A 56,751-nucleotide genomic window follows, 5' to 3' on the forward strand; every position below is an offset into this window, starting at 1 on the left:
CCGGCACGCCGCGAGCACGGACCTGAGGCCGCTGGGCCCCTCCTTCGGGCGGACGACGGGAGTTCGACGACAGGCCCTGGGGCCGCCGCACAGCCCGCTCCGAGGCCCGCGCCCGACGGCCGGGCACAGCACCGGCCGACCGGAGGTGGAGACCATGAGCAGCAGTCGTACGCACGCCGGGAACCGGGCCGCGGACACCGAGCGGGCGCACCGGACGCGGACCGCGCGCGGCCCGTGGGTGGTGCTCCGGGCGGTGGCGACCGTCGTCCTCGGCCCGCCCACGGCGACCGCGTCGCCCTCGGCCAGGCCAACGCCGCGCCGCCGCACCTCGCTGCGCGGGCCGACCGGACGCAGGCCGACCCGCCCGCCCGCCGACAGCACCCGCAGGCGCACGGCCCGCTGAGCCGGGCCGGCTACTCCCGGAAGCGGTCCCAGAGCCGCGGGAACCGTTGCGCGAGCGCCCGTTCGTTCTCGAAGTCCAGCGGGGTGCCCTCCGGTTCGGCGGGCGCCGGGGCGATGCCCAGGTCGGGCGCGACGGTGCCGGTCAGCTGCTCGTAGGCCTCGTCCGCCGCGTAGCCCAGCTCCTCGCCGTCGCCGTCGATGTCCTCGTCGAACTCGTCCAGCATCTCCGCCAGTGAGTCGGGATCGTGCAGGGCGCCCTCGTACACCTCCCGGCCCTGGCCGATCAGCCAGCAGCGGAAGAAGTCGAACGCGTCGTCGCTGGCCCCGTCCAGCAGCACCCAGGCGGCGCCCCACACGTCCCAGCGGTAGGCGCGGTTGTAGCGGGCCTCGAAGTGACGGGCGAAGTCCAGGATCATGTCGGGCTCCAGCTGGAGCAGCCGGTCGACGAGCACGTCGGCCTGTTCCTCGGGGTCGCCCTCGGCGGCCTCGCGGGCGGCGTCGATCAGCTCCCAGAACTCCGTCTCGTCCATCACGTCCACCAGCATCGGGCCTGCACCGGTGGGGCGCACGCGGAGTGCGCCGGTGTGCGGCGGATCGTTATCCGGCGTCCGGGCCGGCCGGCGCGCCGTCCGTACCGCCGTACAGCGCGGCCAGCCGGGCGGCGTCCCCGGCGAACCGCTCCCGCAGGCTCCCCGGGGCCAGCACCTCCACCTCCGCCCCGAGCGCCGTCAGCTGTTCGTGCGCGACCTCCTCGGACTCCACCGGGAGCGTCACCGTCACCCAGCCGCAGCCGTCGGGCTCGGCCGACCCGCTCAGCGCCTCCCGCGCCGCCACCGGATCGACGGCCCACCGCAGCCTGCGCACACCCTCCGGGGACAGCCGCACGACGACCTCGGCGCGCAGGATCGACCGTGCGAACCGCGCGGCCTGCTCCGTCCAGTGGCCGGCCAGATCGAAGTCCGGATCACGCGTGAAGCGTTCCTCCAGAAGCTCCACCGCACTGAACCGGTCGATCCGGTAGGTCCGCCGGGAGCCGCCGTCGGCCACGCGCGCGCACAGGTACCAGACGCCCGCCTTCAGCACGAGCCCGTACGGTTCCAGCAGCCGTTCCACCTCGTCCGCGGCTCTGCCGGTACTCCGCCGGGATCCCCCGTGCTCCTCGGCACCGGCGCGGCGCTCCGGCTCCGGGCCCGGGCGCCGGTAGTAGTAGCGCGCGGTGACCCGGCGGTCGTCCCACACCGCCTGAGCGAGCGCCGGCAGCGGCGCGGGCGTCTCCGGCTCCCGGAACCAGGCCGGCGCGTCCAGATGGAACCGCTGGGCCGCGCTGTCCGGGGCGTTCCGCAGCGACGGCAGCAGCGCCGCCGACACCTTCAGCCGGGCCGCGGAGGCGGCGTCCGCCAGGCCCATCTCCCGCAGCGCCCCCGGCACCCCGCTCAGGAACAGCGCCTCGGCCTCGGTCCTGGCCAACCCCGTCAGCCGCGTCCGGTAGCCGCCGACCAGCCGGTACCCGCCGGCCCGCCCCCGGTCCGCGTACACCGGCACGCCCGCCTCCGACAGTGCCTGCGCGTCCCGGGAGACCGTCCGCTCCGACACCTCCAGCTCGCGCGCGAGTTCGGCCGCGGTCATCGCGGGCCGGGACTGGAGGAGGAGCACCATCTTGATGAGCCGGGCGGCACGCATGTCCTTCATGATGCCGGGGGCCACCGACAGCAGAAGGGGTACGGCCGGCGGCCGTACCCCTTCCCCGGACCCCGGGCCTACAGCCCGTACTTCTCCCGCGCCTCCTTGACCGCCGTGGCCTTCACCTCGCCGCGCTTGGCGAGCTGGGCCAGGGCAGCGACGACGATCGACTCGGCGTCGACGCCGAAGTGGCGGCGGGCGGCGTCACGGGTGTCCGACAGACCGAAGCCGTCGGCGCCCAGCGAGGACCAGTCCTGCTCCACCCACTGCGCGATCTGGTCCGGGACCTGGCGCATGTAGTCGGACACGGCCAGCACCGGGCCCTCGGCGCTCTGGAGCGCCTGGCGGACGTACGGCACCCGCTCCTCACCGCGCAGGAGGGCGGCGTCCGCCTCCATCGCGTCGCGGCGCAGCTCGGTCCAGGAGGTCGCGGACCACACGTCGGCCGCGACTCCCCACTCCTCGGCGAGCAGCTTCTGGGCCCCGAGCGCCCAGTGGATCGCCGTACCCGAGCCCATCAGCTGGATGCGCGGGGCGTTGGCGGCCGGGGAGAGCCCTGCGGACTCCGCCGTGTTGAAGCGGTACAGGCCCTTGACGATGCCCTCGTCGATGCCGAGCCCCTGCGGCTTCGCGGGCTGCGGCAGCGGCTCGTTGTAGACCGTCAGGTAGTAGAAGACGTTCTGGTCCTCGCCCGGCTTGGCCTCGCCGTACATCCGGCGCAGACCCTCACGGACGATCACCGCGATCTCGTACGCGAACGCGGGGTCGTACGTCAGCGCGGCCGGGTTGGTGGCGGCGATGACCGGGGAGTGGCCGTCGGCGTGCTGCAGGCCCTCGCCCGTCAGGGTCGTACGGCCCGCGGTCGCGCCGACGAGGAAGCCACGGCCGAGCTGGTCGCCGAGCTGCCACATCTGGTCGGCGGTGCGCTGCCAGCCGAACATCGAGTAGAAGATGTAGAACGGGATCACCGCCTCGCCGTGCGTCGCGTACGACGTCGAGGCGGCGATGAAGTCGGCCATCGAACCGGCCTCGGTGATCCCCTCGTTGAGGATCTGGCCGTTCTTGGCCTCCTTGTAGTACATCAGCTGGTCGCGGTCGACCGGCTCGTACGTCTGGCCCTTGGGGGAGTAGATGCCGAGCGACGGGAACAGCGACTCCATGCCGAAGGTGCGCGCCTCGTCCGGGACGATCGGCACCCACCGCCTGCCCGTCTCCTTGTCGCGGACCAGGTCCTTGACCAGGCGGACGAAGGCCATGGTGGTGGCCACGTTCTGCGAGCCGGAGCCCTTGTCGAAGGCGGCGAAGGCCTTCTCGGCGGGGGCCGGCAGCGGGGCCAGGGCGTGCGTGCGGCGGGCCGGGGCGGGGCCGCCGAGGGCCGCGCGGCGCTCCTGGAGGTAGCGGACCTCGGGGGAGTCGGCGCCCGGGTGGCCGTAGGGCACCACGCCGTCGACGAAGTCGCTGTCCTCGATCGGCAGGTCCAGGCGGTCGCGCATCGCCTTGAACTCGTCCACCGTCAGCTTCTTCATCTGGTGGTTGGCGTTCTTCGACGCGAAGCCCTCGCCGAGGGTGTGGCCCTTGACCGTCTGGGCCAGGATCACGGTCGGCGCGCCCTTGTGCTCGACGGCGGCCTTGTAGGCGGCGTAGACCTTGCTCGCCTCGTGACCGCCGCGGGAGAGGTGGAAGCACTCGAGGATCTTGTCGTCGCTCAGCAGCTTGGCCATCTCGGCCAGCGCCGGGTCCTTGCCGAAGAAGTCCTCGCGGATGTAGGCGGCGTCGCGGGTCTGGTACGTCTGGACCTGGGCGTCCGGCACCTCGCGCAGGCGCCGTACCAGTGCGCCCGTGCTGTCGAGCGCGAACAGCTCGTCCCAGGCGGTGCCCCACAGCGTCTTGACGACGTTCCAGCCGGCGCCGCGGAACTGGGCCTCCAGCTCCTGCACGATCTTGAAGTTGGCGCGGACCGGGCCGTCCAGGCGCTGCAGGTTGCAGTTGATGACGAAGGTGAGGTTGTCCAGCTCCTCACGTGCGGCGAGCGCGAGGGCCGCCGTCGACTCCGGCTCGTCCATCTCACCGTCGCCGAGGAACGCCCACACGTGCGAGGACGAGACGTCCTTGATGCCGCGGCTGGTGAGGTAGCGGTTGAAGCGCGCCTGGTAGATCGCCGAGAGCGGGCCGAGGCCCATCGACACCGTCGGGAACTCCCACAGCCAGGGCAGGCGACGCGGGTGCGGATACGACGGCAGGCCGTTGCCGCCGGCCTCCTGGCGGAAGTTGTCCAGGTGCGCCTCGGTCAGGCGGCCGTCGAGGAACGCGCGGGCGTAGATGCCGGGGGAGGCGTGGCCCTGGATGTACAGCTGGTCGCCGGAGCCGTCCCCCTCCTTGCCCTTGAAGAAGTGGTTGAAACCGGTCTCGTACAGCCAGGCGGCGGAGGCGAAGGTGGCGATGTGGCCGCCGACACCGTGCTTGGCGCCACGGGTCACCATCGCGGCCGCGTTCCAGCGGTTCCACGCGGTGATCCGGGCCTCCATCTCCGGGTCGCCGGGCATCGCGGGCTCGGCGGCGGTCGGGATGGTGTTGACGTAGTCGGTCTCGAGGAGCTTCGGCAGCGCGACGCCGCCCGCCTCGGCGCGCTCCAGCGTGCGGCGCATCAGGTATGCGGCGCGGTGCGGCCCGGCCTCCCTGGCGACGGCGTCCAAAGAGGCCTGCCACTCGGCGGTCTCCTCGGGGTCGCGGTCCGGGAGCTGGTCGAGCGCGCTCGGCTGGATGGCGTGGGGGTCGGTCATGTCGCCGCCTTCCTCAGTCGAAGGGGGTTCCCTCATCGGTAAGGGGTTCGGGGGTGCCCTTGGTCTTTGGCAGGACAGGGCTGGACTTCTGTGGAAGTCCATCGGCGACTGTAACTCCCTGATCGATGATCGATCAAAGGGTTGAGGTCGAAAAAGTCTTGATTCCGAGAAAGTAGGCACGGCGTGCCTTCGGCGATGGCACCGGGTGACGCCGAATGGCCTTGTTTTCGCAGGTGAGGCGGCGTCTGAGCGGGGCTGTGCTCTCTTGATCCAGGCGCCGTCAGGCGCGCGGAGCGCAGCCCAGCACGTGGGCCTTCACGATCTCCGCGATGCGGGGGTCCCGCCTCTTGAAGGCGGCCACCAGCTCCTCGTGCTCCTCCGCGTACGACTGCTGGACCGTGCCCAGCCACCGGATGGACAGCGCGGTGAAGACCTCGATGCCGAGGCCCTCCCAGGTGTGCAGCAGCACGGAGTTGTCCGCCGCGCGGACCAGCTCCCGGTGGAAGCCGACCGTGTGGCGGACCTGGGCCGTGCCGTCACCCTTGCGGTCGGCCTCGTACAGGGCCAGCACGTGCGGCTCCAGGGCCGAGCAGTCCTCGGCGAGACGGTCGGCGGCCAGCTCCGCAGCGATCGCCTCCAGCCCGGCCCGGACGGGGTAGCTCTCCTCCAGGTCCGCCGCGGTCAGATTGCGTACGCGCACGCCCTTGTTGGGCGCGGACTCGATCAGCCGCAGCGACTCCAGCTCCCTCAGCGCCTCGCGCACCGGCGTCTGGCTGACCTCCAGCTCGGTGGCGATCCGCCGCTCCACGATCCGCTCACCCGGCTGCCAGCGCCCGCTGACGATCCCCTCCACGATGTGCTCGCGGATCTGTTCGCGCAGCGAGTGGACGACGGGCGCGGTCATTGTGGGCTCCTTAGGGAGGGCTGACCTTTAGACAATAAGGCCGGTTCGCTCCACGGGTAGGGCGCGCGGGGGCGCTTTGGCGCAGGTGAGACGAGGCGCACACGGTGTCCGTGGTGCGTTCGGGCACGGGTCCGTCCGTATTCGGGTGGCTGCGGACCGTACGGGGGCGGGCTGCTCCGCGGGGCGGAACCGCACATCGACACGGCCCCGAGCCCGTCGCGGACCGTGCCCCCCCAACGGGCGGTGCCCCTGTCCGGAACTTCCCAGACAGGGGCACCGATGCGTCGCGTGACCGGCGACTACAGGCCCAGCTCGACCTCGAACTCGCCCGCCTCCAGGATCGCCTTGACCGCCGTCAGGTAACGGGCCGCGTCGGCGCCGTCGACCAGGCGGTGGTCGTAGGAGAGGGTCAGGTAGGTCATGTCGCGGACGCCGATGACCGTGCCCTCCTCGGTCTCGATGACCGCCGGGCGCTTGACCGTGGCACCGATGCCGAGGATCGCGACCTGGCCCGGCGGCACGATGATCGTGTCGAACAGGGCGCCGCGCGAACCGGTGTTGGAGATGGTGAAGGTCGCGCCGGACAGCTCGTCCGGGGTGATCCTGTTGGCGCGGACCTTGCCGGCCAGCTCCGCCGTGGCCTTGGCGATGCCCGCGATGTTGAGGTCGCCGGCGTGCTTGATGACCGGGGTCATCAGGCCCTTCTCGGAGTCCACCGCGATACCGATGTTCTCGGTGTCGAAGTAGGTGATCGTGCCCTCGGCCTCGTTGATCTTCGCGTTGATGACCGGGTGGGCCTTCAGCGCCTGGGCCGCCGCCTTGACGAAGAACGGCATCGGGGAGAGCTTGACGCCCTCGCGCGCGGCGAAGGAGTCCTTGGCCCGGGCGCGCAGCTTCATCAGGCGGGTGACGTCGACCTCGACGACCGACGACAGCTGGGCCTGTTCGTGCAGCGCCTTGACCATGTTGTCGCCGATGACCTTGCGGATGCGGGTCATCTTGACGGTCTGGCCGCGCAGCGGGGAGACCTCCAGCGCCGGGGCCTTCCTGGCGGCGGGGCCACCGGCAGCCACAGCAGCGGCGGCGGGCGCCGGGGCAGCGGCGGCGGCCTTCGCGGCCTCGGCGGCGGCGAGGACGTCCTGCTTGCGGATACGGCCGCCGACACCCGTGCCCTTGACGGCGGACAGGTCGACGCCGTTCTCGGCGGCGAGCTTGCGCACCAGCGGGGTCACGTAGGCGCCCTCGTCCGTCGCCTGGGTGGCGGTCGGGGAGGTCGGCGCGGTGGCCGGGGTGACCGGGGCCGGGGCGGGCGCCGGAGCCGCGGGCTGGGCCGGGGCGGCGGGGGCCGCAGCCGCAGGGGCGGGCGCCGGAGCCGCAGGGGCGGGCGTCGGAGCCGGGGCCGGAGCGGCCGGGGCAGCGGCGGCGGGGGCCGGGGCGGCCGGAGCCGGAGCGGCGGCCGGGGCGGCGCCGGGGGCACCGATGACGGCGAGCCTGGCGCCGACCTCGGCGGTCTCGTCCTCGTTCACCACGATCTCCAGCAGCACGCCGGAGGCGGGCGCCGGGATCTCGGTGTCGACCTTGTCGGTGGAGACCTCGAGCAGCGGCTCGTCGGCCTCGACGGAGTCACCGACGGCCTTCAGCCAGCGGGTGACGGTGCCCTCGGTGACGGACTCGCCGAGCGCGGGCAGGACCACGTCCGTGCCCTGGGCACCACCGGCCGGGGCGGCCGGAGCCTCGGCGGCCGGGGCCGGGGTGGGCTCGGCCGGGGGAGCCGGCACCTCCTCGACCGCCGGGGCCGGGGCGGCGGCGGGCGCACCCGTGCCGTCGTCGATGACGGCCAGCTCGGCGCCGACCTCGACCGTCTCGTCCTCGGCGACCTTGATGGAGGCCAGCACGCCGGAGGCCGGCGAGGGGATCTCGGTGTCGACCTTGTCGGTGGAGACCTCGAGCAGCGGCTCGTCGGCCTCGACGCGTTCGCCCTCGGCCTTCAGCCAGCGGGTGACAGTGCCCTCGGTGACGCTCTCGCCGAGCGCCGGAAGGGTTACGGAAACCGCCATGGTTTCGGTTGCTCCTAACGAATTGCGGAAGTCTGTGTCGTCGCGCCCGTTGACCGAAGGCTCAGTCGTGGGAGTGCAGCGGCTTGCCGGCGAGCGCCAGGTGCGCCTCGCCCATCGCCTCGCTCTGCGTCGGGTGGGCGTGGATGAGCTGGGCGACCTCGGCCGGCAGCGCTTCCCAGTTGTAGATCAGCTGGGCCTCGCCGACCTGCTCGCCCATGCGGTCGCCGACCATGTGGACGCCGACCACGGCACCGTCCTTCACCTGGACGAGCTTGATCTCGCCCGAGGTGTTGAGGATCTTGCTCTTTCCGTTGCCCGCCAGGTTGTACTTCAGGGCGACGACCTTGTCCGCGCCGTAGATCTCCTTGGCCTTGGCCTCGGTGATGCCGACGGAGGCGACCTCCGGGTGGCAGTACGTCACCCGCGGGACACCGTCGTAGTCGATCGGAACGACCTTCAGACCGGCCAGACGCTCCGCCACCAGGATGCCCTCGGCGAAGCCGACGTGCGCGAGCTGGAGTGTCGGGACGAGGTCACCGACGGCGGAGATCGTCGGGACGTTGGTCCGCATGTACTCGTCGACCAGGACGTAGCCGCGGTCCATGGCCACGCCCTGCTCCTCGTAGCCCAGGCCCTGCGAGACCGGGCCACGGCCGACGGCGACGAGGAGGACCTCGGCCTCGAACTCCTTGCCGTCCGCCAGGGTGACCTTCACGCCGTCCTGGGTGTACTCGGCCTTCTGGAAGAAGGTGCCGAGGTTGAACTTGATGCCGCGCTTGCGGAACGCGCGCTCCAGCAGCTTCGAGGAGTTCTCGTCCTCGACCGGGACGAGGTGCTTGAGGCCCTCGATGACGGTGACGTCGGCACCGAAGGACTTCCACGCCGAGGCGAACTCGACGCCGATGACACCGCCGCCCAGGATGATCGCGGACTTCGGCACGCGGTCCAGGACGAGGGCGTGGTCGGAGGAGATGATCCGGTTGCCGTCGATCTCCAGGCCCGGCAGCGACTTCGGCACGGAGCCGGTCGCCAGCAGCACGTGGCGGCCCTGGATCCGCCGGCCGTTCACGTCCACGGAGGTGGGGGAGGACAGCCGGCCCTCGCCCTCGACGTACGTCACCTTGCGGGACGCGATCAGACCCTGCAGACCCTTGTACAGGCCGGCGATCACGCCGTCCTTGTACTTGTGGACTGCGGCGACGTCGATGCCCTCGAAGGTGGCCTTCACACCGAACTGCTCGCTCTCGCGGGCCTGGTCGGCGATCTCGCCCGCGTGCAGCAGGGCCTTGGTGGGGATGCAACCCCGGTGCAGGCAGGTACCGCCGACCTTGTCCTTCTCGATCAGGGCGACGTCCAGGCCCAGCTGCGCCCCGCGCAGGGCCGCGGCGTAACCACCGCTACCACCGCCGAGGATCACTAGGTCGAAAACGGTGCTGGCGTCGTTCGCCACGTCACGTCCTCCATGCATGTGCGCCGTACGCCGGTCTCCTGTGACCGGCTGGCGGCTGGTGTCCGGCCGCTTGATGCTTCGGCCCTTCGGTGGGGGCCCTGTCCTGCCGGGCTCCATCTTTGCACTTGTCGGACGGGATCGAGACGCCGGGCCGGGGGTGAGACGTCCCACGTTCACGTGAAACGAACGAGAGGGCGGTACCGCCGGTGGCGCGGGCCGCACTCGACATGCGGCTCCGCCGCGTGGGCGCGATCGGCCCCACGCGGCGGAGCCGGGGAACAGGCAGTCGAACGGGGTGGGTGGGCTACCCCAGATCGCCCGCGGCGGTCAGCTCGGCGAGCCGCACGAGCGTCCGCACGGCCGTGCCCGTGCCGCCCTTCGGTGTGTAGCCGAACGGGCCGCCCTCGTTGAACGCCGGGCCGGCGATGTCGAGGTGCGCCCAGGTGATCCCCTCGCCCACGAACTCGCGCAGGAAGAGACCGGCGACCAGCCCGCCGCCCATCCGCTCGCCCATGTTCGCGATGTCGGCGACCTGGGACTCCATGCCCTTGCGCAGGTGTTCCGGCAGCGGCATCGGCCAGGCCGGCTCGCCGACCTCCTCCGCCGCCTCGTGCACGGCGGAGCGGAACGCGTCGTCGTTGGCCATGACGCCGAACGTCCGGCTGCCCAGCGCCAGCATCATCGCGCCGGTGAGGGTCGCGACGTCCACGATCGCGTCCGGGTTCTCCTGCGAGGCCGCCCACAGCGCGTCGCCGAGGACCAGTCGGCCCTCGGCGTCGGTGTTGAGGACCTCCACGGTCTTGCCGCTGTACATGCGCAGCACGTCACCCGGGCGCACGGCGGAGCCGGACGGCATGTTCTCGGCCAGCGCCAGCCAGCCGGTGACGTTGACCTCCAGGCCGAGGCGGGCGGCGGCGACGACCGCGGCGAACACGGCGGCGGCGCCGCTCATGTCGCATTTCATCGTCTCGTTGTGCCCGGCCGGCTTCAGCGAGATGCCGCCCGAGTCGTAGGTGATGCCCTTGCCGACGAAGGCGAGGTGCTTGGCCGCCTTCGGGTGGGTGTACGACAGCTTCACCAGGCGCGGCGCGGCCGCGGAGCCGCCGCCGACGCCGAGGATGCCGCCGTAGCCGCCCTTGGCCAGGGCCTTCTCGTCGAGCACCTGCACCTTGATGCCGTGTTCCTTGGCCGCGGCCTGCGCGATACCGGCGAAGGCGGCGGGGGTCAGGTCGTTCGGCGGGGTGTTGATCAGGTCGCGGGCGCGGTTCAGCTCCTCGGCGACGGCGACGGCGCGGGCGACGGCCCCCTTGTGGGAGGCGTCGCGCGGCTTGCCGCCGAGCAGCGCGGCCTCGGCCAGCGGCGCCTTGCCGTTCTTGGCCTTCCCGCCGTTCGCGTTCTCCTTGTAGACGTCGAAGGAGTACGCGCCGAGCAGGATGCCCTCGGCGATGGCACCGACCGCGCCGGGACTGTCGACGGGCAGCGCGAACGCGGCCTTCCGGGAGCCGGCGAGCGCCCGGGCGGCCACACCGACGGCCTTGCGCAGCGCGTCGGAGTCGTAGCCCTCGTCACTCTTGGCGTCCGGCTCCTCGCCCAGGCCGACCGCCACCACGAGCGGCGCCTTGAAGCCGGCAGGGGCGGGCAGTTTCGTCAGCTCGCCCTCGGCACCCGAGGCGCCGAGGGTGTCCAGGACGCCGGCCAGCCTGCCGTCGTACGCCTTGTCCACGGCCTCGGCGCCCGGCGCGACGACGGGCCCCTTGGTGCCCTTGGCGACACCGATCACGATCGCGTCGGCCCGCAGGCCGGGCGCCGCTGCGGTGCTGAGAGTCAGAGCAGTCACGGTGGTGAATTCTCGCTTCCGATGTGAAGTTGCTGTGGCCGAAGTGGGGTGGGTCGACCGGGCCCGACAGCCGACCCTAGGTCCATGCCCGGGCGCAGTGGCAACCGGGGCCTTCACCCTGTCGGCGAACACCCGGGACGAGACTACGCGCGTGCGCGCGTTCGCTCGGTCCCGCTGACGTTCACCTGTGTGTGGCGTCGTGGTCACTTCCGCCCCCTGCGCCGCCGGGCGAGCCGCAGCCGTCGCGTTCCGGCGGCCCGTCCGTCCGCCGGCCCGTGGAGGGGAACCTTCCCGCCCGGCGCGTCGGCGGCCACGGAACCGGAGCGTGACTCGGGCGAGCTGCACGGCGACCGCCTCGCGGGCCCTACGCGCACGTTTGGCGATCCGACCACCACCGCACCGGTACGGTGTCCCCCCGGCCTGTTCCTGGTCCACGTGGGCGCCAGGGCGGGGAGTTCGGGGCCCGTGAGCGACCGGCCGCGCGCTCGGCCACGGTCCGCTCGTGCCGAACCACGGCACCGCGCCGCACCCCGCGTATGCGGCCGGTGCCGTTACGGGAGCGGGGCGCCGTCGTGCGCTGCGCCGGCGCTCACCCCTGGGGCACGCAGCCCGCCGGGCCGGGCTCCGCCCGCTGCAGGGCGCCCACGACGGAGGTGCCGGCGAGCCGGTCGGCGAGGGAGCGGCGGCCGGGGAAGAACACGGTCAGCGCGTTGACCAGGAACAGCAGTACGGCGACCGCCCAGACCAGCACCGCCGGCACGAACTTCCCCTCGACCAGCAGCACACAGGCCAGCGCGTACACCGCGACGTCGGCGGCGGTGGTGACGGCGGCCCGGCGCAGCGCGTGCCGGGACAGCCGCGGGGTGACGCGCAGGCCGAGCATGCCCTTGCCGAGGGTGCGGCCGAGCAGCGCGACGCAGGCCCACTGGTAGAGGAACGCGACGACGACGAGCGCGCCGAAGGCCTCCTCCACGTCGAGCACGATCGTGGCCCACACCGACACGCCGAGGTGCTCGGAGGCGCCGAGGACGTCACCGCGCGAGCTGACGAGGTCGAGGCCGCCCTTCGCCGCCAGCTCGGGCACGTCGGTGACCAGCGCGGTGATCCTGTGGAAGGTGAGGAAGGCGAGGAGAGCGGCTGCCCCCGCCACCAGGAGGAAGTCGATGAACCAGGCCAGCGCGCGGCGCAGGGTGAGCACGGATGTCCCCCGAATCACAGCTCATGTGTCCGTGTACGGCTGAGAAGCCTATCGGCCCAGCGACAGCACGACGAGCGCGGCCGTGGCCGCCGTCTCCGCCAGCGCGCCGAAGACGTCCCCGGTCACCCCGCCGAAGCGACGGACGCAGCGGTGGAGCAGGAGTTCGGCAGCGGCCAGGGCGAGCAGGACCGCGGCAGCCGCGCGCACAGCGTCGTAGGGGCCGAAGGCACCGCCCCACGTGGCCGAGCCGAGCGTGACCACGGCCGTGACCGCCAGCGCCCCCGGCACCGGTACCACCCCGGCCACCGCCGCACCCAATCCCTCCGGGCGGGCGGCCGGCACGCCGGTACGGGCGGCCTGGGTGAGGGCGAGGCGGGCGGCGACGGCGGAGACGACGGCGGCCATGGCACCCCGGGTCCAGGAGGCGCCGTACAGCTGGGCCAGGACGGCGACCTGCGCCAGCAGAACCAGGACCAGGGTGATGACCCCGAACGGGCCGATGTCCGACTGCTTCATGATCCTGAGCGCGTCCTCGGCGGGTTTGCCGCTGCCCAGGCCGTCGGCGGTGTCGGCGAGGCCGTCGAGGTGCAGTCCCCGGGTCAGGGCGGCGGGCACCGAGACCGAGGCCACGGCGGCGAGCAGCGGGCCGGCGCCGAGCGCGAGCAGCAGCAGGCCGAGCCCGGCGGCGGAGCCGCCGACGGCCAGCCCGGCCACCGGGGCGCTCAACATGCCCCCGCGTGCCGCGTCCCGGTCCCAGCGGCGCACCCGTACGGGCAGCACGGTGAGGGTGCCGAAGGCGAAGCGGAGGCCGTCGTGAGGGGAGGACTTGGGCACCGGCGAAGGTTACCCGGCGGTCGCGGAGCCGCCTCGGGCACCCAGGGCTAAAGTGCGCATATGGGGCACTGGTGGGAACGGAACATCCTCGAACCGGGGAAGCTTCCCCTGCTGCTCGCCCTCAGCGCCTTCCTGCTCACCTTCGTGGTCACCCGGGCGATCACCCGGCTGATCCGGGCCGGCAAGGGGCCGTTCCGGAACGTCAAGGCGGGCGGCCTGCACATCCACCACGCGGTGCCCGGCGTCGTGCTCACCGTCGTCGGCGGGTTCGGCGCGGTCGCCAGCGACCGGCGCGGCGCGGGCGGCGCCATCGCGGCCGTGGTCTTCGGGGTCGGCGTCGGTCTCGTCCTGGACGAGTTCGCGCTGATCCTCCATCTGGACGACGTCTACTGGAGCGAGGAGGGCCGCAAGAGCGTCGAGATCGTGGTGCTCGTCGCCGCGCTCGGCGGGCTGCTGCTCGCCGGGTTCTCCCCGTTCGGCGTCAACGACCTGTCCCAGCAGGAACTCCAGGACCGGGGCAGCGCTCTGACCACCATCGTCATGAACTTCCTCTTCGCGCTGGTCGCCCTGAGCAAGGGCAAGGCCCGCGTCGCGGTGTTCGGGGCGATCGTGCCGCTGGTCGCGCTGATCGGCGCCGTACGGCTGGCCCGCCCGGGCTCTCCCTGGGCCCGCCGCTTCTACGGCCGCCGGCCCCGGGCGCGTGCCAAGGCCGCGCTGCGCGCCTACCGCCACGACCGCCGCTGGGCCAGGCCGCGCCGCGTCGTTCAGGACTGGATCGGCGGCAGACCCGACCCGCGCCCGGCCCGGCTGCCCGACCGCCGCTGAGCGCACAGCCGCAGCGGGCGGCCGTACCCGGACCGCAACCGGAGCCGCAGCCCCGGCGCGTAGCGGTGCCGTACCGCCACCGCGAGGCAGATCAGCCCGACGGCCATCAGCGCGGCCAGATGCTCCTTGCCCGCCAGGTTCTCCTTGACCAGCACCTCGGCGACCATCGCCAGCGTCACCGCGCCCGAGGTGACGTACGCGGCGTGGCGCCAGCTCGCATACACCGCGAGCCCCACCACGGCCGCCGAGGGGCCGGTGTCCACCACCTGCGCGTCCGTCCACGGCAGCCCGAACGGGGCGTGCGCGCCGAGCGAGATGCCGATGCGCGCGTACAGCGTCCCGGCGAGTGTGGCGGCGTACGCGATGACCAGGGTCCGCCACCAGCCGATGCACGCCTCGGCGACGCCGAACACCAGCAGGATCTGGGCCAGCGCACCCCACACCGGCAGATCCAGCGCCGGCACGAACAGTGACAGGGGAGTGCGCAGCAGGGCCAGCCACAGCGGGTCCTCGGCCCGTACGGCGCCCACGTCCTGCACGAACTGGTAGCCCCACGGCCGGTTCTGCACGTACTGCAGCAGGGCCGTCAGACAGACCGCGCCGAGCGTCATCGGCGCCGCCCACGGGCGCCGCCTCAGCAGGGCCGCCTGAACGGTGACGTACAGCGGCCCCCACTCGTCACGCGCCCAGCGGGCGAGCGATCTCATCGGCGTTCCTCATCGGTGTGTGTCCAGGTGCCTGCGGTGCAGCCACTTCGGGAGTCCCGGCGCCTCCAGGAAGCCCTCCGCGCGGGCCGAGGCGAGGCCGATGCGCAGCAGGTCCGCGCTCTTCTCGAAGAGCAGGAACCGCGGCTCCCAGATGGGCCGGTACTTGGCGTTGGCGCGGTACAGCGACTCGATCTGCCACCAGCGGGAGAAGAAGCTGAGCAGCGACCTCCACAGCCTCAGCACCGGACCGGCACCGATACGCGCGCCGCGTTCGAAGACCGACCTGAACATCGCGAAGTTGAGCGACACCTGGGTGATCCCGATCTCGTCGGCCCGCCGCAGCAGCTCGATGACCATGAACTCCATCAGCCCGTTGTCGGAGTCCCGGTCGCGGCGCATCAGGTCCAGGGACAGGCCGTGCGGCCCCCACGGCACGAAGGACAGCAGCGCCCGCAGCCTGCCCTCGGCGTCGGTGCACTCCAGCATCACGCACTGCCCGTCCTCGGGGTCTCCGAGCCGGCCGAGCGCCATGCTGAACCCGCGCTCGGTCGCGCCGTCCCGCCAGTCGTCCGCACGCTCGACGAGATGCGCCATCTCGTTTGCCGGGATGCCCTCGTGCCGCCGGATCCGCACCTCGTACCCGGCCCGCTTCACCCGGTTGTACGCCTGCCGGACCGTGCGCATCGCCCGGCCCTCCAGCGTGAAGTCGACGACCTCCACGATCGCCTCGTCGCCGAGTTCGAGGGCGTCGAGACCGTGCCGGGCGTAGATGGTCCCGGCCTCCTCGCTCGCCCCCATCACCGCCGGGATCCAGCCGTGCTCCCGCGCCTTGGCCAACCATCGCGCGATCGCCCCCGGCCAGGCCTCCGGATCCCCGAGCGGATCCCCGGAGGCCAGGCTCACCCCGCCCACCACCCGGTAGGCGACGGCCGCCTTGCCCGTGGGTGACCACACCACGCTCTTCTCCCGGCGCAGCGCGAAGTAGCCCAGCGAGTCCCGGTCGCCGTGCCGGTCCAGCAGGGCCCGCAGCTGCTTCTCGTCGTCCTCGGTGAGCGGGTCGACGGCGCGCCGGGAGCGGAACGCGGCGTAGAACACGGCGAGGACGAGCGCGGTACTGAGCACGTTGACGGTGACGTTCGCCCAGTTCGGTGGGGAGATCGCGGGGAAGCGCGATTCGTCGGCGGCCACCGAGACCAGGCGCAGGGTGCCGTAGTGCCAGCGCTCCAGGAACGTCGAACGGGCGGCGTCGGGCGCCTGGTTGGTGACCGTCACCAGCAGCCCGGCCAGCAGGCTCGCGACCAGCCCGCCGCCGACGGCGACCGACGCCGCGAGCCGGGGGTTGGAGCGGTCGCCCTTGGCGTAGAACTCCCGCCGGCCCACGAGCAGCGCGCCGACGAACACGGCCGTCAGCCCCAGCGAGACCCAGTTCTGCGGGTACCGCCGGATCTCCGGGAACGCCGTGGCGAACGCGAACAGGGCGAGAAAGGCCCCGCTGAGCACCAGGTTCAGGATCCACGCGGCCCGCTTGCGGCGGCGCATGGTGATCGCCAGGAACGCGGTGAACACGCCCGAGGCGAAGCCGGCCGTCAGCAGGTACGGCGTGAAGAAGTCGTCTTGGTTGTGCCGGCGCACGTCCTGGCCGAGCGAGACCCACACCGCGCTGAGGAAGTTGATGAAGGCGACGGTCCGCAGATACCAGACGGCGACGGCGGCGGCCCGTCGCGAGGCCCCGCCGGGCCGCCGCCCCTCCTCACCCGGGCGCCCCGGTTCGGCTTGCTGCGGCACGGCAATTCGGGCATCTCCCATGAGGAAGGATCATATGGGGGCTGTCCTGGCGAACCGCACATCGGAACCGTGCGTGTGCTGTGCGTACGCTTTTGCGCCGGGCGGCCCTCGTGCCCGGATCGGCCGTCGGTCACGGCGGATCCGGCGGTGCCGAACTCGCCGCAGCCGGCTACTCGTTCTTCTCCGCCGGCTCCCTCTCGGGAAGCTCCGCGGCCAACGCCGCCGCGGCCCGCACCAACGGCAGTGCGAGCAACGCCCCCGCTCCCTCGCCGACCTTCACGCCCTGCTTCAGCAGCGGCTCCAGGGCCATCCGGTCCAGCGCCTTCGCCTGCCCCGGCTCCTCGCTGTCGTGTCCGGCCAGCCACCAGTCCGGCGCCCGGAAGGCGACGCGCTGGGCGACCAGCGCACACGCCGCCGCCACCACCCCGTCGAGTACCACCGGCAGCTTCCGCACCGCGCACTGCAACAGGAACCCGGTCATCGCCGCGAGGTCGGCCCCGCCCACGGCGGCCAGCAACTGCACCTGGTCCCCGAGCACCGGCCGCGCCCGCCTCAGTGCGTCCCGGATCGCCGCGCACTTGCGCATCCAGGCCAGATCGTCGATCGCGAGCCCGCCCCGCCCGGTCACCACCGACGCGTCGGTCCCGCACAGCGCGGCGATCAGCACCGCCGCCGCCGTGGTGCCGCCCACGCTGATGTCACCGAGCACCACCAGGTCCGTACCCGAGTCGGCCTCCTCGTCGGCGACGGCCACACCCGCGCGCAGCGCCGCCTCGGCCTCGTCCTCGGTGAGCGCGTCCTCGATGTCGATACGGCCGCTGCCGCGCCGCACGCGGTGCCGTACGACGTCCTCGGGGAAGGCGTCCGGCGCGCAGTCCAGGGCCATGTCCACGATCCGCACAGGTACCTGAAGCCGCCGCGCCAGCACGGACACCGGGCTCGCGCCCTCCAGCACGGCCCGCACCAGCTGCTCCGCACTGCCCGCGGGGCGCGCCGAGACCCCCAGTTCGGCGATGCCGTGGTCACCGGCGAAGAGGATCACCTTCGGCCGGTCCACGGTCCGTACCGGTACGGCACTCTGCGCGGCGGCCAGCCACTCGCCCAGCTCGTCGAGGCGGCCCAACGCCCCGGGCGGCACGATCCGGCGCTCCCGACGGGCCTCGGCGTCACGGCGCACGCCCCCGTCCGGGCGCTCGATCAGATCGGTGAAGTCGTCCAGATTAAGCCTGCTCATTCGCCGAACAGTACCGCCAGCACACGAACGCTTCCGCGCCACATGGCCACCACACCCCCGCGGCGTCGTTGCACCCAAGATCGCGATCCCATACGTTCCGGTTTGCCGAGGAATGTCGCTCAGGGAGCCGCCCATGCCGACCTCGCCGTTCACGCCGCCGCCCCTCCCGCGGTCCTGCGACCCGTTCCTCGAACCGCGCCGGGAGGAGTGCCCCTGGTGCGGCTCCCCGCGCCTGCGCACCCGGGTGCGCGCGAGGGACCCGCTGCGGCACCGGCCGGGCCGGTTCGCCCTCGACGAGTGCCGCGACTGCGCCCACGTCTTCCAGAACCCCCGGCTCACGGCGGAAGGGTTCGCCTTCTTCCACCGGGACCTCTGCGAACGGCAGCTGGAAGAGTTCACCGACCGCGTCCTGTCCGCCCGCGCGGTGCGCCGGCGGCACCGGGCCACCGCCCGGAGGCTGTCGGCGCTGGCCGAGGCGGAGAGCTGGCTGGACGTGGGCACGGGCCACGCCCGCTTCCCCGAGGCGGCGAAGGAGATCTTCCCGTATACGAGCTTCGACGGCCTGGACCCGACCGCCCGGGTGCAGCAGGCCCAGCTGGAGGAACGGATCGAGGAGGCCCACCGCGGTCACCTCGCCACGTCCGGCATGGCGGCCCGGCTGCGCTGCCGCTACGACGTGGTCAGCATGTTCCGCCATCTGGAGCACACGCCCGACCCGCGCGCAGAACTCCGCGCCGCGCTCACGGCCCTGCGCCCCGGCGGCCACCTCGTCGTCGAAGCCGCCGACCCCCGCAGCGTGTTCGCCGCATTGCTCGGCAGATGGTGGGTTCCGTACGGCCAGCCCCGCCACCTTCACCTGATGCCCCTGGCCAACCTGCGCGCGGAGCTGGAGTCGCTGGGCTGCACGGTCCTCGTGACCGACCGCAGGGACCCCCACCTGCCCTACGACCTGTCAGGCGCCCTGGCCCTGGCCTCGGCCGGGCATCCCCTGATGAGCGCCGCGCTGGTGCCCGCGCGGGCCCTGGCCTCGGTACTGGACCACCTTCTGGCGCCCCTGAGCCGCCGCACACCGTTTTCCAACGCCTACAGAATCGTGGCCCGCAAGGACCGTGGCTGACCACGGGTGCGTGGCGGGCCGGTCGCGTGGTTCCCCGCGCCCTTCGGTGCGCACCGGGCGCCCGCTCAGCCCCGGAGCACCACGGCCTGACCGGCGACGACCAGCAGCACCTGTTCGCACTCCGTCCCGAACGCCGCGTTCAGCCGCCCCAGTTCGTCCCGGTACCGCCGGCCGGAGGCAGTCGCCGGGACGATCCCCGAGCCCACCTCGTTGGAGACGGCCACCACCGTTCGCCGCGTACGGCGCAGCGCCTCCGTCAGCTCCCGCACCCGCTCTCGAAGGGACTTCTCCCCGCCGCCGCTCCACTCCGCGTCGTCCCACGCCCCCACGGCGTCCATGGCGTCCGTCAGCCACAGGCTCAGGCAGTCGATCAGCAACGGCGGCCCCTCCTCGCGGAGCAACGGCACCAGGTCCGTCGTCTCCGCCGTACGCCACGACCCCGGCCGCCGCTCCCGGTGCAGCGCCACCCGCTGCGCCCACTCGGTGTCGCCGCCCCGGGCGCCGCCGGTCGCCACGTACAGCACGTCCGGGAACGACTCCAGGCGCCGCTCGGCCTCCACCGACTTTCCCGAACGCGCGCCGCCCAGCACCAGCGTCCGGCGCGGCACGTCCGGCACGTCCCCGTACGCGCCCACCGTCAGCCTCGTACCGTCCGGCACGGCCCGCGCGCCCGCAGCCGCCAGCCGGCGGCCCAGCTCCGCGCCGGGCGGCACGTCGTGGTCGAGGTGGACGGCGAGCACATCGGTGGCCGGGCCGACCGAACCCACCGCTCGCAGCCGGGCGAGCGCGTCCGGGCGGCCCACGACGTCCGCGAGGACCATGTCGTACGACTCCGCCGTCGCCTCCTCCAGACCCGCCGGGGCGCCGCCCGGCGGCAAATACAGCAGCCGCTGCCCGTCCGGCCCGGTCACCGCGTACCCGGTGCCGCCCGCGTCCATCGCCAGGGCCCGCACCCGATGCCCCGTCAGCAGCGCCAACTCCCGCCCGTCGGGCACCCGGCCGGGCTGCGGCAGCCCGGCCGGCACCTCCACCGCCGGACCGTCGTGCGGATGCGAAAGCAGCACCTGCCGTACCCCGCCCAGCGAACGCCCCGCCCGCGCCGCAGCGAACGCCGCGCCCGGCGTAAGATCCAGCAGCAGCGTCCCGTCGACCAGCACGGCGGTGGCCGCCCGGGCCTGCCGGCCCAGCGCGGTCGCGCACGCGGCACACGGGCAGTGGGGCCGAGGCAGTCCGGCGGGCGCACCGGTACCGAGCAGAGTCACTTCCACGCACCGATTCTCACCCGCGCCGGCGGGTACCGCTCACCACAGCGCCCCGACGCGGGCCCACTCACCCGCGGATGATCCACCACCTCTCACGGCCGAGCCCGCACAGCGCATACGCTGCGCGCAGGTGTCGGATCGAAGGAGGCCCACATGACGGCATGGACGTGGCGGTTCGAGAAGGCCGACGGGACGGAGGTCCAGCCCGCGGTGCAGCCCGAGGAGTTCACCACGCAAGGGGATGCCGAGTCCTGGATCGGCGAGCACTGGAAGGCGCTTGTCGAGGGCGGCGCCGACCAGGTGCGGCTGTTCGAGGAGAACACGGAGGTCTACGGGCCGATGAGCCTGCATGCCGACGCGGCGTAGCCGGTGCGCAGGGGTGCGGCCGCCGGTGGCCGCACCCCTCGTCACTGCTCGCCCAGCGTCACCGCCGCCTTCTTCTCGTTCCCGTCCCGCTGGTAGGTCACCGACGTCTTCTGGCCCGGCCTGTCCGCCGCCAGCGCCACCGACAGGGACGTGATGGTGGAGATGGACCGGTCGCCCAGCCTGGTGATGATGTCGCCGGGGCGCAGGCCCGCCTTGTCCGCCGCGCCGCCGGGCCTGACCGTGACCACGGCAACCCCGGCCGGCCGGTAGTTCTCGTCCACGACGGTCCGCGCGGTGATGCCGAGCGCGGCCCGCCCCGAGTTGGTGACCCTGCCCTTGTCGACGATCTGCCCCGCGATCGTCTTCACCATCGACGCCGGGATGGCGAACCCGATGCCGGGCGCCGCGCTGCCCCCGAGGTTGGGATCGGCGGCGCCGAGCGTCGGGATGCCGATGACGTGCCCGGCCAGATCGACCAGCGCGCCGCCGCTGTTGCCGGGATTGATGGGGGCCGAGGTCTGCACCATGTCGGCGAGGGTGGCGCCCGTGCCCCCGCCGGCCTCGCTGACGGTCCGCCCGGTCGCCGAGACGATGCCCTGGGTCACGCTGGACGCAAGCCCGAGCGGGGAGCCCATGGCCAGCACGATCTGGCCGACCTCCACCTTCTCGGAGTCGCCGAACACCGCCGCCTTCAGCCCGTGCGGCACCTTGTCCAGCTTGATCACGGCCAGGTCCTGCTCGGGGTAGGAGTACACCAGGCGCGCGGTGAGCGGTTCCTCGCTGTTGGCGGTGGTCACCGTGAACGTCTTCTGCGACTCGACCACATGCGCGTTGGTGACGATGTGTCCCTTGCCGTCGTACACGATCCCGGAGCCCAGCTCGCGGCCCGACTGGATCTGCACGACCGACGGCAGGGCCTTCCTGATGACCTTCTGGTACTGGCTCTGCAGATCACCCACGGCCGTCGGCACGTTCGCCCGCGCGGTCGCTGTGTCCTGCCGGGAGCCGGTGGTGCAGCCGGCCGTCACACAGCACACCAGCGCGGCCGCGGCGGTCACCCTCCGTACGGCACGGCTCAGGGAAGCGTCCATACCCCGAGTCTCGGTGCGCGCCGGTCATCCGGCCCGCGGTGTTGGCCCGAACGGTCTCAGCCCCGTACGCCGCACAGGTGAAGCAGCGCCGCCACTCCCCGGTACGGGTCCGTGCGCCCGGCCCGCTCCTCCACCGCCAGCAGTCTCTCGAGGTCGTCCGGGATCTCCGCGTCGTCCGCCGCCGTGTCCGTGAAGACCCGGACGCCGTACCAGGCGTGCAGCGGGGCCCCGATCCCGGCGAGGGTGGCGGTGAGCGCCGCCAGCCGGTCTGCCCGTACGTCCAGGCCGAGGCGGTTGTGGTAGGCGGTGGTGTCGAAGGCGGCCAGGGCGCCCGCCCAGTCGCCGGCGAGGCCCGGTCGCACGGCGAGCGCGTCGCCGTTGCGGACGAGCAGGGAGAGCAGTCCGCCGGGCGCCAGCATCCGCGCAAGGCCCGCCACCAGCGGGTCGGGCTCCTCGACGTACATCAGCACGCCGTGGCACAGCACCACGTCGAAGCTGCCCGGCAGGAAGTGCACCCCGGTGTCCCGGCCGTCGCCCTGGACCAGCCGGACCCGCTCCCGGATGCCCTCCGGCTCGGCGGCCAGGGCCTGCCGCGCGGCGGCGATCATCGTCGGGTCCTGCTCCACGCCCGTCACCTGATGGCCGAGCCGGGCCAGCCGCAGCGCCTGCGTGCCCTGGCCCATCCCGACGTCGAGCACCCGCAGCCGCTGCCCGACCGGGAACCGGCCGGCTATCTGCTCGTCGAGCTGCCGCGCCACCAGCTCCTGGCGGACGACGTCACGCAGCCCGCCCAGCTTGTTCAGCCAGGCCTCGGCCGCACCCCCGGTGAAGGCGTCTGCGCTCAGGGCCGCTCTCCGCGCTTGACCTGCGGCTTCGGCAGCCGGAGCCGGCGCATCTGCAGGGAACGCATCAGCGCGTAGGGAACCGCGCCGCGCGTGCTCTCGTTCGGGAAGCGCTCCTTGAGGCGCTTCCCCAGCCGCACACCGCTGACCGCCGAGTCCAGCACGATCAGCACGATCACCACGAGCCACAGCAGCAGGGCGATCGACTGGATCTGCGGCACCCGCACCACGCTCAGCACCAGGATCACCACCGCGAGCGGCAGGAAGAACTCCGCCACGTTGAACCGCGAGTCCACCCAGGTACGGGCGAACTTGCGGACCGGACCCTTGTCCCGGGCGGGCAGATAGCGCTCGTCACCGGTGGCCAGCGCCTGGCGCTGCCGCTCCAGTGTTTGGCGCCGTTCCTCGCGCTGACGCTTGGCGGCCTCCTTGCGGTTGGTCGGCGTGTGGGCCACGCTGCGCCGCTGGGACTGGGCCTCACTGCGCTTGGGCGTGGGCCTGCCCTTCGGGGCCTGCGGGTCACGGGGCTGCTTGGAGAGGGCTACCGGCGTCTTGTCGGCGGTGGCCTTCTCTTCCTTGGCACGGCTACGGAACACAAAACCCAAGGGTAAGGGCTTCCGCGGCATGGACCCCAGCCCGGTGGGGAACGATCCGGCAACACCGGACGTCTGTAGGGGGACAGAGTGGACGTTACGGCAGGGGATCGCAGGGGACACGGCAGGGCATCACCTACTCCTCACGCCGGAGCGATACGGTCCGCAGTCGTCCTCGGGGATGAGCGCATCCGTCCCCGAACAGTGCGGTAATGGAGTCAGGGCCCGTACTGTGGGTCCTGTCGCAGGATCTGTGAGCTGGAGTCCGTCAGAAGGGGGCGCGCGAAGCCCATGAGCGGTGTCATGAAGCGTATGGGGATGATCTTCCGCGCGAAGGCGAACAAGGCCCTTGACCGGGCCGAGGACCCGCGCGAGACCCTCGATTACTCGTACCAGAAGCAGCTGGAGCTGCTGCAGAAGGTCCGCCGCGGCGTCGCCGACGTGGCGACCAGCCGCAAGCGCCTGGAACTCCAGCTCAACCAGCTGCAGCAGCAGTCCACCAAGCTGGAGGACCAGGGCCGCAAGGCGCTCGCACTCGGCCGCGAGGACCTGGCCCGCGAGGCGCTGTCCCGCAAGGCCGCGCTCCAGCAGCAGGTCACCGACCTCGAGACGCAGCACGCCACCCTCCAGGGCGAGGAGGAGAAGCTCACCCTGGCGGCCCAGCGTCTGCAGGCGAAGGTCGACGCCTTCCGGACGAAGAAGGAGACCATCAAGGCCACCTACACCGCGGCCCAGGCCCAGACCCGGATCGGCGAGGCCTTCTCCGGCATCTCCGAGGAGATGGGCGACGTCGGCCTTGCCATCCAGCGCGCCGAGGACAAGACCGCCCAGCTCCAGGCCCGGGCCGGCGCCATCGACGAACTGCTCGCCTCGGGCGCCCTGGAAGATCCCTCCGGCATGGCCAAGGACGACATCGCCGCCGAGCTGGACCGGATCTCCGGTGGTACGGATGTGGAGCTGGAGCTGCAGCGCATGAAGGCCGAGCTGGCCGGTGGCCAGCCGCAGCAGGCCATCGAGGGCGGCACCGGCCAGGGACAGACCCAGCAGCAGCCGCAGGACACCCCGCGCTTCGACAAGCAGTAGCCCGGCGCCGGGACGCGAGCCGAGGAGGCCGACGTGATCGTACGGATCATGGGGGAGGGCCAGGTTCAGCTGGACGACTCCCACGTCGCCGAGCTGAACAAGCTGGACGACGAGCTGCTGGTGGAGCTGGAGCGCGGCGACGGGACGGCGTTCCGCCGCACCCTCGGCGCACTCCTCGACGCCGTCCGCCGTCTCGGCACGCCCCTTCCCGACGACGCGCTGGAGCCCTCGGAGCTGATCCTTCCGTCTCCGGAGGCGTCGTTGGAGGAGGTCCGGGCGATGCTCAGCGACGAGGGGCTGATTCCGGGGTAGCGCCGGGGTGCTCGCCGCTCCCGCGCTACAGGCCACGGCGCAGCACCCGTACTGTTCGTCGCGTGAGTACCGCCCGCACTCTCGACCGCGCCCGTTGCCGTGTGAAGGCGCACCCCCTCGCGCTGGACGCGTCCATCGCCGCCGGCGTGCTGGTGTGCATGCTCGCGGGCTCCCTCGTCGTGCCCCGCGGAGCGAACGGCGTCACCTGGGGCCTGCGCACCCCCGCCCCCCTCGGCCTCCTGCTGATGGTCCTCGCCGCGGCCGCGCTCGTCTTCCGGCGCCGCGCCCCCAAGGCCGTGCTCGCCACGACCGGTGTCCTCTCCGTGATCGAGTGCGTCACCGGCGACCCCCGCGCCCCGGTCGCCATGTCCGCCGTGGTCGCCCTCTACACCGTCGCCGCGACCACCGACCGCACCACCACCTGGCGGGTCGGCCTGCTCACCATGACCGTACTGACGGCCGCCGCCATGCTGGCCGGCCCGCTGCCCTGGTACGCGCAGGAGAACCTCGGCGTGCTCGCCTGGACCGGCGTCGGCGCGACCCTCGGGGACGCCGTACGCAGCCGCCGCGCGGTCGTCCAGGCGATCCGGGAGCGGGCCGAGCGTGCTGAACGCACCCGCGAGGAGGAGGCCCGCCGCCGGGTCGCCGAGGAGCGGCTGCGCATCGCCCGCGATCTGCACGACGTCGTCGCCCACCACATCGCCCTGGTGAACGTGCAGGCCGGGGTCGCCGCGCATGTCATGGACAAGCGGCCCGACCAGGCCAAGGAGGCGTTGGCGCACGTCCGCGAGGCCGGTCGTGCCGCGCTGGAGGAGCTGCGCGCCACCGTGGGCCTGCTGCGCCAGTCCGGTGACCCCGAGGCCCCGACCGAGCCGGCGCCCGGACTCAGCCGGCTCCAGGAGCTGGCCGACACCTTCCGCAACGCGGGCCTGCCGGTGGAGGTGGCCCGCGCCGACCAGGGCACCGAACTGCCCGCCGCCGTCGACCTGGCCGCCTACCGGATCGTCCAGGAGGCGCTGACCAACGTGCAGAAGCACGCCGGGGCCGAGGCCAGGGCCGAGGTCAGCGTCGTACGGGTGGGGACGGACATCGAGGTCACCGTCCTCGACGACGGCGCGGGCGCCGCCGGTGTGCCCGGGGACGGGGGCGGGCACGGACTGCTCGGCATGCGCGAGCGGGTCACCGCCCTCGGCGGCACCCTGACCACCGGGCCCCGCTACGGCGGCGGCTTCCGCGTCCATGCGATCCTGCCCCTCAAGACCCGCACCGATGCCCGCAAGGACCGTGGAGACCGGTGAGACCGTGCAGACCCGTGCCGAGATCCGTACCGGGACTCGTGCGACGGCCCCGGGGGGAGACCGCATGACGATCCGTGTCCTGCTCGCCGACGACCAGGCCTTGCTGCGCAGCGCGTTCCGGGTGCTGGTCGACTCCGAGCCCGACATGGAGGTGGTGGGGGAGGCCTCCGACGGGGCCGAGGCGGTCCGGCTGATCAAGGAGCAGGGCGCCGACGTCGTCCTCATGGACATCCGGATGCCGGGCACCGACGGGCTGGCCGCCACCCGGATGATCAGCTCGGATCCCTCCCTGACGCAGGTCCGCGTGGTCATCCTGACGACGTTCGAGGTCGACGACTACGTCGTCCAGGCGCTGCGTGCGGGGGCCTCCGGCTTCCTCGGCAAGGGCAGCGAGCCGGAGGAGCTGCTGAACGCCATCCGGGTCGCGGCCGGCGGCGAGGCCCTGCTGTCGCCGGCCGCGACCAAGGGGCTGATCGCCCGTTTCCTCGCCCAGGGCGACGGCGACGACGGCCGTGACCCCGACCGCTCCGAGCGGCTCGGCGCGCTCACCGGGCGGGAGCGCGAGGTGCTGGTCCAGGTCGCCGGCGGCCACTCCAACGACGAGATCGCCGAACGCCTGGAGGTCAGCCCGCTGACGGTGAAGACGCACGTCAACCGGGCCATGGCCAAGCTGGGCGCGCGCGACCGGGCGCAGCTCGTGGTGATCGCGTACGAGTCGGGTCTGGTGCGCCCGAGGACGGACTGATCTCCACCCGGCCGTGGCGCGGGTCTCCACCCGGGCGTACGGCGGGCGCAGTAGGGCCGGACCAGGAAATGGACTAGCCCGACCTGCGCGCGGCCTGTCGCTGAACATGCTCACGCTCGGTGCGCTGACCATCGCCGTCGGCCGGGTCGTCGACGACTCGATCGTGGTCCTGGAGAACGTCAAGCGGCACCTCGGCTACGGGGAGGCATGGTGGGCGCCCTGTTCGGCACGGCCTTCGGCGGCGGCACGGACACCAACCAGGCGTCGTACCAGGTGATGCTGAAGGACTCGAAGTCGTACGACACGGTGCAGAAGCGGTCGTTCGGCGGTGATCACCAGGAGCTCCTGGTGGCACGAGAGGGGCGCCTCCCGACGACGGGAAGCGCCCCTGACCTCGTTGCGGTGCCGTGCCGTTACGGCAGCGCCAGCATCCGTTCCAGGGCGAGCTTCGCGAACGCCTCCGTCTCCTGGTCGACCTCGATGCGGTTGACCAGGTTGCCCTCGGCGAGGGACTCCAGGGTCCAGACCAGGTGGGGCAGGTCGATGCGGTTCATGGTGGAGCAGAAGCAGACCGTCTTGTCGAGGAAGACGATCTCCTTGCCCTCGGGCGCGAAACGGTTGGCCAGGCGGCGGACGAGGTTCAGCTCGGTGCCGACGGCCCACTTGGAGCCGGCCGGGGCCGCCTCCAGGGTCTTGATGATGTACTCGGTGGAGCCGACGTAGTCCGCCGCAGCCACGACCTCGTGCCTGCACTCGGGGTGCACCAGGACGTTCACGCCGGAGATGCGCTCGCGCACGTCGTTGACCGAGTCCAGGTTGAACCGGCCGTGGACGGAGCAGTGACCGCGCCAAAGGATCATCTTCGCCGCGCGCAGTTCGTCCGCCGTCAGGCCGCCGTTCGGCCGGTGCGGGTTGTAGACCACGCAGTCGTCCAGGGACATGCCCATGTCCCGGACGGCGGTGTTCCGGCCGAGGTGCTGGTCGGGCAGGAAGAGCACCTTCTCGCCCTGCTGGAAGGCCCACTCCAGGGCCCGCCTGGCGTTCGACGAGGTGCAGATCGTGCCACCGTGCTTGCCGGTGAACGCCTTGATGTCGGCGGAGGAGTTCATGTAGGTGACGGGGACGACCTGCTCGGCGATCCCGGCCTCCGTCAGGACGTCCCAGCACTCCGCGACCTGCTCGGCCGTCGCCATGTCGGCCATGGAGCAGCCGGCCGCCAGGTCCGGAAGGACGACCTTCTGGTCGTCGGTGGTGAGGATGTCCGCCGACTCGGCCATGAAGTGCACACCGCAGAAGACGATGTACTCGGCCTCCGGGCGCGCGGCCGCGTCCCGGGCCAGCTTGAAGGAGTCACCCGTGACGTCGGCGAACTGGATGACCTCGTCGCGCTGGTAGTGGTGGCCGAGCACGAAGACCTTGTCGCCGAGCTTCTCCTTGGCCGCACGGGCACGCATCACCAGGTCGGGGTCGGACGGCGACGGAAGGTCACCGGGGCACTCGACGCCCCGCTCGCTCTTCGGGTCGGCCTCGCGGCCGAGCAGCAGCAGGGCGAGCGGAGTCGGCTGCACGTCGAGCTCCGGGGTCTGGGCGGTGGTCACGGCACGCACCCTTTCTACTTTTCGTCTATCTGACGTTATCTATCATAACCGGTTCACGTCAGTTTGACGATGGCCATAGCGTCGATGTGACGTGAATCCCGCCCCCGTCCCCCTGCGGGCCGCTGTCGGCCTTCCCGGCCGTGTGCGAGCATGAAGACGGAAGCAACAACGCGACAACGTGACTGCCCGGCCCGGAATGAATCCGCGGAAGCGCCGGTTGCACTCGTCGGCAAGCAGTCTCCGTACAACCCGGGAGAGATGTAGATGTCCGTATCGGACGAGACCACCACCGTCACCGACGGCATCATCCTGACCGACGCCGCCGCGGCCAAGGTCAAGGCCCTGCTCGACCAGGAAGGCCGTGACGACCTCGCACTGCGCGTCGCCGTCCAGCCCGGCGGCTGTTCCGGCCTGCGCTACCAGCTCTTCTTCGACGAGCGCTCGCTCGACGGTGACGTGGAGAAGGACTTCGGCGGGGTCAAGGTCGTCACGGACCGCATGAGCGCTCCGTACCTGGGCGGCGCCACCATCGACTTCGTGGACACGATCGAGAAGCAGGGCTTCACGATCGACAACCCGAACGCGACCGGCTCCTGCGCCTGCGGCGACTCCTTCAGCTGAGCCGAGGGTCCGTAACGGCCTGAGAGAGGGAGAAGGCGGCGCCCCCGGAGAGGGGGTCGCCGCCTTCTTGCCGTGTCGGCGCGCTAGCTAGGGCGTGTTTCGAAAGTAGCGGACCCCGCCCGGAGGGCGGGGTCGCGGCGTCTGGTGCGGTGCATCGCAAGGCGGAGGGTGGTCCTCGTACCGGGCGTACGTGGACGATCCCGACAACGCGGCGAGGTGCCGTGCCAGGCGTCGCGGACCAGACGGGACTTTCGAAACACGCCCTAACGCCGTCGTGCCGACGCCTCCGGCCGGAGCGCCCCCGGCTTGGCCTGCGGAATCCGCCCGCCGTCCGCGCCGACCACCGTCCGTCCGTCCAGTGGCGCGGCCAGGCGTACGGTCTTCATGTACTCCTTGGCGATCATCACGCACACCTTGTCCGGCCAGGGATGCTCCGTCACGGTCACGGTCACCCGCTCGGCGCTCTCCCTCGCCGCGACCGTGTAGTCGGCGCACACCCCGCCGTAGAAGCTCAGGGTCAGCTCACGGTCCTCGGCCAGGTAGCCGGTCACCTTCACCGTCCGGGGCGCCGGGGACGCGGTGGGCGCCGAGGGCGTGGCCGCCGGTGCGAGGTACCGGGGGTCGACCGCCGGACACGACACCGTGGACGCCCCCTGGCCGTCGGGCCCCCGTACCTGGAACAGCCAGGACGGCACCAGCGTCTGCCGCCCGGCCACGGAGTGCGCGGCAAGGCCGAACGCCGCCTTCTCCACGGTGACGGTGACCGGATCCCCGCCCGGCTCCGCCCCCGGCTCCGGCGCCCCCGTGGGCGCGCCGCACGGCTGCTCCAGCCGGTCCTTCGGCGGCACCGGGCTCGCGCACCCGCCGATCCCCATCCGGTGGTCGCTCCTCGGCGCCGCGTTCATCAGCTTCAGCGTCCTCGCGGCGCTCAGCACCGGATACGTGTCGCCCTTCACCGGCGCCCCGAGCAGTCCGTGCCCGCCGACCAGCTCGCCCTGCCGGTCCACGGTCAGGCCGGTCGTCCAGCCGTACGTCGGCAGCCCGCCCACCACCGGATCGGCGTCGACCACCCGCCGGGTGCCCATGACCTGGCTCGCGTCGACCTTCGCGTCGTCCAGCCCGGCGGCCTTCAGCACCGGTGCCGCCGCCCGGCTCGCCTCCGCCGCGCTCACCGGGGTGCCGGTGGGGCCCACCGGGTCGTGCGTACAGAGCGCACCCCTCTTGCAGTCGTCGGTGCCCGGCGCGTACCGGCTGAAGCTCCAGCTGCCCGGCGCGTCCCGGTTCACCGTCAGGCTCGGCTGGGTGCCGTCCTTGCCGCCGACCCGCCAGATCCGTCCTTCGGCCACGGGGGTGCCGTCCACGCCCAGCGCCTTGGCCAGCCGGGCCACCGCGTCCCGACCGACCGCGCCCTTCGGCACGTACACCGGCGCGGAACCGGGACCGGCCGGCAACCGGCCCTGGGCGACGTACGTGGCGCCGTGCGGGTCCGGCTCGCCCGGCGCGATGCCGCCGGTGGCGCCGAAGCCGTCCAGCGAGAGCGGCGGGGGAGTGGCGCCGACGCCGGTCGCGCCCGGTCCGCCCGTACGACCGCCGGTGTCACTGCCCGCCGCGAGGTAGGCGCCGCCGCCGCCGACCAGCAGCACGGCGGCGGCCACGCAGACCACCACGAGCGGTGACCGCCGCCGGCCGGCCCGCTCACTTCCACGGTCGTCGGCCGCACCGGCGCCGTCCGGTGCGACGGCCTCTGCCTCATGCCTCCCCGAGCCCCCGACCCCCTCCCGGTTCCCGGCACTCTCCGCGCTCTCGGCCTGCTCGTGACCCTCGGGGTGCTCGCGGTTCTCGGGTCGCTCGGTGTTCACCGCATCGCTCCTCGCTGGTCGTATCCCGCCTCCCCCGCATGGGGGACGGCGATGGGACGCGGGAGGGGAGCGTGCGGTTCCCGGGAACGCGCCCCGCGCCTCAGTCGCCGTACTCGGACATGGCGTCCAGCAGCCGTGCGGAACGCGCCGGCACGCTCACCCCGTGGATCCGGGACGGCGGCACCGGCCGGGACTCGGGGTGCTCGGGAACCGCCCAGTGCGGGGCCATCCGGGCGCAGTCGCCGCGCAGCGCGGCGAGACCGCCCTCGAGGTCGGCCGGGGCGGGGGAGTGGACCTTGAGGTTCGTCATGACGGCACCGTAGGCCTGCTCAGGGCCGCGAAGAAAGGTCTACTATCGGGTAGTTTCGACAGGTACAGCTGGGGCGGCCGACCGGGTAGCGTGATCTGTCGATCCGCCCTCCCGTCTCCCACCACCGCCCTTCCAACGAGCGCTCACGCGCGCACCTTCCTAATTCCGCAGGAGAATCCCCGTCGTGCGCATCGCAGTCACCGGCTCCATCGCCACCGACCACCTCATGACCTTCCCCGGCAGGTTCGCCGACCAGCTCGTCGCGGACCAGCTGCACACGGTTTCGCTCTCCTTCCTGGTCGACAAGCTCGACGTGCGCCGGGGCGGCGTCGGCGCGAACATCGCCTTCGGCATGGGCCAGCTGGGCACCCGGCCCGTCCTGGTCGGCGCTGCCGGCCCCGACTTCGACGAGTACCGGGCCTGGCTCGACCGGCACGGCGTGGACACCGCCTCGGTACGGATCTCCGAGACCCTGCACACCGCCCGCTTCGTGTGCACCACCGACGCCGACCACAACCAGATCGGCTCGTTCTACACGGGCGCGATGAGCGAGGCCCGGCTCATCGAGCTGAAGACCGTCGCCGACCGCGTGGGTGGCCTCGACCTGGTCCTCATCGGCGCCGACGACCCGGAGGCGATGCTCCGCCACACCGAGGAGTGCCGCTCCCGCGGGATCCCGTTCGCCGCCGACTTCTCCCAGCAGATCGCCCGCATGGACGGCGAGGAGATCCGGCTGCTGCTGGACGGGGCGACGTACCTGTTCTCCAACGAGTACGAGAAGGGCCTCATCGAGTCCAAGACCGGCTGGAGCGACGCCGAGATCCTGGGCAAGGTCGGCCACCGCGTCACCACGCTGGGCTCGCGCGGGGTACGCATCGAGCGGACCGGCGAGGACCCGATCGAGGTCGGCTGCCCCGAGGAGGAGCGCAAGGCGGACCCCACGGGTGTCGGCGACGCCTTCCGCGCGGGGTTCCTGTCGGGGCTGGCCTGGGGCGTCTCGCTGGAGCGCGCCGCCCAGGTGGGCTGCATGCTGGCGACGCTCGTCATCGAGACGGTCGGTACGCAGGAGTACCGGCTGCTCCGCGGGCACTTCATGGAGCGGTTCGTGAAGGCGTACGGCGACGAGGCCGGCGAGGAAGTGCGGGCTCACCTGGGCTGAGGTCCGCTGCGCCCACTCCTCTGCCGATCACCGTTCTCGGCTGCGGGCGCGTGCGGGCCGGTCGTGCCCACGCGGCCGCATGCCGGACACAGCCCCGCGCCCCCTTCAGGCGCTCAGCCGACCCGGCGTACGACATACGCCGCACCCCGCTCCGCCGGTTCCTCTCCGACGTACTCCTGGCCCCGCATCTCGCACCACGCCGGGATGTCCAGGCGGGCCGCCTCGTCGTCGGAGAGGACTCGTACGGTTCCTCCGAGCGGCACCTGTCCGAACACCTTGGCCAGTTCGATGACGGGGATGGGGCATCGCTTGCCCAGGGAGTCGACGAGCACTTCCCCGGCGTCTTCCTGAGCGGCCGCCGCGGCCGGCGCGCCCAGCTTCTCCCGGACTCCCGCGACCGCGCCCGGCAGCACCTCGAGGAACCGCTCCACGTCCTCCTCGGCCGCTCCCGCCGGCAGGGAAACCCGTACGTTCCCCTCGCTCAGCACGCCCATCGCCCTCAGCACATGGCTGGGCGTCAGCGTGCTGCTCGTGCAGGAGGAGCCGGAGGAGACGGAGAAGCCCTCCCGGTCCAACTCGTGCAGCAGCGCCTCGCCGTCGACGTAGAGGCAGGAGAAGGTGACGATGCCGGGCAGCCGGCGCTCGGGGTCCCCGACGACCTCGACGTCCGGCACCAGCCCCGGCACCCGGGTCCGGATCCGCTCCGTCAGCTCCCGCAGCCGCACCGCCTCCTGGGCCGCCTCGGCGTGCACCGCCCGCAGGGAGGCCACGGCGGCCACGATCGCGGGGATGTTCTCGAACCCCGGTGCCCGTCCCGACTCCCGCTCGTCGACGGGCCCTTGGGCGGCGAACCGCACCCCCTTGCGCACGGCGAGCAGCCCGACCCCCGACGGCCCGCCCCATTTGTGTGCGCTGGCCGTCAGCAGCGACCAGTCGCCCTCGACGGGCCCCCACCCCAGCGACTGCGCCGCGTCCACCAGCAGCGGCACCCCGGCCGCCCGGCACACCTCGGCCACCTCGGCCACCGGCTGCACGGTGCCCACCTCGTGGTTGGCCGACTGGAGCACGGCGAGTGCGGTGTCCTCGCGCAGCGCGGCCGCGTAGCCCGACGGATCCACGGCCCCGGCCCGGTTCACCGGCACCCGGGTCACCGTCCCCCCGTCCGCCTCGAACACCTCAGCCGAATGGAGTACGGAGGAATGTTCGACCGCTGACACGATCAGGTGGTGTCCCACCCGTCGCCGCCCGGCCAACGCCCCCGCGACGCCCGTGTGGACGGCCCGCGTCCCGGAGGAGGTGAACACCACCTCGTCGGCCCGGCACCCCACCACCTCGGCAGCTGCCTCCCGGGCGGCGTCCAGCAGCATCCGGGCCTTGCGTCCCTCCCGGTACAGCCGTGCAGGATCGGCCCACCCCTCATCCAAAGAGGCCAACAACGCCTGACGTGCCACAGGATGGAGGGGAGCGGCGGAAGCAGCATCGAAGTAGGCCATACGGCAACGCTAGACCGCCGGCCGGGACAGCGTCCCCGAGGGGCGCGTGACGTCCACGTCAGCGGCTCCGCCGTAGGGCGCGACCAGCCACGACGGGCCCGCAGCCGCCAATCAAGCGAACCACCCGAGCCAGTAGGCACCCCTCCCCGCGAACCCCTGGAAGGCGTCGGCTAGGGTTTGGTCCGCATAAACATCCAAACCCCTGCCCGACGCAGGGCGGCGACCGACCAGCGAGAAGGCCGCAGCCGACCGCGCGGGCGAGACTCTCGGGAAGGCGCTACGTGAGTCCCAACGGCTCCGACCGCTCGCCGCGGCGCCCGATGCGGCGGAAGCTGCTGCAGGCACTGACCGCGGGCCTGGTCCTGGCGACCGCAACCGGTTGCACATACAAGGACTTCCCCCGCCTTGGCATGCCCACCCCGACCACGGAAGAGGCTCCGCGGATCCTCTCCCTGTGGCAGGGCTCCTGGGCTGCCGCGCTCGCCGTCGGCGTGCTGGTGTGGGGCCTGATCCTGTGGAGCGCCATGTTCCACCGGCGCAGCCGCACCAAGGTCGAGGTACCTCCGCAGACCCGGTACAACATGCCGATCGAGGCCCTGTACACGGTGGTCCCGATCATCATCATCTCGGTGCTCTTCTACTTCACGGCCCGGGACGAGTCGAAGCTCCTCGACACCTCCAAGAAGCCCGACGTCACGGTCAACGTGGTCGGCTTCCAGTGGAGCTGGGGCTTCAACTACATCACCCCCGTCTCCGGTGTGACCGGCGACGCCAAGACCGACAAGAACCTGGACGCCATTCCGGACCGGTTCAAGAAGGACTTCCCGGCGAACGCCGGCGGTGTCTACGACGTCGGTACGCCCGCCACGCGGAACCCGCAGACGGGCAACCCCGGTCCGACGCTCTGGCTCCCCAAGGGCAAGACGGTCCGCTTCGTCCTCACCTCCCGTGACGTCATCCACTCCTTCTGGGTGGTGCCGTTCCTGATGAAGATGGACGTGATCCCGGGCCACGCCAACGCGTTCCAGGTGACCCCCAACCATGAGGGCACCTTCCTCGGCAAGTGTGCTGAACTCTGCGGTGTCGACCACTCCCGGATGCTGTTCAACGTGAAGGTCGTCTCCCCGGCGGCTTACCAGAAGCATCTCCAGGACCTCGCCAAGAAGGGGCAGACCGGTTACATTCCCGCCGGCATCGCGCAGACGAGCCACGAGAAGAACCGGGAGACGAACAACCTGTGAGCATCCTCAACGAACCCCAGGGTGCCGCGGCAGCTGAAGGCTCGTACGCGGACGAGATGCCGGTCAGGCGGAAGCAACCCGGCAATGTCGTGGTGAAGTGGCTGACGACCACCGACCACAAGACGATCGGGACGATGTACCTCGTTACGTCGTTCGCGTTCTTCCTGATCGGTGGCGTGATGGCGCTGCTCATGCGCGCCGAGCTGGCCCGGCCGGGCCTGCAGATCATGTCGAACGAGCAGTTCAACCAGGCGTTCACGATGCACGGCACGATCATGCTGCTGATGTTCGCGACGCCGCTGTTCGCCGGCTTCACCAACTGGATCATGCCGCTGCAGATCGGCGCGCCCGACGTGGCGTTCCCGCGGCTGAACATGTTCGCCTACTGGCTGTACCTGTTCGGCTCGACCATCGCGGTGGGCGGCTTCCTCACCCCGCAGGGTGCGGCCGACTTCGGATGGTTCGCCTACTCCCCACTGTCGGACGCGGTCCGCAGCCCGGGTGTCGGCGCCGACATGTGGATCATGGGTCTGGCCTTGTCCGGCTTCGGTACCATCCTCGGCGCGGTCAACTTCATCACCACGATCATCTGCATGCGCGCTCCGGGCATGACCATGTTCCGCATGCCGATCTTCGTGTGGAACGTGCTGCTGACCGCCGTGCTGGTCCTGCTGGCCTTCCCGGTCCTCGCGGCCGCGCTGTTCGCGCTGGAGGCGGACCGCAAGTTCGGCGCACACGTCTTCGACGCCACCAACGGCGGAGCCCTGCTGTGGCAGCACCTCTTCTGGTTCTTCGGTCATCCAGAGGTGTACATCATCGCGCTGCCGTTCTTCGGCATCATCTCCGAAGTGATCCCGGTGTTCTCCCGCAAGCCGATGTTCGGCTACATGGGCCTGATCGCCGCAACCATCTCCATCGCCGGTCTGTCCGTGACCGTGTGGGCCCACCACATGTACGTCACCGGTGGTGTGCTGCTGCCGTTCTTCTCCTTCATGACCTTCCTGATCGCGGTACCGACCGGTGTGAAGTTCTTCAACTGGATCGGCACCATGTGGAAGGGCTCGCTGTCCTTCGAGACACCGATGCTCTGGGCCGTCGGCTTCCTGATCACCTTCACGTTCGGTGGTCTGACCGGTGTCATCCTGGCCTCGCCGCCGATGGACTTCCACGTCTCCGACTCGTACTTCGTGGTGGCCCACTTCCACTACGTGGTCTTCGGCACGGTCGTCTTCGCCATGTTCTCCGGCTTCCACTTCTGGTGGCCGAAGATGACCGGCAAGATGCTGGACGAGCGCCTCGGCAAGATCACCTTCTGGACGCTGTTCGTCGGCTTCCACGGCACCTTCCTGGTCCAGCACTGGCTGGGCGTGGAGGGCATGCCGCGCCGGTACGCCGACTACCTGGCCGCCGACGGCTTCACCGCCCTGAACACGGTCTCGACCATCAGCTCCTTCCTGCTCGGACTGTCGATCCTGCCGTTCCTCTACAACGTCTGGAAGACCGCCAAGTACGGCAAGCCGGTCGGCGTGGACGACCCGTGGGGCTACGGCCGCTCCCTGGAGTGGGCGACCTCCTGCCCGCCGCCGCGGCACAACTTCCTCACCCTGCCGCGGATCCGCAGTGAATCCCCGGCGTTCGACCTGCACCACCCCGAGATCGCCGCGCTCGAGCAGCTCGAGCACGCCGGTCACGGCAGCGCCATCGCGGGCAGCAAGGAGGCCGGCAAGTGAAGATCCAGGGCCGGATGTTCATCTGGCTGAGCTTCTTCCTCCTGATCATGGCCATCGTGTATGGCGTGTGGTCGAAGGAGCCGGCCGGCACCACGGCGCTCTTCCTGGCCTTCGGTCTGAGCGTGATGATCGGCTTCTACCTGGGCTTCACGGCCCGGCGGGTCGACGCGGGCGCCCAGGACGACAAGGAGGCCGACGTCGCGGACGACGCGGGCGAGCTGGGCTTCTTCAGCCCGCACAGCTGGCAGCCGCTGCTGCTGGGCTTCGGCGGTGCGATCGCCTTCCTCAGCATCGCGGTCGGCTGGTGGCTGATCTACTTCTCCGCTCCGTTCATCGCGGTCGGCCTGTTCGGCTGGGTGTTCGAGTACTACCACGGTGAGAACCGCACCCAGTAGCACCGAGCGCACCGACCGGGAGCCCGGGCCCTCTGTCAGGAGGGCCCGGGCTCCCGGCTTTTACACAGGTGGTGGTGGTGTTTCGGGGCAGGCGGGGCCGGTGTGTCGTTCGTTTGCAGCAGTGTCGATCCCCCGTACGGGTCACCTGCCGCGCCGATGGGGTCATCGCCTCATAGCGTGATCGCATGAACCACACTCCGCGGACCCGCACCGTCGTCAGTTGCACCCTGCTGGTGACCGCGCTCGGCATGGGCGTCACCGCCTGCGGTCCGGACGGCAACCCCCTGGCGGCCAAGCCGTACGACGCGGCGGACGTGATCTCGTTCAACGGTCCGACCGAGGCAGGGAAAAAGGCCGACCCGGACAAGCCCCTGGAGGTCACCGCCGACGGCGACGACCGCATCACCGACGTCACCGTCCAGGACTCCGCAGGGCGCCATGTGCCGGGCGAACTCGACGCCGACGGCAGTAGATGGCACAGCACCGCCCCGCTGGCCGCCAACGCCCACTACACGCTCACGGTGAGCACCGAGGACGACGACGGCGCGCCCGGGCGCAAGGTCTTCGCCTTCGACACCAGCAGGCCCACCAGCAGGAAGCGCCTGACCGTCACCTTCGGTCCCAAGTCGGGCCAGTACGGCGTGGGCGAGCCCATCACCGCCCAACTGGACCAGGCGGTCAAGGACAAGGCGCAGCGCGCCGTCGTGGAACGCGCCCTGAAGGTGGACTCCGTGCCGGCCGTGCAGGGCTCCTGGTACTGGGTGAGCGACAAGGAGCTCCACTACCGGCCCAAGGACTACTGGCCCACCGGCACCACCGTCACGGCGCACAGCAACCTGGACGGCATCAAGATCGGCGACCGGCTGTGGGGCGGCCCGTCCAAGCCGGTCAAGATCACCATCGGCGACCGGATCGAGGCCGTCACCGACGCCGCGGCCCACCAGCTGACGTTCTACAAGGACGGCCAGGCGATCAGACGGATCCCCGTCACCACCGGCAAGCCCGGCTACGACACCCGCAACGGCATCAAGGTCGTCCTGGAGAAGGCCTACGTCGTGCGGATGCGCGGCACCACGATCGGCATCTCCGCCAGCAGTTCCGACTCCTACGACCTGAACGTCTACTACGCCGCACGGGTGACCTGGTCCGGTGAGTACGTCCACGCCGCGCCCTGGTCGGTGGGCTCACAGGGCTACGCGAACGTCAGCCACGGCTGCACCGGTATGAGCACCGCAAACGCCGCGTGGTTCTTCGACAACATCCACGCCGGCGACATCGTCCGGGTCGTCAACTCCCACGGTCATCAGATGGAGGACTTCGGCAACGGCTTCGGCGACTGGAACGTCGACTGGAAGAAATGGACCCAGGGCAGCGCCCTGACCAACACGAAGTCGACCGCGCCGTCGGACGTGGACACGGTACGCCTGCAGCCGACGGCGTTCTGAGCGGCCCCGAAGGGGCGCGGGGCGGTGCCGATGTGCGGCTGCCGCCGCGTGTGCGCGAAGGGGAACCACCGGCTCGCCCTCGCGCACGCCCAGGGCGGCCCCGTCCGCTAGGGCGTGTTTCGAAAGTCCCGTCTGGTCCGCGACGCCTGGCACGGCACCTCGCCGCGTTGTCGGGATCGTCCACGTACGCCCGGTACGAGGACGACCCTCCGCCTTGCGATGCACCGCACCAGACGCCGCGGACCCCGCCCTCCGGGCGGACGACGCCACTTTCGAAACACGCCCTAGGCGCCCACCAGCCGCTTCTGACGGAGCAGTGAAGCCAGGGCGGAAGAGAACTCCACGGGATCCGCCGGAAGCGTCACAGCGGCGTCGGCCCGGCTCCACGTCGCGAGCCAAGCGTCCTGCGGACGCCCCATCAGCAGCAGCACCGGCGGGCAGTTGAAAACCTCGTCCTTGATCTGCCGGCACACCCCCATACCGCCCATCGGTACCGCCTCGCCGTCCAGCACGCAGACGTCGATGCCGCCCTTGTCCAGCTCGCGCAGCACCGCGCCGGGCGTGGCGCACTCGACGAACTCGACGAGGGGCACGTCGGGAGCGGGCCTGCGGCCGGTGGCCAGCCGTACTTGCTCGCGGGTGTTGGAGTCGTCGCTGTAGACCAGCACCGTGGCGGTCGGCTGCATTGTTCCTCCGGGACGTCGGCGTCGTACGGACGGGACGGACAGGGCCGTTCGGGGCGGAGCTTACTCCCGTGGAAGTCCCCATGAACACCACGTCAACACCGGTTCGGCGGGGAGCAACACTCCGAACGGCACCCCCCGGAGTGAGGGCGGGATAAGCGACCGACATAATGTCGGTCGTGGCGACAGCAACGACAGTAGAAACCGGGCACGCGCACCCGTCGGTCAATCGGCCGAACCTCACCAGCGTCGGAACCATCATCTGGCTGAGTTCCGAGCTGATGTTCTTCGCGGCCCTCTTCGCGATGTACTTCACCCTGCGGTCGGTGACGGGTCCGGCGCACTGGAAGCACATGGCCTCCGCGCTCAATGTGCCCTTCTCCGCGACGAACACCACGATCCTGGTGCTCTCCTCGCTCACCTGCCAGCTCGGCGTGTTCGCTGCCGAACGCGGTGACGTGAAGAAGCTCCGCGGGTGGTTCATCCTCACCTTCATCATGGGTGCGATCTTCATCGGCGGTCAGATCTACGAGTACACGAGCCTGGTGAGGGACGAGGGCATCTCGCTCTCCTCCGACCCGTACGGCTCGGTGTTCTACCTGACCACCGGCTTCCACGGCCTGCACGTGACAGGCGGTCTCATCGCCTTCCTGCTGGTCCTCGGACGCACCTACATGGCCAAGAGGTTCACCCACGAGCAGGCGACCGCCGCCATCGTCGTGTCCTACTACTGGCACTTCGTCGATGTGGTCTGGATCGGCCTTTTCGCCACGATCTACCTGATCAAGTAGCCGGGACCGGTTCCCGCACATCCAGAAGCACCGACGCAGAAGATCCTGACACCGGGGTAATCCGTGAAAAAGCTCTCCGCACGACGACGCCATCCGCTGGCGGCGGTCGTCGTCCTACTCCTCGCGCTGGCGGCCACTGGGGGGCTGTACGCCGCGTTCGCACCCGCGGGCAAGGCGCAGGCCGATGATTCCGCCCAGTCCCTGACCATCCAGGAGGGCAAGAAGCTCTACGAGGTCGGCTGCGCCAGCTGCCACGGCACCGGTGGCCAGGGCTCCTCCGACGGGCCGAGCCTGGTCGGCGTGGGCGCCGCGGCCGTGGACTTCCAGGTCGGCACCGGCCGTATGCCCGCGGCCACCTCGCAGGGTGCCCAGGTCCCGCGCAAGAAGGTCGTCTACAACCAGACGCAGATCGACCAGCTCGCCGCGTACGTCGCCTCGCTGGGCGCCGGCCCGAGCATCCCCACCAAGGACCAGTACGGTCCGGCCGGTGCGGACATCGCCAAGGGCGGCGAACTGTTCCGCACCAACTGCGCGCAGTGCCACAACTTCACCGGCAAGGGCGGTGCCCTCAGCGAGGGCAAGTTCGCGCCCTCGCTGGAGGGTGTCGACCCGAAGCACATCTACGAGGCCATGCAGACCGGCCCGCAGAACATGCCGTCCTTCCCCGACACCACGCTGTCCTCGAAGAACAAGAAGGACATCATCGCGTACCTGCACGCGGTCGACAGCAGCGAGACGACGAACCCCGGCGGTCTGGAGCTGGGCGGCCTCGGGCCGGTCAGTGAGGGTCTGTTCGCCTGGATCTTCGGCCTCGGCGCGCTGATCGCCGTCGCCGTCTGGGTCGCCGCTCGGACCGCAAAGGCCAAGAAGTCATGAGTAGCCAAGACATTCCAGAAGAGAACCTGCCCGCTGAGCAGGACCACGCGCACGGCGCGGTAGGGATCGCGGACGAGGAGAACCCGTTCGCGGACCCGGGGCTGCCGCCTCACGAGCACCGCATCCAGGACATCGACGAGCGGGCCGCCAAGCGGTCCGAGCGCGCGGTCGCCCTGCTGTTCACGGTGTCGATGCTGGCCACCCTCGGCTTCATCGCCTCGTACGTGACGATCCCGCACGACAAGAACATCTTCGTGTTCCCGATCGGGCACGTCAGCGCGCTGAACTTCGCGCTGGGCCTCACCCTGGGCGCGGCGCTGTTCTGCATCGGCGCGGGCGCGGTCCACTGGGCCCGCACCCTGATGTCCGACGTCGAGGTCGCCGACGAGCGGCACCCGATCGAGGCCGCCCCCGAGGTCCGCGCGAAGGTCCACGCGGACTTCAAGCAGGGCGCCAAGGAGTCGGCGCTCGGCCGTCGCAAGCTGATCCGCAACACGATGTTCGGTGCGCTGGCGCTGGTGCCGCTCTCCGGCGTCATGCTGCTGCGCGATCTCGGCCCGCTGCCCGGCACCTCGCTGCGTCACACGCTGTGGGCCAAGGGCAAGCGCCTCGTCAACATGAACACGGGTCAGCCGCTGCGTCCCGAGGACGTCGCCGTCGGCTCCCTCACCTTCGCCAAGCCCGACGGGCTCCAGGAGACGGACGAGGACTTCCAGACGGAGATCGCCAAGGCCGCCCTGATGATCGTCCGGCTCCAGCCGGACAACATCAAGGACAAGCGCGAGCTCGACTGGTCGCACGAGGGCATCGTCGCCTTCTCGAAGATCTGCACCCACGTCGGCTGCCCGATCTCCCTGTACGAGCAGCAGACGCACCACGTGCTGTGCCCGTGCCACCAGTCCACCTTCGACCTCTCCGACGGTGCCCGAGTGATCTTCGGCCCCGCCGGCCACGCCCTGCCGCAGCTGCGCATCGGTGTGGACAGTGAGGGTTACCTCCAGGCGCTCGGCGACTTCGAGGAGCCCGTCGGTCCTGCATTCTGGGAGCGCGGATGAGTACTGCATCGAACGACGCACCCCGCTCTCGCGGGAAGGCACCGGCCGGCGAGCGGATCGCCGACTGGGCCGACGGCCGGCTCGGGATCTACTCCCTGGCCAAGGCCAACATGCGCAAGATCTTCCCCGACCACTGGTCGTTCATGTTGGGCGAAGTGTGCATGTACAGCTTCATCATCATCATCCTGACGGGTGTCTATCTGACGCTGTTCTTCCACCCGTCGATGAACGAGGTGGAGTACCACGGCTCGTACGTCCCGCTCCAGGGACAGCTGATGTCCGAGGCGTTCAACTCGACCCTGCACATCTCCTTCGACGTGCGCGGTGGTCTGCTGATCCGGCAGATCCACCACTGGGCCGCGCTGATCTTCCTCGCCGGCATGTTCGTGCACATGATGCGCGTGTTCTTCACCGGCGCGTTCCGCAAGCCGCGTGAGATCAACTGGCTGTTCGGCTTCCTGCTGTTCGTCCTCGGCATGTTCACCGGCTTCACCGGTTACTCGCTGCCGGACGACCTGCTCTCCGGCACCGGTGTCCGCTTCATGGAGGGCGCGCTCCTGTCCGTGCCGATCGTCGGCACGTACCTGTCGTTCTTCCTCTTCGGCGGTCAGTTCCCCGGCCACGACTTCGTCGCGCGGTTCTACTCGATCCACATCCTGCTGCTGCCGGGCATCATGCTCGGCCTGATGGTGGGCCACCTGATCCTGGTCTTCTACCACAAGCACACGCAGTTCGCGGGTCCGGGCAAGGCCAACAACAACGTCGTCGGCATGCCGCTGCTGCCGGTCTACATGGCCAAGGCCGGAGGCTTCTTCTTCCTGGTCTTCGGCGTCATCGCGGCCATCTCGGCAGTCACCCAGATCAACCCGATCTGGGCCATGGGCCCCTACCGTCCGGACCAGGTGTCCACGGGCGCCCAGCCCGACTGGTACATGGGCTTCTCCGAGGGCCTGATCCGCTTCATGCCGGGCTGGGAGATCAACTTCGCGGGTCACACCCTCGTCCTGGGCGTGTTCATCCCGCTGATGATCTTCCCGCTGGTCCTGGCGGCGATCGCGGTCTACCCGTTCATCGAGTCCTGGGTCACCGGCGACAAGCGCGAGCACCACATCCTGGACCGCCCGCGCAACGCCCCGACCCGTACCGGCCTCGGTGTCGCGTGGATGACGCTGTACCTGCTGCTGCTGGTCGGCGGTGGCAACGACCTGTGGGCCACCCATTTCCACCTGTCGATCAACGCCGTGACCTGGTTCGTCCGGATCGGCTTCTTCGTCGGCCCGGTCATCGCGTTCCTCGTCACCAAGCGGATCTGCCTGGGTCTGCAGCGACGCGACCGCGACAAGGTGCTGCACGGCCGCGAGACCGGCATCATCAAGCGGCTGCCGCACGGTGAGTTCATCGAGGTGCACGAGCCGCTCAGCCAGGAGCAGCTGCACACCCTCACCGCGCACGAGCAGTACCAGCCGGCCGAGATCGGCCCGACGGTCGACGAGAACGGTGTCGAGCGCAAGGTGGGTGCCGGCGAGAAGCTGCGGGTGAAGCTCTCCAACGCCTACTACGGCGAGGACAACCAGATCCCGAAGCCGACCGTCGAGGAGTACAAGGAGATCACGAGCGGCCACGGCCACCACTGATCCCCACGTCGCCACGCCACGCCGAAGGGCCCCGTCCGGGTTACGGACGGGGCCCTTCGCGGTGTCCGGGGGTGGATAGGGTGGGAATCAACCACTGATTTCGTGTACGACACCCAGGAGCGGCTTATGAGCGCTGTGACCCCCGCTGGAGGCGACACCGCGGCGGGCCGTTCCTGGCCCGAGGTACTGAACGCCCTGCTGGAGGGCCGCGACCAGAGCGCGGACGCCACGGCCTGGGCGATGGACCGGATCATGCGCGGCGAGGCGACGGACGCGCAGATCGCGGGGTTCGCCGTCGCGCTGCGGGCCAAGGGCGAGACGGTGGAGGAGATCACCGGGCTCGTGCGCGCGATGTACGACCACGCGAACGTGATCGAGGTGCCGGGGGAGACCGTCGACATCGTCGGCACCGGCGGTGACGGCGCGAAGACGGTGAACATCTCCACGATGTCCTCGATCGTCGTCGCCGGCACCGGCGCCAAGGTCGTCAAGCACGGCAACCGGGCCGCGTCCTCGGCGTCGGGCGCGTCGGACGTGCTGGAGAAGCTGGGCGTCAATCTGAACCTTCCGCTGGAGCGGGTCCCGCAGGTCGCCGAGGAGGCCGGGATCACCTTCTGCTTCGCGGTGAGGTTCCACCCGGCGCTGCGTCATGTGGCTGCCGCCCGAGGCCAGTTGGGCATCCGCACCACCTTCAACGTCCTCGGCCCGCTGACCAACCCGGCGAAGGTGCGGGCGCAGGCCGTCGGCGTGGCCGATCTCCGGATGGCGCCCATCGTGGCCGGGGTCCTCGCCGAGCGCGGCAACTCCTCCCTGGTCTTCCGCGGCGACGACGGCCTGGACGAGCTGACCACGACCGGCACCTCACGGGTCTGGGTGGTCCGGGACGGGAAGGTCACCGAGGAGTCCTTCGACCCGAGGGACGCCGGCCTCGACCTCGTCCCCGTGGAGGCCCTGCGGGGAGCGGACGCGTCGTACAACGCGGAGGTCGCCCGGCGCGTGCTCGACGGTGAGCGGGGCGCCGTACGGGACGCGGTGCTGCTGAACTCGGCGGCGGCCCTCGTGGCCCTGCACCCGACGGACGCGCCGCTCACCGACCAGCTGCGGGCCGGTATGGCCGAGGCCGCCGAATCCATCGACTCGGGCGCGGCGAAGCGAACGCTGGAGCGCTGGGTGGCGGCCAGCAACGCCTGACCCGCCGCCGACGGTCGTCCCGCGATCCGGACACGGGTTGCGGGACGACGATCTTTTCCCTTAGGTTCCCGTACCAGGTCATGAGTGACAGCCATTCGGCCCCGGCCGGCTGTCCGGCAACCCTCCGTCCGTGGCGGGGTGCCCCGGGTGAGGACCAGGCCGTAGGCAGAGAGGTCTACGGCAAGCGCGGACCCCTCGCGCGCTGCTGAGAGCGCGGGACCAGGGGTCCTGGTCATCGAGGGAGCCTTCCGTGAGCAAGCGAATGCGATAGGGCCGCCGAGCCCCGCCTCCGCACACCCTTCTTCTCTTCTTCCTGCGCCCTCGGGCGTATGTCTCACGGGAGTTCACCCATGTCTGTCTTCACCGCTGCCGTCGACCAGTCCGTTTGTACCCTGCTGCCCGTTCTGGGTAGGGATGTCACCGTCCCGCTGGTCACCGGCGGCGAGGTCACCTACGCGGCCCTCGACTACGCGGCCAGCGCCCCCGCCCTGCAGCGCGTATGGGACGACGTTGCCGCCTACGTGCCGTACTACGGCAGTGTCCACCGCGGTGCCGGCTACCTCTCGCAGCTCTCCACCGACCTGTTCGAGAACGCCCGCAGGACCGTCGCCGAGTTCCTCGGCTGCCGCGCCGACGACCAGGTGATCTTCACCCGCTCGACCACCGACTCCCTGAACCTGCTGGCCCGCACGCTCCCCGCCGGCTGCCAGGTCTTCGTCTTCGAGACCGAGCACCACGCCTCCCTGCTGCCCTGGCAGGACGCGCGGGTGACCTACCTCGACGCCCCGCGCACCCCGCAGCACGCCGTCACGACCCTGGAGCGTGCCCTCGCCGACCGCCCTGTGTCCGGTGAAGGGGGGTACGGCCCGGCCCTGGTCTGCGTCACCGGCGCCTCCAACGTCACCGGCGAGCTGTGGCCGGTGCGTGAACTGGCCGCCGTCGCCCACGCGCACGGCGCCCGGATCGTCCTCGACGCCGCCCAGCTGGCCCCGCACCACCCGGTGAACGTCCGCGACCTGGACGTCGACTGGGTCGCCTTCTCCGGCCACAAGCTGTACGCCCCCTTCGGCTCCGGCGTCCTGGCCGGCCGCGCCGACTGGCTGCGCGCGGCCGAGCCGTACCTCGCGGGCGGCGGCGCCAGCCGCAAGGTGACCCGGCGTCGGGACGGTGGCGTGGACGTGGAGTGGCACGACAGCGCCGCCCGGCACGAGGCGGGCTCCCCGAACGTCATCGGCGCCTACTCCATCGCGTCGGCCTGCAAGGCCCTCACCGAGGCCGGCTGGGAGAACCTGGTCGCACGCGAACAGCATCTGGTCGCCAGGGTCCGTGAGGGCCTGGCCGAGGTGCCGCAGGTGAAGATCCTTTCCCTCTTCGGCGCCGACGCCCCGCGCGTCGGCGTCATCTCCTTCGTCGTCGAGGGCTGGAACAGCTCCCATTTCGCCGCGGCGCTCTCCGCCGAGTACGGCATCGGCGTCCGCGACGGCCTCTTCTGCGCCCACCCCCTGGTCCGCACCCTCCTCGGCAGCGACCCGCAGACCCAGGGCGCATGCGGTGCCCCCGAGTCCGCGCCGGGCGAGAAGTCCCTCAACGCCATCCGCGTCAGCTTCGGCGCCGGCACGCCCGACGAGCACGTGGACCGCTTCGTCGCCGCGGTGAAGGAACTGGTGTCCGAGGGCGCGAAGTGGACGTACCGCACGGAGGACGGCCGCTGCGTCCCGGCGGTGTGATCAGCGCCCCGCGGGCCGGGGCGGTCTTGGGACGATCAGTTGTCCAGGCCGATCGAGAAGGCGGCCTCCAGGTCGTGCTGGGAGTACGTCCGGAACGCGACATGCGTGTCCGTGCCCTCGACCCCGGGGATCTTGCTGATCCGGCCCGGGATGACCTCGGCCAGGTCGTCGTGCCGGCGGACCCGGACCATGGCGATCAGGTCGTACGTGCCGGTGACCGAGAAGACCTCGCTGACGCTCTCCAGCGCGGCGATCTCCTCCGCGATCTCGGGGATCCGGTCCACACTGGTCTTGATCAGAACGATCGCGGTGATCACGGCTGGTTCTCTCCCTCGAGGGCCTGAGCAGGGGTGGCCTTCACTCTAGTCCCACGGCCGTAGCGCACCCACGCGTAGCCGAAGCCGAGGCCGAAGCCGACCAGGTGGGCCAGATAGGCCACCCCCGGGCCGTCGGACGCGCGCCCTGCCGCCGCCCACTGCAGGGCCGCCCAGAACGGCAGCACGACCCACGCCGGGAAGCGGATCGGCAGGAAGAACAGGAACGGCAGGAGACTGGTGACACGGGCACGGGGGAACAGGTAGAGGAACGCTCCGAGGACCGCCGAGATCGCCCCGGAGGCGCCGACCAGCGACTGCTCGGAGGCGGCGTTGGCGGCCGCGTAGCCCAGCAGGGCCAGGTAGCCGCAGCCGAGGTAGAACAGGGAGAACTCGACCCGGCCCATCCGTTCCTCGGTCATCACGCCGAAGACGAAGAGGAAGAGCATGTTGCCGAGCAGATGCACCCAGTTCCCGTGCACGAACAGGGCCGTGGCCGGGGTCAGGGCCTCGCGCACCGGCCTGGCGAACAGCTCGGCAGGCACCACGCCCCAGCGCGCGAAGTACGTCCGCTGTGCGGCGAGCAGGGCGTCCCCGGTGCCGTACCCGGGGCTGAGTCCGGAGGCCGGGCCCAGGACGAAGAGCAGACAGCACAGGGCGATGAGGCCGTACGTCATGGGAGCCGAGGTGCTCCGGACCGCTCGCAGGGCCCTGCCGGCCGCCGTACTCCACTGGCTGATCATGAATACAGAGCATGACGTAACGGGATGCAAGCTGACAGACCGCCTCGCCGCCGTGGACGGATCAGCGGCGAGTCGCCGCCAGGCCGTAGGGTTACCGCCACACGTGTCGGCCCATGGCGCGTGTGTCCAGCACGAGCGATCACGAGAAGGAAGCGGACAGCGACGATGACGGTTCCCCTGCCGACCGCGACGACCCGATGGCGCTGCACCCTGTGCGGCAACCTCACCCGGTTCGACGTGACGCGTTCGTCCAAGGTCGTCGAGTACGTCCACCTCGATCTGGCCGGGGAGCCGACCGTGGAGGAGCGCGAGGTGGTCAGTGAGACCATCGAGTCGGTGCGCTGCCGCTGGTGCAACGCGGTGGATCAGGTGGAACTCGTGGACAGGCCGGGTGCCGGCTCCTGAGCGGAGCGGTGCCGGGCGGCGGAGTAGTGGGGTGTGACGGATGGTGGAGACCACAGGCGGGGGGCCGGGCGACGGCACCGCCGAGGTGCTTGACCGTCCGCTGCCCGAGGGCGTGCGCCGCCGGGTCGTGCAGATCGTCTCGGACGGTTTCGGCAGCCTGACCCTGTCGGAGCTGCCCGCCCAGCTGAGGCAGTACGCCCGCTTCACCCCCACTCGCCGGGCGAAGTTCGCCGGGAACGCGATGGCGGCGGCGCTGGAGACCGATGCGCTGTTCCGGCAGCGGATCGGGGAGAAGCTCAGAGAGGCGCAGCCGGAACTGACCGGCGCCCTCGACTCAGGCTCACCGCCCCCGGCCGCGGACCCGCTCGACGTGGCGGCCGCGGCCTACGTCCTGCGCCCGGCAGGCTGGGTGAAGCTGGTCACCGCGGCCGGTGAGGAGGCCCAGCGCGCGGACGCCGAGCGCGCCGACGAGGAGAGCCGGGCCGAACTGGAGCGGCTGCGCGCCGAGCTGGCCCAGGCCCGCGAGCACGGCCGCGCCGAGACCGAGCGGCTGCGCGCGGAGCTGGACTCGGCGCGAAAGGAGGCGGAATCGCTTCACCGTAAGCTCCGGGCCGCCCTCAGCGACGTCAAGCGCGGCGAGGCCGCCCTGCGCAAGGCCCAGGGAGGGATGGACGCCGTACGCGCCGAGGCGCACACCCAGGTGTCGGCCGCCGAGAGCGAGGCCCGCCGGCTCAGGGCCCGGCTCGGCGAGGCCGAGGCCGCGCTGGAGGCCACCCGCCGGGCGGCCCGGGAGGGCCGCAGTGTGGAGGACATGCGGGTACGGCTGCTGCTCGACACCCTGCTGGACGCCACCCAGGGCCTGCGGCGCGAACTCGCCCTGCCGCCGGTGTCCGTGCGCCCCGCCGAGACCGTGGACGCGGTCGAGCCGGGCCGTATGACACCGAAGGACATCGCGGCACGCGCGCTGTCGGAGCACGATCCGGCGATTCTCGACCAGCTGCTCGCGCTGCCGCAGGCACATCTGGTGGTCGACGGCTACAACGTCACCAAGACGGGCTATCCGCAGATGCCGCTGGAGAAGCAGCGGCTCAGGCTGCTCGGCCAGCTCTCCGCGCTCGCCGCGCAGACCGGCGCCGAGGTGACGTGCGTCTTCGACGGCGCCGAACTGGCCGCCCCGGTGCTGCTCGCGCCGCCGCGCGGGGTGCGGGTGCTGTTCTCCAAGCCGGGCGTGACGGCCGACGAGCTGATTCGCCAGCTGGTGCGCGCCGAGCCGCCGGGCCGTCCGGTCATCGTCGCCTCCACCGACCGGGAGGTGGCCGACGGCGTCGCCGGGGCGGGCGCCCGCCCTGTCGCGTCTGCGGTGCTTCTCAAGCGACTGTCCTGAAGATCCGACGACATGTGCAATGTCGTAATTGGCGTGATCTTCACGCCACCTAGTGTCAATCGCGCATCACTGCTCGTGAGTTGTGTGCAAAGAATGCATTGTGTGATGCGATTTTCTGGTGTGAGGATTTGAACTGATCACAAGTGGGTCACTAGGGTCTGGGCTCGAACCTCCGAACGGGTGATCACTCACTCACTCACAAGAAGGAGTTCGTCCTCCGTGGCGTCCCATCGTCGACCCAAGCAGCAGAGTCGCGCCCGCGTGACCGTGCTGACCACCGCAGCCGCCGCCGCCGTCGTCCTGAGCGCGAACGCCGCCAACGCCGCGCCGAGCCAGAAGCTCACCAAGGACCAGGTCAAGGCCAAGGTCGACAAGCTCTACCAGGAGGCCGAGCAGGCCACCGAGAAGTTCAACGGGGCGAAGGAGAAGCAGCAGAAGCTGCAGAAGGAGATCTCCACCATCCAGGACAACGTCGCCCGCGGTCAGCAGGACCTCAACAAGCTGCGCGACGGCCTGGGTTCGCTGGCCACCGCACAGTACCGCTCGGGCGGCATCGACCCCTCGGTCCAGCTCTTCCTGTCCTCCAACCCGGACGACTTCCTCGACAAGGCCTCCACGCTCGACCAGTTGAGCGCGCAGCAGGTCGACGCCCTGAAGAAGATCCAGGACAAACAGCGCGAACTGGCCCAGGAGCGGGCCGAGGCCACCGAGAAACTCAAGGACCTCTCCTCCACCCGCACCCAGCTGGAGGAGAAGAAGAAGGAAGTCCAGGGCAAGCTCGCCGAGGCACAGAAGCTCCTCAACACCCTGACGGCCAAGGAGAAGCAGGAGCTGGCCGACCAGCAGGCGCGCGCCGACCGCTCCTCCAGCGAGCGCGTGAACCTCGGCGACGCCCCGCCGGCCTCCGGCCGCGCCGCCGCGGCCTTCGCGGCCGCCCAGAGCAAGCTCGGCTCGCCGTACGTCTACGGCGCCTCCGGCCCGTCCTCCTTCGACTGCTCGGGGCTGACCTCCTGGGCCTACGCCCAGGCCGGCGTCTCCATACCGCGCACCTCCGAGGCGCAGGCCACCATCGGCACCCGGATCTACGACCAGAGCCAGCTCAAGGTCGGCGACCTGGTGTTCTTCTACGGCGACATCCACCACGTCGGCCTGTACGCCGGCAACGGCCAGGTGCTGCACGCCCCGCACACCGGTGCCGTCGTCCGCTACGAGGCGATGTCCGACATGCCGTTCCAGTTCGGCGTCCGCGTCTGACCCACTCCGCGCGCCCCGGCCGGATCCTCCCGCGAAACCCCCTCGGCTACCCATACACGCGGCCGGAACGCCGACAGGACGGCGCCCGAACGGGCGAATCCCGCGGACCGCAACTGACTCCCCGCCCCGCCGATGACCTGCGTCAGCGGCGGGGCGTCACTGTGCGTCGCCGTCCCGGCCGTTGGTCGGCGCCCCCGCGCACGGCTACTGTCTGCCGCGTTTCCCCGGCGCCGGGGTCTCCCCGTCCCCAGGCGCCGGGGAAACGGTCTTACGTCCGCCAGCAGAAGGACTGCCGTGGGGTCTCATCGCCGTCTTGCCTCCTCCGGATTCGACCGGGGCGCCGCCGCCCTGTGTGTTCTGTCGGCCGCGACCGCCGCGCTCGGTGCCGTACCGGCGCACGCGGCCCCGCACGGCGACACCCGTGCCGAGGTGGACCGCCTCTACCAGGAGGCCGAGCAGGCGACCCAGGCCTTCGACAGGGCCCAGGAGCGCGCCGGGGTGCTGCGCCGCGAGGTGCGGAGCGCCCAGGACCGCATGGCCCGGCAGCAGCAGCGCATCAACACCCTGCGCGAGCGGCTCGGTGCGCTGGCCGGCGCCCAGTACCGGGCCGGCGGCATCGACCCGGCCGTCGCGCTGCTCTTCTCCGACGACCCGGACGACTACCTCGACAAGGCCGCCACCCTCGACCGCATCACTGCACAACAGGCCGGTCAACTCGGGGAGTTGCGGTCCGCGTTGCGGGAACTGGCCCAGGAGCGGGCACAGGCGGCCGGGAAGCTCGTCGAGTTGGAGAACAGCCGCAAGGCCGTGGCCGCGCACAAGCGGACCGTGGAGGAGAAGCTCGCCCGGGCCCGGCGGCTGCTCGACACGCTCTCGCCCGCCGCACGCGCCGAACTCGGCCGGGCCTCGCGCTCCGACGACTCCGGCCGCGCAGATCTGTCCGAGCTGTCCGACCTGGCCGGCGGCGTCGTCGCCCCCGACGCCCGCGCCGCCGCCGCGGTGGCCGCCGCCCGCTCCGCCCTCGGCCGGCCGTACGTGTGGGGCGCGAGCGGCCCCTCCGGCTTCGACTGCTCGGGCCTGATGCAGTGGTCGTACGCGCACGCCGGGATCCAGCTGCCGCGCACCTCGCAGGAGCAGCGCTTCGCCGGCCGGCGGGTCCCGTTGTCCCGGATCCGCCCCGGCGACCTCGTGGTCTACCGCTCCGACGCCAGCCACGTGGCCATGTACGTGGGCGACGGCCGGGTCATCCACGCCCCGTATCCGGGAGCGGCGGTGCGCTACGACCCTGTCGGCATGATGCCGATCTCCTCGGTCACCCGGCCCTGATCCGGCCGCTCGCCGTTACGATCGGGCAGTGGCTGGTGGCAGGCGGGCGTGGAGCATCGGGGCCGTGGGGCTCGCTCTGCTGCTGCCGCTGGCGGGCTGCGGCGGCACCCCGGCCGACTCCACCCGCACCGAGGTGCAGCACCTGCTCGACCGGCGCTCCGCCGCCCTGCTGCACCACGACGAGGCGGCGTACGGGGCGACGGGCACCCGCACTGAGTACACCCGGCTGCGCGCCCTGCCGCTGGCCTCCTGGAGCTACCGGGTCACCGACGTGCACCGCACCGGTTCCGGCGCCACCGCCGACGCCGACCTCGGCTACCGCGTAGCCGGGTACGACAGGGCCCCGGTCGACGCCCGCCGCACCCTGACCCTCGGCCGCACCGCCGGCGGGAACTGGTACGTCACCGCCGACCGGCCCGCCCGGGACGCCGGCCAGCAGTTGTGGGACCAGGGCGCGGTGACCGCCGTCAGGGGCGCGCACAGCCTGGTGCTGGGCACCGGGCGGACGATCACCGACCTGCGCGGCTACGCGCGGCTGGCCGACCGTGCGGTCCCGGCCGTCTCCCGGGTGTGGGGCACCGGCTGGGCCCGCCATGTCGTCGTCCTCGTCCCGCGTTCCCTCGACGGCATGGCCGGGCTGCTCGGCTCGCCCGCCGCCAACTACCGGGGCATCGCCGCCGTCACCACCGGGGAGGCGGGCGGCTCGGGTCGGGCTCCGGCGGACCGGGTGGTCGTCAACCCGGAGGCGTACGCCATCCTCGGCGACCTCGGCAAGCAGGTGGTGCTCACCCACGAGACCACCCATGTGGCCACCCGCGCGCAGACCACCGCGGCGACCCCGCTGTGGCTCTCCGAGGGCTTCGCGGACTGGATCGGCTATCTCGGCACCGGCCGCACCCCGACCGAGGCGGCGCCGGAACTCACGCGGGCCGTGCAGGACGGCCGTGCGCCCACCGCCCTGCCCACCGACCAGGACTTCGGTTTCACCACCGACCCGGCCGAGCTCGCGCAGGCCTACGAGGGCGGCTGGCTGGCCTGCCGGATGATCGCCGAACGCTGGGGCACGGCCCGGCTCGACGCCTTCTACCGCGCCGTCGGTGCCCGTCCGAAGCGGGCGGGGGCGGTCGAGGACGGGCTGAAGAGGGTGCTGGGGACCACGACCGGGGCGTTCACCGAGCAGTGGCGGGAGTACGTGCGGGACCAGCTGACCCCGACCGAGTGAACAACGCCCCGTGACCGAACGGTCGGTCGGACTTCTCCAGCGTCTCGACGGCCTCCTTCAGCCAGGCCCGTTCCGCCTTCCCGGTGGCCAGGGCGACCCGGAGCATGCCCTCGCGGAACAGGTCCCCGGCCTCCTCCGCGCGCACCGGCTCACCCTGCCGTAGAAGAAGCTCGGGGGCCTGGAGGAAGTCCAGCCGGCGGCGCAGCACCGAGGCCCGGGCGGCGGGGTCGTCCAGGTGCCGCAGGAAGGCCAGGAGTGTGTTGAAGCGGACACGGTCGGTGATCTCCGCCTGCTCGGGCGCGCGAGCAGCTCCCGCCGGCCCTCGGCCGTCAGGGACAGCACCCGGCGCGGGTCGGCGCTCGCGCCGTCCTCGCTGCGCACGCCCGCCGAGGCACCGCCCGCCGTGCCGGTGCCCGCCGCCCTGCGCCGCACCCTCACCACCGGCCTGACCATGTCCGCCGACTTCACCGTGCGCCGGAGCGGGGTCCTGGTGCTGGTGGCGATCGGGGCCCGGCTCGGGGTGGCGGCGGTGGCCGCCTGCGCCATCGCCTACAAGGTCATGTACCTGGCCACCATGGGCTTCTACGCCGTCCGGCAGGCCGCCGCGATCCACACCGCGCACAACCGGGGCGCCGGCGCGGACGCGCGGCGGGACATCGGCCGGCAGGCGGTGCTCGTCTCCGGGACCCTGGACCTGGCCGCCTCCGCCCTGTTCGCCGCGACGGCCCCTGGATCACGGCCGCGTTCGGCGCCCGGCCCGAGGTCGCCCGCCAGGGCGCGCTGGTCCTGCGCTGCGTCGGTCCCCATCTGCTGCCGACGGCCTGCCTCATCGCGCTCGGCGGGGTCTTCGGGGGCGGAGGCGGGGCACCGGTGCGGCTGCGGGTCACCCTGCTGGGCACGGCCGTCCAGCTGGTCCTGGCCGATGCCCTCGGCGGCCTCGGCCTGCCCGGCGCCTGCCTGGCACTGGCGCTCGCGATGGGCGCCGGGTCAGGGGGAGACGGGGGCCCGGTGGGACCGGGCCTGCTCGGGCGGCAGGGGTGCGGTGGGGGCGGGGGTGACGGTCGAGCGCCACAGCCGGCGGGCCGCCGTGACGGAGGCCGCGACCAGCAGGCCGTTGCGCAGCACCAGCAGCAGCACCCCGTACCGGTCGCTGACCACCACATGGCCGAAACCGAGCGGGAACTCCAGGACCGTCACGAAGGACGCGGCCACCACCATCATCGCGGGCGCGCCCATCCGGCTCGCCCGGTACGACACACACACCGCGGCCAGGCCGACGAGCCACACCATGTACTGCGGGCTGATCACCCGGCTGGTGACCGTGAACAGCAGGACCGCCGTGAAGGCCGCCTCCGCGAGCGTGTGCGGCGCCCTGCGGGTCGCGCGCAGCCGCCACAGCAGCAGCCAGCCGAACACGACAACGGTCAGCGCCAGCGCCGCCGCGCTGACCTGCTGCACGTACGGGCCGACGAACTCGATCGACCCGTAGTTCAGCAGCACCTGGCCCTGCCAGCCGAAGTGCCGGGCCACATGGAGGACCAGGGCGCCCAGCGACTCCACCTCGGTGCCCCGGTCCCGCTGGAAGGTCAGGAAGGCGAAGGCGCCCGGCATGGACACCGAGAACAGGGCGGCGAGACCGGACGCGGTCACCGCCGCCGACCACCACGCCCGCCGCCGCACGACGCCGGCCAGCAGCAGCGCCGGCCACACCTTCAGCAGTGCACCGAACGCCGTCAGCGCGCCCATCACCCGCGGATGCCGGGCCCCGGCGAGCAGCGCCGCCACGGCCACCGCGGTGACCATCACGTCGTAGCGGGCGTACACCGTCGGGCCGAGCAGCGGCACGCCCGCCACCCACACCCACAGGCCGCGAGGTGAGCGGCCGGGGCCCCGGTTCGCGTACAGCAGCAGCGCCAGGACGACCGCGTCGGCGAGGAAGGCCAGCAGGAAGAAGGCGTGCTCGTACGACAGGAAGGGCAGTGCGGCGGGGGAGAGGATCGGCAGGGCGGCGGCCGGCGGGTACTGCCAGGTGACGTCGTCCAGCGGAAACGTTCCGTGCCGCAGCACCTCGTACCAGCCCCGGTAGGTCACCGACACGTCGGAGGTGACGTCCAGGTCCGAGAAGGCGAACACCCGGAAGACGAACAGCAGCAGCATGGTCCGGGTCACGGCCCAGGCCGCGAGCAGCCATGCCAGGGACCGCCCGGCGCCTTTGGTCTCCACGTGTTCCCCCTGCCGTCCGATTCCCGTGCCGATGGTCGCTTCGGCGCCGCCTCGCGGGACCATGATGTCGTGCCCGGCTGTGGGCATGCCACAGACTCGGCCGTGCCGCACCCGGTACTGCCCGCTCGGGCCCGGCCGGACCCGGCCCGTTCGGTAGGGTCGGCGGCGATGCACAAGACCCTGATCGTCACCAACGACTTCCCGCCCCGGCCGGGCGGCATCCAGGCCTTCCTGCACAACATGGCCCTCCGCCTGGACCCCGGCCGGCTGGTCGTCTACGCCTCCACCTGGAGGCGCGGCCGGGAGGGCGCCGAAGCCACCGCGGCTTTCGACGCCGAGCAGCCCTTCACCGTCGTACGGGACCGTACGACCATACTGCTGCCCACCCCGCGGGCGACCCGGCGGGCGGCCGGGCTGCTGCGCGCACACGGGTGCACCTCGGTCTGGTTCGGCGCCGCCGCGCCGCTCGGCCTCATGGCCCCGGCCCTGCGCGAGGCGGGCGCCGAGCGGCTGGTGGCCACCACCCACGGCCACGAGGCCGGCTGGGCCCAGCTGCCCGCCGCCCGGCAGTTGCTGCGCCGCATCGGTGAATCCACGGACACGATCACCTATCTGGGTGAGTACACCCGCTCCCGGATCGCCGCCGCGCTCACGCCCGAGGCGGCGAGCCGCATGGTGCAGCTGCCGCCGGGGGTGGACGAGAAGACCTTCCACCCGGGCTCAGGCGGCGACGAGATCCGCGCCCGCCTCGGCCTCACCGACCGCCCGGTCGTGCTCTGCGTCTCCCGGCTGGTGCCCCGCAAGGGCCAGGACACCCTGATCAGGGCCATGCCCCGCATTCTGGCCGCCGAGCCCGACACCGTCCTGCTCATCGTCGGGGGCGGCCCCTACGAGCGGGACCTGCGCCGGATGGCGGCCGAGACCGGCGTCGCCGGCTCCGTGCGCTTCACCGGCGCCGTTCCCTGGTCCGAACTCCCCGCCCACTACGGCGCCGGCGACGTCTTCGCCATGCCCTGCCGGACCCGGCGCGGCGGCCTGGACGTGGAGGGCCTCGGCATCGTCTACCTGGAGGCGTCGGCGACGGGCCTGCCGGTGGTGGCGGGCGACTCGGGCGGCGCACCGGACGCCGTCCTGGACGGCGAGACGGGCTGGGTCGTCAGGGGAGGCTCACCCGAGGAGGCGGCCGACCGCATCGTGCCCCTGCTGGCCGACCCCGGTCTGCGTCGAAGGATGGGCGAGCGGGGCAGGCAGTGGGTCGAGGAGAAGTGGCGCTGGGACCTGCTCGCCGAGAAACTGAAAGACCTGCTGTAGCGGTAGCCGGTCCGTAGGGGCGGAGCCCTTGGCGGAACCCCATAATCCGCCCATGCTGCGCTCATGACAACAAACCTGATGGGGCGTCAGCTGACACGACGTCGCATACTCGGCACGGCCGCACTGCAGACCGCAGCGGCCCTGGGTTTCACCCGCATCAACCTCCAGTCGGCCCGGGCGGCGCAGCCGACCGCGGTCGAATCCGCCCCGGCGATCGTCGTCGGTTCCGGATACGGCGGTGCCGTGGCCGCCCTGCGCCTCGGCCGGGCCGGCATCCGCACCCTCGTCCTGGAGATGGGCCGCCTGTGGAACACCACCGGCGCCGACGGCAAGGTCTTCTGCTCCACCTCCGCCCCCGA

51 protein-coding genes, 2 pseudogenes and 1 riboswitch (1 of these 54 only partly in view) are annotated in these 56,751 nt (G+C 71.6%); of the genes and pseudogenes, 29 read left to right on the forward strand and 24 right to left on the reverse strand.

Translation table 11 applies throughout. The features are described from left to right. The first annotated feature begins 154 nt into the window (after positions 1-154). Positions 155-403, forward strand: a complete 249-nt coding sequence (locus tag AC5WRT_RS08915) for a hypothetical protein (protein ID WP_496092411.1) — start codon at positions 155-157, stop codon at positions 401-403. A gap of 10 nt (positions 404-413) precedes the next feature. On the opposite strand, the gene AC5WRT_RS08920 is transcribed toward AC5WRT_RS08915, so the two are convergent. From AC5WRT_RS08920 to AC5WRT_RS08960, 9 genes are all read right to left on the reverse strand, one after another. Then, positions 414-932 (reverse strand): DUF4240 domain-containing protein, encoded by a 519-nt coding sequence (locus AC5WRT_RS08920; protein WP_496092649.1) that lies wholly within the window; start codon positions 930-932, stop codon positions 414-416. Between the two features lie 67 nt (positions 933-999). After that, a complete protein-coding gene (locus AC5WRT_RS08925) occupies positions 1,000-2,082 on the reverse strand; it encodes a helix-turn-helix transcriptional regulator (protein WP_496092412.1) in 1,083 nt (360 codons plus the stop codon). A 77-nt stretch (positions 2,083-2,159) separates the two neighbouring features. Further along, complete coding sequence (aceE, locus tag AC5WRT_RS08930; RefSeq protein ID WP_496092413.1) at positions 2,160-4,862, reverse strand: pyruvate dehydrogenase (acetyl-transferring), homodimeric type; 2,703 nt, start codon at positions 4,860-4,862, stop codon at positions 2,160-2,162. Between the two features lie 280 nt (positions 4,863-5,142). Beyond that, on the reverse strand, positions 5,143-5,766 hold the full coding sequence (locus AC5WRT_RS08935; RefSeq protein ID WP_496092414.1) for a GntR family transcriptional regulator: 624 nt from the start codon (positions 5,764-5,766) through the stop codon (positions 5,143-5,145). Positions 5,767-6,065: 299 nt separating this feature from the next. Continuing rightward, complete coding sequence (sucB, locus tag AC5WRT_RS08940; protein ID WP_496100105.1) at positions 6,066-7,823, reverse strand: 2-oxoglutarate dehydrogenase, E2 component, dihydrolipoamide succinyltransferase; 1,758 nt, start codon at positions 7,821-7,823, stop codon at positions 6,066-6,068. Positions 7,824-7,884: 61 nt separating this feature from the next. After that, positions 7,885-9,273 (reverse strand): dihydrolipoyl dehydrogenase, encoded by a 1,389-nt coding sequence (gene lpdA, locus AC5WRT_RS08945; protein ID WP_496092416.1) that lies wholly within the window; start codon positions 9,271-9,273, stop codon positions 7,885-7,887. Positions 9,274-9,577: 304 nt separating this feature from the next. Then, positions 9,578-11,110 (reverse strand): leucyl aminopeptidase, encoded by a 1,533-nt coding sequence (locus AC5WRT_RS08950; protein WP_496092417.1) that lies wholly within the window; start codon positions 11,108-11,110, stop codon positions 9,578-9,580. Positions 11,111-11,699: 589 nt separating this feature from the next. Continuing rightward, positions 11,700-12,326 (reverse strand): RDD family protein, encoded by a 627-nt coding sequence (locus tag AC5WRT_RS08955; protein ID WP_496100106.1) that lies wholly within the window; start codon positions 12,324-12,326, stop codon positions 11,700-11,702. 30 nt (positions 12,327-12,356) lie between these two features. Beyond that, positions 12,357-13,142, reverse strand: a complete 786-nt coding sequence (locus AC5WRT_RS08960) for an adenosylcobinamide-GDP ribazoletransferase (RefSeq protein ID WP_496092419.1) — start codon at positions 13,140-13,142, stop codon at positions 12,357-12,359. Between the two features lie 60 nt (positions 13,143-13,202). On the opposite strand from AC5WRT_RS08960, the gene AC5WRT_RS08965 reads away from it, so the two are divergent. Continuing rightward, on the forward strand, positions 13,203-13,967 hold the full coding sequence (locus AC5WRT_RS08965; protein ID WP_496092420.1) for a hypothetical protein: 765 nt from the start codon (positions 13,203-13,205) through the stop codon (positions 13,965-13,967). Here AC5WRT_RS08965 and AC5WRT_RS08970 read toward each other — a convergent pair. The 3 genes from AC5WRT_RS08970 to cobT form a co-directional block, all read right to left on the reverse strand. Beyond that, the gene (locus tag AC5WRT_RS08970; protein WP_496092421.1) at positions 13,907-14,674 is read right to left on the reverse strand and encodes a hypothetical protein; all 768 of its coding nucleotides are present in this window, start codon (positions 14,672-14,674) and stop codon (positions 13,907-13,909) included. The two genes, AC5WRT_RS08965 and AC5WRT_RS08970, sit on opposite strands and share 61 nt — an antisense overlap. 9 nt (positions 14,675-14,683) lie before the next feature. Then, positions 14,684-16,480: a phosphatidylglycerol lysyltransferase domain-containing protein gene (locus tag AC5WRT_RS08975; RefSeq protein WP_496092422.1), complete on the reverse strand. Its 1,797-nt coding sequence runs from the start codon at positions 16,478-16,480 to the stop codon at positions 14,684-14,686. A gap of 148 nt (positions 16,481-16,628) precedes the next feature. Then, positions 16,629-17,693 carry a nicotinate-nucleotide--dimethylbenzimidazole phosphoribosyltransferase gene (gene cobT / locus AC5WRT_RS08980; RefSeq protein WP_496092423.1) on the reverse strand — a complete coding sequence of 355 codons (1,065 nt, stop codon included), beginning with the start codon at positions 17,691-17,693 and terminating at the stop codon, positions 16,629-16,631. A gap of 133 nt (positions 17,694-17,826) precedes the next feature. On the opposite strand from cobT, the gene AC5WRT_RS08985 reads away from it, so the two are divergent. Then, positions 17,827-18,810: a class I SAM-dependent methyltransferase gene (locus AC5WRT_RS08985; protein WP_496092424.1), complete on the forward strand. Its 984-nt coding sequence runs from the start codon at positions 17,827-17,829 to the stop codon at positions 18,808-18,810. Between the two features lie 65 nt (positions 18,811-18,875). Here the strand turns inward: AC5WRT_RS08985 and AC5WRT_RS08990 are convergent, their stop codons facing one another. Beyond that, the gene (locus tag AC5WRT_RS08990; protein ID WP_496092425.1) at positions 18,876-20,078 is read right to left on the reverse strand and encodes a bifunctional adenosylcobinamide kinase/adenosylcobinamide-phosphate guanylyltransferase; all 1,203 of its coding nucleotides are present in this window, start codon (positions 20,076-20,078) and stop codon (positions 18,876-18,878) included. A 147-nt stretch (positions 20,079-20,225) separates the two neighbouring features. On the opposite strand from AC5WRT_RS08990, the gene AC5WRT_RS08995 reads away from it, so the two are divergent. Continuing rightward, positions 20,226-20,438, forward strand: a complete 213-nt coding sequence (locus AC5WRT_RS08995) for a hypothetical protein (RefSeq protein WP_496092426.1) — start codon at positions 20,226-20,228, stop codon at positions 20,436-20,438. A 41-nt stretch (positions 20,439-20,479) separates the two neighbouring features. On the opposite strand, the gene AC5WRT_RS09000 is transcribed toward AC5WRT_RS08995, so the two are convergent. From AC5WRT_RS09000 to AC5WRT_RS09010, 3 genes are all read right to left on the reverse strand, one after another. Continuing rightward, complete coding sequence (locus tag AC5WRT_RS09000) at positions 20,480-21,529, reverse strand: S1C family serine protease (protein WP_496100107.1); 1,050 nt, start codon at positions 21,527-21,529, stop codon at positions 20,480-20,482. A gap of 56 nt (positions 21,530-21,585) precedes the next feature. Beyond that, positions 21,586-22,287, reverse strand: a complete 702-nt coding sequence (locus AC5WRT_RS09005; RefSeq protein WP_496092428.1) for a class I SAM-dependent methyltransferase — start codon at positions 22,285-22,287, stop codon at positions 21,586-21,588. Between the two features lie 83 nt (positions 22,288-22,370). Further along, positions 22,371-22,997 carry a DUF3043 domain-containing protein gene (locus AC5WRT_RS09010; RefSeq protein ID WP_496092429.1) on the reverse strand — a complete coding sequence of 209 codons (627 nt, stop codon included), beginning with the start codon at positions 22,995-22,997 and terminating at the stop codon, positions 22,371-22,373. A 258-nt stretch (positions 22,998-23,255) separates the two neighbouring features. Here AC5WRT_RS09010 and AC5WRT_RS09015 point away from each other — a divergent pair, with 258 nt between their 5' ends. The 5 genes and pseudogenes from AC5WRT_RS09015 to AC5WRT_RS09035 form a co-directional block, all read left to right on the forward strand. Continuing rightward, entirely contained in the window at positions 23,256-24,047 is a 792-nt protein-coding gene (locus AC5WRT_RS09015; protein ID WP_496092430.1) for a PspA/IM30 family protein, read from the forward strand. A gap of 33 nt (positions 24,048-24,080) precedes the next feature. Beyond that, on the forward strand, positions 24,081-24,359 hold the full coding sequence (gene pspAA / locus AC5WRT_RS09020) for a PspA-associated protein PspAA (RefSeq protein WP_496092431.1): 279 nt from the start codon (positions 24,081-24,083) through the stop codon (positions 24,357-24,359). Positions 24,360-24,421: 62 nt separating this feature from the next. Beyond that, a complete protein-coding gene (locus AC5WRT_RS09025; RefSeq protein WP_496092432.1) occupies positions 24,422-25,657 on the forward strand; it encodes a sensor histidine kinase in 1,236 nt (411 codons plus the stop codon). A gap of 64 nt (positions 25,658-25,721) precedes the next feature. Next, the gene (locus tag AC5WRT_RS09030) at positions 25,722-26,402 is read left to right on the forward strand and encodes a response regulator transcription factor (RefSeq protein WP_496092433.1); all 681 of its coding nucleotides are present in this window, start codon (positions 25,722-25,724) and stop codon (positions 26,400-26,402) included. A gap of 88 nt (positions 26,403-26,490) precedes the next feature. Continuing rightward, positions 26,491-26,607: pseudogene (locus tag AC5WRT_RS09035) on the forward strand (efflux RND transporter permease subunit); the annotation flags it as partial. 208 nt (positions 26,608-26,815) lie between these two features. On the opposite strand, the gene nadA reads toward AC5WRT_RS09035, so the two are convergent. Next, on the reverse strand, positions 26,816-28,000 hold the full coding sequence (gene nadA / locus AC5WRT_RS09040; RefSeq protein ID WP_496100108.1) for a quinolinate synthase NadA: 1,185 nt from the start codon (positions 27,998-28,000) through the stop codon (positions 26,816-26,818). 264 nt (positions 28,001-28,264) lie between these two features. Here nadA and AC5WRT_RS09045 point away from each other — a divergent pair, with 264 nt between their 5' ends. Continuing rightward, complete coding sequence (locus tag AC5WRT_RS09045; protein WP_028422454.1) at positions 28,265-28,621, forward strand: iron-sulfur cluster assembly accessory protein; 357 nt, start codon at positions 28,265-28,267, stop codon at positions 28,619-28,621. A gap of 263 nt (positions 28,622-28,884) precedes the next feature. Here AC5WRT_RS09045 and AC5WRT_RS09050 read toward each other — a convergent pair whose 3' ends face one another. Next, the gene (locus tag AC5WRT_RS09050; RefSeq protein ID WP_496092435.1) at positions 28,885-30,480 is read right to left on the reverse strand and encodes a hypothetical protein; all 1,596 of its coding nucleotides are present in this window, start codon (positions 30,478-30,480) and stop codon (positions 28,885-28,887) included. A gap of 100 nt (positions 30,481-30,580) precedes the next feature. Next, the gene (locus tag AC5WRT_RS09055; protein ID WP_496092436.1) at positions 30,581-30,790 is read right to left on the reverse strand and encodes a hypothetical protein; all 210 of its coding nucleotides are present in this window, start codon (positions 30,788-30,790) and stop codon (positions 30,581-30,583) included. A gap of 184 nt (positions 30,791-30,974) precedes the next feature. Between AC5WRT_RS09055 and AC5WRT_RS09060 the strand changes: the two genes are divergently transcribed. Further along, a complete protein-coding gene (locus tag AC5WRT_RS09060) occupies positions 30,975-31,949 on the forward strand; it encodes a carbohydrate kinase family protein (RefSeq protein ID WP_496092437.1) in 975 nt (324 codons plus the stop codon). Positions 31,950-32,062: 113 nt separating this feature from the next. On the opposite strand, the gene AC5WRT_RS09065 is transcribed toward AC5WRT_RS09060, so the two are convergent. Then, positions 32,063-33,442: a cysteine desulfurase/sulfurtransferase TusA family protein gene (locus AC5WRT_RS09065; RefSeq protein ID WP_496092438.1), complete on the reverse strand. Its 1,380-nt coding sequence runs from the start codon at positions 33,440-33,442 to the stop codon at positions 32,063-32,065. Positions 33,443-33,723: 281 nt separating this feature from the next. Between AC5WRT_RS09065 and ctaC the strand changes: the two genes are divergently transcribed. The 4 genes from ctaC to AC5WRT_RS09085 all read left to right on the forward strand — a co-directional run bounded on the left by ctaC (position 33,724) and on the right by AC5WRT_RS09085 (position 38,253). After that, entirely contained in the window at positions 33,724-34,683 is a 960-nt protein-coding gene (gene ctaC / locus AC5WRT_RS09070; RefSeq protein WP_496092439.1) for an aa3-type cytochrome oxidase subunit II, read from the forward strand. Continuing rightward, positions 34,680-36,413 carry an aa3-type cytochrome oxidase subunit I gene (ctaD, locus tag AC5WRT_RS09075; RefSeq protein ID WP_496092440.1) on the forward strand — a complete coding sequence of 578 codons (1,734 nt, stop codon included), beginning with the start codon at positions 34,680-34,682 and terminating at the stop codon, positions 36,411-36,413. Before ctaC ends, ctaD begins: the two co-directional genes overlap by 4 nt. After that, entirely contained in the window at positions 36,410-36,808 is a 399-nt protein-coding gene (locus AC5WRT_RS09080; RefSeq protein WP_496092441.1) for a cytochrome c oxidase subunit 4, read from the forward strand. Before ctaD ends, AC5WRT_RS09080 begins: the two co-directional genes overlap by 4 nt. 185 nt (positions 36,809-36,993) lie before the next feature. Further along, positions 36,994-38,253, forward strand: a complete 1,260-nt coding sequence (locus tag AC5WRT_RS09085) for a L,D-transpeptidase (RefSeq protein ID WP_496092442.1) — start codon at positions 36,994-36,996, stop codon at positions 38,251-38,253. Between the two features lie 284 nt (positions 38,254-38,537). Here AC5WRT_RS09085 and AC5WRT_RS09090 read toward each other — a convergent pair whose 3' ends face one another. After that, entirely contained in the window at positions 38,538-38,939 is a 402-nt protein-coding gene (locus tag AC5WRT_RS09090; RefSeq protein WP_496092443.1) for a response regulator, read from the reverse strand. Between the two features lie 167 nt (positions 38,940-39,106). On the opposite strand from AC5WRT_RS09090, the gene ctaE reads away from it, so the two are divergent. From ctaE to AC5WRT_RS09120, 6 genes are all read left to right on the forward strand, one after another. Then, a complete protein-coding gene (gene ctaE / locus AC5WRT_RS09095; RefSeq protein WP_360149861.1) occupies positions 39,107-39,727 on the forward strand; it encodes an aa3-type cytochrome oxidase subunit III in 621 nt (206 codons plus the stop codon). A 63-nt stretch (positions 39,728-39,790) separates the two neighbouring features. After that, a complete protein-coding gene (gene qcrC, locus AC5WRT_RS09100; RefSeq protein WP_496092444.1) occupies positions 39,791-40,603 on the forward strand; it encodes a cytochrome bc1 complex diheme cytochrome c subunit in 813 nt (270 codons plus the stop codon). After that, a complete protein-coding gene (gene qcrA / locus AC5WRT_RS09105) occupies positions 40,600-41,658 on the forward strand; it encodes a cytochrome bc1 complex Rieske iron-sulfur subunit (RefSeq protein WP_496092445.1) in 1,059 nt (352 codons plus the stop codon). The genes qcrC and qcrA overlap by 4 nt, the downstream gene beginning before the upstream one ends. Further along, positions 41,655-43,292, forward strand: a complete 1,638-nt coding sequence (qcrB, locus tag AC5WRT_RS09110) for a cytochrome bc1 complex cytochrome b subunit (RefSeq protein WP_496092446.1) — start codon at positions 41,655-41,657, stop codon at positions 43,290-43,292. Before qcrA ends, qcrB begins: the two co-directional genes overlap by 4 nt. Positions 43,293-43,418: 126 nt before the next feature. After that, complete coding sequence (gene trpD, locus AC5WRT_RS09115) at positions 43,419-44,483, forward strand: anthranilate phosphoribosyltransferase (protein ID WP_496092447.1); 1,065 nt, start codon at positions 43,419-43,421, stop codon at positions 44,481-44,483. Between the two features lie 76 nt (positions 44,484-44,559). Further along, positions 44,560-44,676, forward strand: a riboswitch (SAM riboswitch). Positions 44,677-44,833: 157 nt separating this feature from the next. Then, a complete protein-coding gene (locus tag AC5WRT_RS09120) occupies positions 44,834-46,210 on the forward strand; it encodes an aminotransferase class V-fold PLP-dependent enzyme (protein WP_496092448.1) in 1,377 nt (458 codons plus the stop codon). Between the two features lie 35 nt (positions 46,211-46,245). Here AC5WRT_RS09120 and AC5WRT_RS09125 read toward each other — a convergent pair whose 3' ends face one another. Next, on the reverse strand, positions 46,246-46,527 hold the full coding sequence (locus AC5WRT_RS09125; protein ID WP_496092449.1) for an Lrp/AsnC family transcriptional regulator: 282 nt from the start codon (positions 46,525-46,527) through the stop codon (positions 46,246-46,248). Further along, positions 46,524-47,267, reverse strand: a complete 744-nt coding sequence (locus AC5WRT_RS09130; RefSeq protein WP_496092450.1) for a rhomboid family intramembrane serine protease — start codon at positions 47,265-47,267, stop codon at positions 46,524-46,526. The genes AC5WRT_RS09125 and AC5WRT_RS09130 overlap by 4 nt, the downstream gene beginning before the upstream one ends. Positions 47,268-47,432: 165 nt before the next feature. Between AC5WRT_RS09130 and AC5WRT_RS09135 the strand changes: the two genes are divergently transcribed. The 6 genes and pseudogenes from AC5WRT_RS09135 to AC5WRT_RS09160 form a co-directional block, all read left to right on the forward strand. After that, positions 47,433-47,672, forward strand: coding sequence for a hypothetical protein (locus tag AC5WRT_RS09135; RefSeq protein WP_014672226.1), 240 nt, complete (start codon positions 47,433-47,435; stop codon positions 47,670-47,672). Positions 47,673-47,712: 40 nt separating this feature from the next. Next, a complete protein-coding gene (locus tag AC5WRT_RS09140; RefSeq protein WP_496092451.1) occupies positions 47,713-49,056 on the forward strand; it encodes an NYN domain-containing protein in 1,344 nt (447 codons plus the stop codon). Positions 49,057-49,275: 219 nt separating this feature from the next. Beyond that, the gene (locus tag AC5WRT_RS09145) at positions 49,276-50,310 is read left to right on the forward strand and encodes a C40 family peptidase (RefSeq protein WP_496092452.1); all 1,035 of its coding nucleotides are present in this window, start codon (positions 49,276-49,278) and stop codon (positions 50,308-50,310) included. 294 nt (positions 50,311-50,604) lie between these two features. Continuing rightward, the gene (locus AC5WRT_RS09150) at positions 50,605-51,636 is read left to right on the forward strand and encodes a C40 family peptidase (RefSeq protein ID WP_496092453.1); all 1,032 of its coding nucleotides are present in this window, start codon (positions 50,605-50,607) and stop codon (positions 51,634-51,636) included. A 28-nt stretch (positions 51,637-51,664) separates the two neighbouring features. Then, a complete protein-coding gene (locus tag AC5WRT_RS09155; protein ID WP_496092454.1) occupies positions 51,665-52,858 on the forward strand; it encodes a hypothetical protein in 1,194 nt (397 codons plus the stop codon). A gap of 403 nt (positions 52,859-53,261) precedes the next feature. Then, positions 53,262-53,851 (forward strand): annotated as a pseudogene (locus AC5WRT_RS09160) (MATE family efflux transporter); the annotation flags it as partial. Here the strand turns inward: AC5WRT_RS09160 and AC5WRT_RS09165 are convergent. Next, positions 53,846-55,081 carry a glycosyltransferase 87 family protein gene (locus tag AC5WRT_RS09165; RefSeq protein ID WP_496092650.1) on the reverse strand — a complete coding sequence of 412 codons (1,236 nt, stop codon included), beginning with the start codon at positions 55,079-55,081 and terminating at the stop codon, positions 53,846-53,848. The pseudogene AC5WRT_RS09160 and the gene AC5WRT_RS09165 overlap by 6 nt on opposite strands. A gap of 168 nt (positions 55,082-55,249) precedes the next feature. Between AC5WRT_RS09165 and AC5WRT_RS09170 the strand changes: the two genes are divergently transcribed. Together AC5WRT_RS09170 and AC5WRT_RS09175 are read left to right on the forward strand one after the other, a co-directional pair. After that, the gene (locus tag AC5WRT_RS09170) at positions 55,250-56,392 is read left to right on the forward strand and encodes a glycosyltransferase family 4 protein (RefSeq protein ID WP_496092455.1); all 1,143 of its coding nucleotides are present in this window, start codon (positions 55,250-55,252) and stop codon (positions 56,390-56,392) included. A gap of 63 nt (positions 56,393-56,455) precedes the next feature. After that, positions 56,456-56,751, forward strand: the beginning of a protein-coding gene (locus AC5WRT_RS09175; RefSeq protein ID WP_496092456.1) for a GMC oxidoreductase. 1,342 nt of this gene lie beyond the right edge of the window; 296 of the gene's 1,638 nt are visible here — the first part of the coding sequence; it begins with the start codon at positions 56,456-56,458; the stop codon falls past the right edge of the window.

The sequence above is a fragment of the Streptomyces sp. NTD91 genome, assembly GCF_059510455.1.

Excerpts from the sequence above, each read along its gene's own strand:
- qcrA (WP_496092445.1), top strand. The coding sequence starts at position 40,600 with ATGAGTAGCCAAGACATTCCAGAAGAGAACCTGCCCGCTGAGCAGGAC.
- AC5WRT_RS08965 (WP_496092420.1), top strand. The coding sequence starts at position 13,203 with ATGGGGCACTGGTGGGAACGGAACATCCTCGAACCGGGGAAGCTTCCC.
- AC5WRT_RS09045 (WP_028422454.1), top strand. The coding sequence starts at position 28,265 with ATGTCCGTATCGGACGAGACCACCACCGTCACCGACGGCATCATCCTG.
- AC5WRT_RS08995 (WP_496092426.1), top strand. The coding sequence starts at position 20,226 with ATGACGGCATGGACGTGGCGGTTCGAGAAGGCCGACGGGACGGAGGTC.
- AC5WRT_RS08985 (WP_496092424.1), top strand. The coding sequence starts at position 17,827 with ATGCCGACCTCGCCGTTCACGCCGCCGCCCCTCCCGCGGTCCTGCGAC.
- AC5WRT_RS09010 (WP_496092429.1), bottom strand. The coding sequence starts at position 22,997 with ATGCCGCGGAAGCCCTTACCCTTGGGTTTTGTGTTCCGTAGCCGTGCC.
- AC5WRT_RS08925 (WP_496092412.1), bottom strand. The coding sequence starts at position 2,082 with ATGCGTGCCGCCCGGCTCATCAAGATGGTGCTCCTCCTCCAGTCCCGG.
- AC5WRT_RS08975 (WP_496092422.1), bottom strand. The coding sequence starts at position 16,480 with ATGGGAGATGCCCGAATTGCCGTGCCGCAGCAAGCCGAACCGGGGCGC.
- cobT (WP_496092423.1), bottom strand. The coding sequence starts at position 17,693 with ATGAGCAGGCTTAATCTGGACGACTTCACCGATCTGATCGAGCGCCCG.
- AC5WRT_RS09135 (WP_014672226.1), top strand. The coding sequence starts at position 47,433 with ATGACGGTTCCCCTGCCGACCGCGACGACCCGATGGCGCTGCACCCTG.
- AC5WRT_RS09085 (WP_496092442.1), top strand. The coding sequence starts at position 36,994 with ATGAACCACACTCCGCGGACCCGCACCGTCGTCAGTTGCACCCTGCTG.
- AC5WRT_RS09030 (WP_496092433.1), top strand. The coding sequence starts at position 25,722 with ATGACGATCCGTGTCCTGCTCGCCGACGACCAGGCCTTGCTGCGCAGC.
- AC5WRT_RS09015 (WP_496092430.1), top strand. The coding sequence starts at position 23,256 with ATGAGCGGTGTCATGAAGCGTATGGGGATGATCTTCCGCGCGAAGGCG.
- AC5WRT_RS09170 (WP_496092455.1), top strand. The coding sequence starts at position 55,250 with ATGCACAAGACCCTGATCGTCACCAACGACTTCCCGCCCCGGCCGGGC.
- AC5WRT_RS09055 (WP_496092436.1), bottom strand. The coding sequence starts at position 30,790 with ATGACGAACCTCAAGGTCCACTCCCCCGCCCCGGCCGACCTCGAGGGC.
- AC5WRT_RS08970 (WP_496092421.1), bottom strand. The coding sequence starts at position 14,674 with ATGAGATCGCTCGCCCGCTGGGCGCGTGACGAGTGGGGGCCGCTGTAC.
- aceE (WP_496092413.1), bottom strand. The coding sequence starts at position 4,862 with ATGACCGACCCCCACGCCATCCAGCCGAGCGCGCTCGACCAGCTCCCG.
- AC5WRT_RS09000 (WP_496100107.1), bottom strand. The coding sequence starts at position 21,529 with ATGGACGCTTCCCTGAGCCGTGCCGTACGGAGGGTGACCGCCGCGGCC.
- AC5WRT_RS08920 (WP_496092649.1), bottom strand. The coding sequence starts at position 932 with ATGGACGAGACGGAGTTCTGGGAGCTGATCGACGCCGCCCGCGAGGCC.
- AC5WRT_RS08915 (WP_496092411.1), top strand. The coding sequence starts at position 155 with ATGAGCAGCAGTCGTACGCACGCCGGGAACCGGGCCGCGGACACCGAG.
- AC5WRT_RS09140 (WP_496092451.1), top strand. The coding sequence starts at position 47,713 with ATGGTGGAGACCACAGGCGGGGGGCCGGGCGACGGCACCGCCGAGGTG.
- AC5WRT_RS09120 (WP_496092448.1), top strand. The coding sequence starts at position 44,834 with ATGTCTGTCTTCACCGCTGCCGTCGACCAGTCCGTTTGTACCCTGCTG.
- ctaE (WP_360149861.1), top strand. The coding sequence starts at position 39,107 with ATGTCGGTCGTGGCGACAGCAACGACAGTAGAAACCGGGCACGCGCAC.
- AC5WRT_RS09090 (WP_496092443.1), bottom strand. The coding sequence starts at position 38,939 with ATGCAGCCGACCGCCACGGTGCTGGTCTACAGCGACGACTCCAACACC.
- sucB (WP_496100105.1), bottom strand. The coding sequence starts at position 7,823 with ATGGCGGTTTCCGTAACCCTTCCGGCGCTCGGCGAGAGCGTCACCGAG.
- AC5WRT_RS09130 (WP_496092450.1), bottom strand. The coding sequence starts at position 47,267 with ATGATCAGCCAGTGGAGTACGGCGGCCGGCAGGGCCCTGCGAGCGGTC.
- AC5WRT_RS08935 (WP_496092414.1), bottom strand. The coding sequence starts at position 5,766 with ATGACCGCGCCCGTCGTCCACTCGCTGCGCGAACAGATCCGCGAGCAC.
- AC5WRT_RS09065 (WP_496092438.1), bottom strand. The coding sequence starts at position 33,442 with ATGGCCTACTTCGATGCTGCTTCCGCCGCTCCCCTCCATCCTGTGGCA.
- trpD (WP_496092447.1), top strand. The coding sequence starts at position 43,419 with ATGAGCGCTGTGACCCCCGCTGGAGGCGACACCGCGGCGGGCCGTTCC.
- qcrB (WP_496092446.1), top strand. The coding sequence starts at position 41,655 with ATGAGTACTGCATCGAACGACGCACCCCGCTCTCGCGGGAAGGCACCG.